44 protein-coding genes (1 of these 44 cut by a window edge) are annotated in these 50,309 nt (G+C 71.9%); 34 read left to right on the top strand and 10 right to left on the bottom strand.

The annotated features are described in order from the left end of the window. Positions 1 to 537 carry the 5' portion of a bifunctional 4-hydroxy-2-oxoglutarate aldolase/2-dehydro-3-deoxy-phosphogluconate aldolase gene (gene eda, locus ABT127_RS21150; protein ID WP_351452118.1) on the bottom strand. It extends 99 nt beyond the left edge of the window, so the window shows 537 of its 636 coding nt (coding positions 1-537); it begins with the start codon at positions 535 to 537; its stop codon lies off the left edge, out of view. After that, complete coding sequence (locus ABT127_RS21155) at positions 537 to 1,400, bottom strand: MBL fold metallo-hydrolase (RefSeq protein ID WP_351452120.1); 864 nt, start codon at positions 1,398 to 1,400, stop codon at positions 537 to 539. Before ABT127_RS21155 ends, eda begins: the two co-directional genes overlap by 1 nt. A gap of 215 nt (positions 1,401 to 1,615) precedes the next feature. Between ABT127_RS21155 and ABT127_RS21160 the strand changes: the two genes are divergently transcribed. Together ABT127_RS21160 and ABT127_RS21165 are read left to right on the top strand one after the other, a co-directional pair. Then, positions 1,616 to 1,936: a TIM barrel protein gene (locus ABT127_RS21160; RefSeq protein ID WP_351452122.1), complete on the top strand. Its 321-nt coding sequence runs from the start codon at positions 1,616 to 1,618 to the stop codon at positions 1,934 to 1,936. Between the two features lie 166 nt (positions 1,937 to 2,102). Next, positions 2,103 to 3,326 (top strand): chitinase, encoded by a 1,224-nt coding sequence (locus tag ABT127_RS21165; protein WP_351452125.1) that lies wholly within the window; start codon positions 2,103 to 2,105, stop codon positions 3,324 to 3,326. Positions 3,327 to 3,380: 54 nt separating this feature from the next. On the opposite strand, the gene add is transcribed toward ABT127_RS21165, so the two are convergent. Genes add through ABT127_RS21180 form a run of 3 tightly spaced genes read right to left on the bottom strand, consistent with a single transcriptional unit; the run spans position 3,381 to position 7,706 of the window. Next, on the bottom strand, positions 3,381 to 4,394 hold the full coding sequence (gene add / locus ABT127_RS21170) for an adenosine deaminase (RefSeq protein ID WP_351452127.1): 1,014 nt from the start codon (positions 4,392 to 4,394) through the stop codon (positions 3,381 to 3,383). Positions 4,395 to 4,420: 26 nt separating this feature from the next. Then, positions 4,421 to 6,202 carry an adenine deaminase C-terminal domain-containing protein gene (locus ABT127_RS21175; RefSeq protein WP_351452130.1) on the bottom strand — a complete coding sequence of 594 codons (1,782 nt, stop codon included), beginning with the start codon at positions 6,200 to 6,202 and terminating at the stop codon, positions 4,421 to 4,423. Positions 6,203 to 6,257: 55 nt separating this feature from the next. Then, the gene (locus ABT127_RS21180; protein WP_351452132.1) at positions 6,258 to 7,706 is read right to left on the bottom strand and encodes a purine-cytosine permease family protein; all 1,449 of its coding nucleotides are present in this window, start codon (positions 7,704 to 7,706) and stop codon (positions 6,258 to 6,260) included. A 213-nt stretch (positions 7,707 to 7,919) separates the two neighbouring features. Here ABT127_RS21180 and ABT127_RS21185 point away from each other — a divergent pair, with 213 nt between their 5' ends. The 6 genes from ABT127_RS21185 (at position 7,920) to ABT127_RS21210 (ending at position 13,361) form a co-directional block, all read left to right on the top strand. Continuing rightward, the gene (locus tag ABT127_RS21185) at positions 7,920 to 8,975 is read left to right on the top strand and encodes a LacI family DNA-binding transcriptional regulator (protein ID WP_351452134.1); all 1,056 of its coding nucleotides are present in this window, start codon (positions 7,920 to 7,922) and stop codon (positions 8,973 to 8,975) included. A 95-nt stretch (positions 8,976 to 9,070) separates the two neighbouring features. Next, positions 9,071 to 9,577 carry a MarR family winged helix-turn-helix transcriptional regulator gene (locus ABT127_RS21190; protein WP_351452137.1) on the top strand — a complete coding sequence of 169 codons (507 nt, stop codon included), beginning with the start codon at positions 9,071 to 9,073 and terminating at the stop codon, positions 9,575 to 9,577. A gap of 209 nt (positions 9,578 to 9,786) precedes the next feature. Continuing rightward, positions 9,787 to 10,962 carry a PP2C family protein-serine/threonine phosphatase gene (locus ABT127_RS21195; RefSeq protein WP_351452140.1) on the top strand — a complete coding sequence of 392 codons (1,176 nt, stop codon included), beginning with the start codon at positions 9,787 to 9,789 and terminating at the stop codon, positions 10,960 to 10,962. Between the two features lie 232 nt (positions 10,963 to 11,194). Next, positions 11,195 to 12,829: a PP2C family protein-serine/threonine phosphatase gene (locus ABT127_RS21200; protein ID WP_351452143.1), complete on the top strand. Its 1,635-nt coding sequence runs from the start codon at positions 11,195 to 11,197 to the stop codon at positions 12,827 to 12,829. Further along, a complete protein-coding gene (locus tag ABT127_RS21205) occupies positions 12,826 to 12,963 on the top strand; it encodes a hypothetical protein (protein WP_351452146.1) in 138 nt (45 codons plus the stop codon). Before ABT127_RS21200 ends, ABT127_RS21205 begins: the two co-directional genes overlap by 4 nt. Continuing rightward, positions 12,960 to 13,361, top strand: coding sequence for an STAS domain-containing protein (locus ABT127_RS21210; protein ID WP_351452149.1), 402 nt, complete (start codon positions 12,960 to 12,962; stop codon positions 13,359 to 13,361). The genes ABT127_RS21205 and ABT127_RS21210 overlap by 4 nt, the downstream gene beginning before the upstream one ends. 8 nt (positions 13,362 to 13,369) lie before the next feature. Here the strand turns inward: ABT127_RS21210 and ABT127_RS21215 are convergent, their stop codons facing one another. Then, positions 13,370 to 13,654, bottom strand: a complete 285-nt coding sequence (locus ABT127_RS21215; RefSeq protein WP_351452152.1) for a hypothetical protein — start codon at positions 13,652 to 13,654, stop codon at positions 13,370 to 13,372. Positions 13,655 to 13,786: 132 nt separating this feature from the next. Further along, positions 13,787 to 14,833 carry a cation diffusion facilitator family transporter gene (locus ABT127_RS21220; protein ID WP_351452155.1) on the bottom strand — a complete coding sequence of 349 codons (1,047 nt, stop codon included), beginning with the start codon at positions 14,831 to 14,833 and terminating at the stop codon, positions 13,787 to 13,789. A gap of 312 nt (positions 14,834 to 15,145) precedes the next feature. Here ABT127_RS21220 and ABT127_RS21225 point away from each other — a divergent pair, with 312 nt between their 5' ends. Next, entirely contained in the window at positions 15,146 to 16,714 is a 1,569-nt protein-coding gene (locus ABT127_RS21225) for an MFS transporter (protein ID WP_351452158.1), read from the top strand. 70 nt (positions 16,715 to 16,784) lie between these two features. On the opposite strand, the gene ABT127_RS21230 is transcribed toward ABT127_RS21225, so the two are convergent. After that, positions 16,785 to 17,687, bottom strand: coding sequence for an NADP-dependent oxidoreductase (locus ABT127_RS21230; protein ID WP_351452161.1), 903 nt, complete (start codon positions 17,685 to 17,687; stop codon positions 16,785 to 16,787). 254 nt (positions 17,688 to 17,941) lie between these two features. Between ABT127_RS21230 and ABT127_RS39355 the strand changes: the two genes are divergently transcribed. From ABT127_RS39355 to ABT127_RS21340, 22 genes are all read left to right on the top strand, one after another. Then, a complete protein-coding gene (locus ABT127_RS39355; RefSeq protein ID WP_502971751.1) occupies positions 17,942 to 18,061 on the top strand; it encodes a hypothetical protein in 120 nt (39 codons plus the stop codon). 578 nt (positions 18,062 to 18,639) lie between these two features. Further along, a complete protein-coding gene (locus ABT127_RS21240; RefSeq protein ID WP_351452163.1) occupies positions 18,640 to 20,118 on the top strand; it encodes a sugar transferase in 1,479 nt (492 codons plus the stop codon). Positions 20,119 to 20,194: 76 nt separating this feature from the next. Continuing rightward, positions 20,195 to 21,511, top strand: coding sequence for a nucleotide sugar dehydrogenase (locus ABT127_RS21245; RefSeq protein ID WP_351452165.1), 1,317 nt, complete (start codon positions 20,195 to 20,197; stop codon positions 21,509 to 21,511). Next, positions 21,468 to 22,766: a glycosyltransferase family 4 protein gene (locus tag ABT127_RS21250; protein ID WP_351452168.1), complete on the top strand. Its 1,299-nt coding sequence runs from the start codon at positions 21,468 to 21,470 to the stop codon at positions 22,764 to 22,766. Before ABT127_RS21245 ends, ABT127_RS21250 begins: the two co-directional genes overlap by 44 nt. After that, on the top strand, positions 22,763 to 24,160 hold the full coding sequence (locus tag ABT127_RS21255) for a Wzz/FepE/Etk N-terminal domain-containing protein (RefSeq protein ID WP_351452170.1): 1,398 nt from the start codon (positions 22,763 to 22,765) through the stop codon (positions 24,158 to 24,160). Before ABT127_RS21250 ends, ABT127_RS21255 begins: the two co-directional genes overlap by 4 nt. Beyond that, the gene (locus tag ABT127_RS21260; RefSeq protein ID WP_351452173.1) at positions 24,157 to 25,674 is read left to right on the top strand and encodes a Wzz/FepE/Etk N-terminal domain-containing protein; all 1,518 of its coding nucleotides are present in this window, start codon (positions 24,157 to 24,159) and stop codon (positions 25,672 to 25,674) included. Before ABT127_RS21255 ends, ABT127_RS21260 begins: the two co-directional genes overlap by 4 nt. Positions 25,675 to 25,677: 3 nt before the next feature. Continuing rightward, the gene (gene asnB, locus ABT127_RS21265; protein WP_351452176.1) at positions 25,678 to 27,612 is read left to right on the top strand and encodes an asparagine synthase (glutamine-hydrolyzing); all 1,935 of its coding nucleotides are present in this window, start codon (positions 25,678 to 25,680) and stop codon (positions 27,610 to 27,612) included. A 17-nt stretch (positions 27,613 to 27,629) separates the two neighbouring features. After that, positions 27,630 to 29,813, top strand: a complete 2,184-nt coding sequence (locus ABT127_RS21270; protein WP_351452179.1) for a bi-domain-containing oxidoreductase — start codon at positions 27,630 to 27,632, stop codon at positions 29,811 to 29,813. Continuing rightward, entirely contained in the window at positions 29,810 to 31,750 is a 1,941-nt protein-coding gene (locus ABT127_RS21275; RefSeq protein ID WP_351452182.1) for a heparinase II/III family protein, read from the top strand. The genes ABT127_RS21270 and ABT127_RS21275 overlap by 4 nt, the downstream gene beginning before the upstream one ends. A gap of 8 nt (positions 31,751 to 31,758) precedes the next feature. Continuing rightward, positions 31,759 to 33,309 carry a right-handed parallel beta-helix repeat-containing protein gene (locus ABT127_RS21280; protein ID WP_351452184.1) on the top strand — a complete coding sequence of 517 codons (1,551 nt, stop codon included), beginning with the start codon at positions 31,759 to 31,761 and terminating at the stop codon, positions 33,307 to 33,309. Position 33,310: 1 nt separating this feature from the next. Beyond that, complete coding sequence (locus ABT127_RS21285; RefSeq protein ID WP_351452186.1) at positions 33,311 to 34,627, top strand: O-antigen ligase domain-containing protein; 1,317 nt, start codon at positions 33,311 to 33,313, stop codon at positions 34,625 to 34,627. Between the two features lie 2 nt (positions 34,628 to 34,629). Further along, positions 34,630 to 35,871 (top strand): glycosyltransferase, encoded by a 1,242-nt coding sequence (locus ABT127_RS21290; RefSeq protein WP_351452189.1) that lies wholly within the window; start codon positions 34,630 to 34,632, stop codon positions 35,869 to 35,871. Further along, positions 35,868 to 37,121, top strand: coding sequence for a class I SAM-dependent methyltransferase (locus ABT127_RS21295; protein ID WP_351452192.1), 1,254 nt, complete (start codon positions 35,868 to 35,870; stop codon positions 37,119 to 37,121). The genes ABT127_RS21290 and ABT127_RS21295 overlap by 4 nt, the downstream gene beginning before the upstream one ends. Next, positions 37,118 to 37,912 carry a glycosyltransferase family protein gene (locus tag ABT127_RS21300; RefSeq protein ID WP_351452195.1) on the top strand — a complete coding sequence of 265 codons (795 nt, stop codon included), beginning with the start codon at positions 37,118 to 37,120 and terminating at the stop codon, positions 37,910 to 37,912. Before ABT127_RS21295 ends, ABT127_RS21300 begins: the two co-directional genes overlap by 4 nt. Then, entirely contained in the window at positions 37,909 to 38,556 is a 648-nt protein-coding gene (locus ABT127_RS21305) for a PIG-L deacetylase family protein (RefSeq protein WP_351452198.1), read from the top strand. Before ABT127_RS21300 ends, ABT127_RS21305 begins: the two co-directional genes overlap by 4 nt. 3 nt (positions 38,557 to 38,559) lie before the next feature. Next, complete coding sequence (locus tag ABT127_RS21310) at positions 38,560 to 39,585, top strand: NAD-dependent epimerase/dehydratase family protein (RefSeq protein WP_351452200.1); 1,026 nt, start codon at positions 38,560 to 38,562, stop codon at positions 39,583 to 39,585. Next, positions 39,573 to 40,856, top strand: a complete 1,284-nt coding sequence (locus ABT127_RS21315; RefSeq protein ID WP_351452202.1) for a DUF4910 domain-containing protein — start codon at positions 39,573 to 39,575, stop codon at positions 40,854 to 40,856. Before ABT127_RS21310 ends, ABT127_RS21315 begins: the two co-directional genes overlap by 13 nt. Beyond that, positions 40,853 to 42,154, top strand: a complete 1,302-nt coding sequence (locus ABT127_RS21320; protein WP_351452205.1) for an MATE family efflux transporter — start codon at positions 40,853 to 40,855, stop codon at positions 42,152 to 42,154. Before ABT127_RS21315 ends, ABT127_RS21320 begins: the two co-directional genes overlap by 4 nt. After that, the gene (locus tag ABT127_RS21325) at positions 42,151 to 43,098 is read left to right on the top strand and encodes a glycosyltransferase family 2 protein (protein WP_351452207.1); all 948 of its coding nucleotides are present in this window, start codon (positions 42,151 to 42,153) and stop codon (positions 43,096 to 43,098) included. The genes ABT127_RS21320 and ABT127_RS21325 overlap by 4 nt, the downstream gene beginning before the upstream one ends. Further along, on the top strand, positions 43,095 to 44,327 hold the full coding sequence (locus ABT127_RS21330; protein ID WP_351452209.1) for a polysaccharide pyruvyl transferase family protein: 1,233 nt from the start codon (positions 43,095 to 43,097) through the stop codon (positions 44,325 to 44,327). Before ABT127_RS21325 ends, ABT127_RS21330 begins: the two co-directional genes overlap by 4 nt. Continuing rightward, positions 44,324 to 44,875, top strand: coding sequence for a dTDP-4-dehydrorhamnose 3,5-epimerase family protein (locus tag ABT127_RS21335; RefSeq protein WP_351452211.1), 552 nt, complete (start codon positions 44,324 to 44,326; stop codon positions 44,873 to 44,875). The genes ABT127_RS21330 and ABT127_RS21335 overlap by 4 nt, the downstream gene beginning before the upstream one ends. Before the next feature lie 7 nt (positions 44,876 to 44,882). After that, the gene (locus tag ABT127_RS21340) at positions 44,883 to 46,208 is read left to right on the top strand and encodes a glutamate-1-semialdehyde 2,1-aminomutase (protein WP_351452214.1); all 1,326 of its coding nucleotides are present in this window, start codon (positions 44,883 to 44,885) and stop codon (positions 46,206 to 46,208) included. Between the two features lie 7 nt (positions 46,209 to 46,215). Here the strand turns inward: ABT127_RS21340 and ABT127_RS21345 are convergent, their stop codons facing one another. After that, the gene (locus ABT127_RS21345; protein WP_502971753.1) at positions 46,216 to 46,941 is read right to left on the bottom strand and encodes a phosphatase PAP2 family protein; all 726 of its coding nucleotides are present in this window, start codon (positions 46,939 to 46,941) and stop codon (positions 46,216 to 46,218) included. Positions 46,942 to 47,214: 273 nt separating this feature from the next. On the opposite strand from ABT127_RS21345, the gene ABT127_RS21350 reads away from it, so the two are divergent. Both ABT127_RS21350 and ABT127_RS21355 read left to right on the top strand, forming a co-directional pair. Continuing rightward, on the top strand, positions 47,215 to 48,903 hold the full coding sequence (locus ABT127_RS21350; protein ID WP_351452216.1) for a protein kinase domain-containing protein: 1,689 nt from the start codon (positions 47,215 to 47,217) through the stop codon (positions 48,901 to 48,903). A 37-nt stretch (positions 48,904 to 48,940) separates the two neighbouring features. Beyond that, positions 48,941 to 49,303 carry a hypothetical protein gene (locus tag ABT127_RS21355; RefSeq protein WP_351452218.1) on the top strand — a complete coding sequence of 121 codons (363 nt, stop codon included), beginning with the start codon at positions 48,941 to 48,943 and terminating at the stop codon, positions 49,301 to 49,303. Positions 49,304 to 49,391: 88 nt separating this feature from the next. Here ABT127_RS21355 and ABT127_RS21360 read toward each other — a convergent pair whose 3' ends face one another. After that, positions 49,392 to 49,595, bottom strand: coding sequence for a cold-shock protein (locus ABT127_RS21360; RefSeq protein WP_351452220.1), 204 nt, complete (start codon positions 49,593 to 49,595; stop codon positions 49,392 to 49,394). A gap of 306 nt (positions 49,596 to 49,901) precedes the next feature. Between ABT127_RS21360 and ABT127_RS21365 the strand changes: the two genes are divergently transcribed. Continuing rightward, on the top strand, positions 49,902 to 50,165 hold the full coding sequence (locus ABT127_RS21365; RefSeq protein ID WP_351452223.1) for a BatC protein: 264 nt from the start codon (positions 49,902 to 49,904) through the stop codon (positions 50,163 to 50,165). Positions 50,166 to 50,309: the final 144 nt, after the last annotated feature.

Raw genomic sequence — 50,309 nt, forward strand, 5'->3', positions numbered from 1 at the left:
GCCGCAGGCCGTGACGTGCGGCCGCGCCAGGTAGTCGGACAGGTTGTCCGGCGTGATCCCGCCGGTCGGCATGAACGTGACGTCCCCGTAGGGGGCCGCCATCGCGTCCAGCAGCTTCAGGCCGCCGGATGCCTCGGCCGGGAAGTACTTGAGGAGGGTCAGGCCCTGGGCGCGGGCCGCCTCCAGGGCGGTGGGGTTGTTGACGCCGGGGACCACGGGCAGGCCGCGGGCGCGGCAGCGGGCGACGACGTCGGGATTGAAGCCGGGGGTGACCACGAACTGCGCGCCCGCGTCGGCGGCCAGGTCGACGGTGGCCGGGTCCAGCACGGTGCCCGCGCCGACGAGCACGCCGGGGTGGCGGGCCCGCAGGGCCGCGATGCCGTCGGACGCGGCCGCGCTGCGGAACGTGATCTCGGCGATCGGCAGGCCGGCCGCGGTGAGGGTGGCACCGAGCGGGTCGGCGAGGTCGGCGTCGGGCAGGGTCACGACGGGCACGACCTTCAGGTCTGCGAGCCGTTCGGAGAGCTGTCGGTCCATCAGATGCGTTCCAGATCGGGGGAGTCGAGAGTGAGCCGGTAGGTGGCGCCGACCTCGGGCACGGTCCAGGCGAGGCCGTCCGCGGTCGCGGTCAGCCGGTCGCGGAGCTCGTCCGGGTCGGCGGTGTTGAAGTCGAAGAGCCCGAAGTGGTGGCAGAGCAGCCTCGGGATGCGGGCGGCGTGGCAGAGGTCCACGGCCTCGGCGAGGCTGAAGTTGCCGGGCACGCCGTTCGACGTCCGGTACGCGTCACGGCCGTTGACCGGCAGCAGGGCCAGGTCGATGCCGAGCGCCCGCAGCAGGTCGGCCTGCCCGTCGTACGGGACGCAGTCGCCGGAGTGGTAGATGCGCAGCCCGCCGAGCGTGATCACGTAGCCGAGGCAGTGGTGGTCGCCGTGCTCGTCGCGGCGCAGTTCCTCGTGGGCGGCCGGGACCGGTTCGACACGTACACCGGCCACGGTGACCTGTTCCCCCGCGTCGACACCGGTGAGGCGCTCGGAAGGGGTGCCGCGCTCCAGGGCCGTGCGGCGCTCGGCGCGGGGCACGACGTACTCGGGGGTGTTGTGGACCTCGATCCCCTTGATGGTGCCGGGGTCCATGTGGTCGGTGTGGCCGTGGGTGCACAGCACGGCGGCGACGTCCCGCAGGTCGTCGGGCGGGAGCGGTGCCGGATGGAGACGCACGTGCGGGAAGCGTGCGCCTCGGTACTTCACGGCGAGCGTGTCACTCAAGTACGGGTCGATCAGCAGGAGTCGACCGCCGCCCGCGGCCGCTCCGCCCTGGCCGGCGCGGAGGGCGAAGCCGGCCTGGCCGAGCCAGCGCAGGGTGACGGCCGCGGTGGGCCGCCGGTCAGGGGTGTGGGGCACGGATCTGCCTCCGGAAGGGGGAGCGGGCGGGGCGGTGAACGGCCGCCGCCGAAGAACGCTTGAAGCTTCGCAGGCATTTCTATGATGGTCAATGTTTCTCGAAGAAATTTCTAACAACCTCGTGCGGCGTTGCCCCGATGGAAGGAAATCTCTTCCATGCTCGACACCTCGTCGCGCAGCAACTTCCATCGGACGCAACGACAAGCAACGCATCCATGACCAATCCCCTGGGCGTCCACTCCGCCGTGTGGGCGCGCGAAGCGGGGGAGTGGCTCGGCCATGTCCACATGGGAGAGAGCCATCGAGGTCTTCCCGGCACCGGGACGATCGGCTTCCCCGCGTTCTTCGGCGCGCTCGCGGACGTGGGCTACACCGGGCCGCTGACGTTCGAGAGCTTCGCGCCGGAGGTGGTCGGCCCGGACCTCGCTCAGGGGCTGGCGGTGTGGGGCAACCCGGGCCCCGAGCTGGCGGATGCCGACGAACTGGCGATCCGCGCGCGGCAGTTCATCGCCGAGGGGATCGGCGTGCGGCGGTAGGCGCTGAGGGTCCGCGAAGCCCTGGCGGGCAAAGAGATCGTATGGTCTAGTCCAAAGCCTTCTCTGGTCCAGTCCAATCCGTTGACGTGCTCCCCTCATGCTCAAGAAGCTGTCCGCACTCGACTCCCCATCGAGCGCCTCGATCCCCCCGTGCAGGAGGAACAGAGTGAGACGACTTCGCGCATGTCTGGGCGCTGCCACCGCCGTCACCACCGTCGCGCTGGCCGCGAGCGCACTGGTGACGACGAACGCCGCGGGCGCGTCAACCGCCCTGAGCAACCGCTGGTACGCCGCCGCCCCCTATCTGATGCCGCTCGACAACGACCCGCCGGACGCGGGCGCCATCATGGACGCGAGCGGGCTGAAGGCCTTCCAGCTCGCGTTCATCCTGGCGCCCAACGGCGGCGGCTGCTCGCCGACGTGGGACGGCACCGCACCGGTGTCCTCCGACACGGCCGTCAAGGCGAAGATCGACGCGATCCGCGCCAAGGGCGGCGACGTGTCGGTCTCCATCGGCGGGTACGGCGGCACCAAGCTCGGCCAGGCCTGCTCCGACCCGGCGTCGACGGCGGCCGCGTACCAGCAGGTCATCACCAAGTACTCGCTCAAGGCCATCGACTTCGACCTCGAAGAGCCGGAGTACGAGAACACGGCGGCCGTCAAGAACGAGATCGGCGCCGCGAAGATCCTCCAGCAGAACAACCCCGGCCTCTACGTCTCCGTGACCACCGCCGGCACGGCCGACGGCACCGGCTGGTTCGGCAAGCAGATGCTCCTTGAGGCGAAGTCGCAGGGCTTCACGCCGAACAACTTCTCCATCATGCCGTTCGACGGCGGGTTCAACGGTGCGGCCTCGCAGACCGCCGCGCTGACCAACTTCAACTCCATCCTGCAGTCCACGTTCGGCTGGAGCCAGGCCACGGCCTACGCCCACGAGGGCTTCTCCGGCATGAACGGGCGCAGCGACACGGGCGAGATCTTCACCCAGGCCGACTTCCAGACCGTCCTCGACTACGCGACGAGCCACGGCATGGACCGCTTCACCTTCTGGTCCCTCAACCGCGACCGCCAGTGCACCCCGGCCGACAACGGCGGGCGCACCTCCGGCACCTGCTCCAGCGTCGCGCAGAACTCCTGGGACTTCGCGAAGTACTCGGTGAAGTTCGCGGGTGCCACTCCTCCCACGACCCCGCCCACGACACCTCCCACCACGCCGCCGACGACCCCGCCGGCCACCGGCTGCAAAACGGCGTGGAGCGCGACGTCGGTGTACACCGCGGGCAACGAGGTCAGCTACAACAGCCACAACTGGAAGGCCAAGTGGTGGACGCAGAACGAGAAGCCGGCCACCACCGACGGGAACCCCTGGCAGGACGAGGGAGCCTGCTGACCCGGCCCTGAGACCTGGCGGCGTCCCACGGGGGAGACGCCGCCAGAGCCCGTCTCAGCTCGCCGTCGTGCCGTAGGCCGCCAGCTCCGCCAGGAACTCCTCGCGCACGGCGGGCGCCGCCCACGAGATGTCGATGGCGTTGCGCTGCAGCTGGACCAGGTCCGCGTCGGTGAGGGCGGCGGGCTCGCGCAGGGCCGCCAGGTTCTCGGCGACGTAACCCGGGAAGTAGGCCGGATCGTCGGAGTTGACCGTGACCTTCACGCCCTGGTCGAGCAGCGCGCGGATCTCGGCGGCCTTCATGCCGTCCGTGACATGCGCGTTGGAGATCGGGCACACCGTCAGACCGAGCCCGCGCTCGCGGATCGCCGCGATCAGGGCCGGGTCCTCGAGGGCGTTGACACCGTGGTCGATCCGGTCGACGCCGATCTCCTCGATGACCTGCCGGATGTGCTCGGTGGAGTTCTTCTGGTCGACGTCGCAGTGCATCGTCAGCCGGAAGCCCTCGGCGCGGGCGCGGGCGAAGACGTCGCGGAACTTCACCGGCGGGTTGCCCGCCTCGTCCGAGTCCAGGCCCACTCCGACGATCCACTCCTTGTACGGGAGCGACTGGACCAGCGTGGCCATCGCGAACTCGGCCTGGAAGTCGCGCAGGAAGCACATCACCAGGCGGCCCCGGAAGCCGGTGGCGCGCTCGGCGTCGTCCAGGGCCCGGGTCAGACCGCGGACGACGGTGTCGAAGGCGACGCCGCGCGCGGTGTGCGCCTGCGGGTCGAAGAAGATCTCCGCGTAGCGGACGTTCTGGGAGTGCGCCTTGGCCGCGTAGGCCGCCGCGAGGTCGTAGAAGTCCTGCTCGGTACGGAGCACGGTCATGCCCTCGTAGTACACGGCGAGGAACCCGGGCAGATCGTCGAAGTCGTACGCGGCGCGCAGCGCGGCCTCGTCGGCGTACGGCAGCTCGATGCCGTTGCGGGCGGCCAGCGCGAACTTCAGCTCCGGCTCCAGGGTGCCCTCGATGTGCAGGTGCAGCTCGGCCTTGGGCAGGCCGGTGACAAAGGCGTCGACAGTCATGTGCGTGAACTCCTCGGTGAGCGGCGTCAGTTGGCGGCGGCGGTGGCGGGCTTCAGGATGTCGACGACGTCCTGCGTGTGGTAGTTGACGACGCCCAGGTCGGTGACGGCGTACTCGGGGATCGCGGTGATCTCCAGGAAGATCAGGTAGCCGAAGGCGGACGGCAGTGCGCAGCCGAGCGCGCGGGCGGCGGTCTCCAGGCGGTCCTCGGCGTCGGCCATCTCCTCGGGCACGAGGTCGGCGACGATGCCCGCGACCGGCAGCGGCAGGAACTCCTTGATCACGCCGCCGTCGACGACGACCTGGCCGCCGCCGTGCTCCGAGAGGTGGTTGATGGCGAGGGCCATGTCGGCGCGGTCGGCGCCGACACAGATGATGTTGTTGTCGTCGGGCGCGGCGGAGGAGGCGATGGCGCCGGAGCGCAGCCCGAAGCCGTTGATCATCGCGGTGACCGTGGCGCCGTCGTTCTTGCCGTAGCGCTCGGAGACCGTGACGTAGAGCGCGTCCTGCGCCAGGTCGGCGCGGACCGTGCCGTCCTCGACGGGCAGCGTCATCGGCACGCCCTTGCGGACGAACGGCACCGTGCGGTCCATCTCGACGACCAGCACATCGGCGGTGGCGCCCTCGGCGACGACACCGATGCCGTCGGCGCTCACGGGCGCGACCTGGAAGGCGGGGGAGAGGGCGGCGGTACGCTCGGGCGGCTGCGGGGCCTTGACCGTACGACCGCCCTCGGCCACCAGCTCACCGCGGGAGAACACTCGCTCCACGACGAACGACTCCGGCGAGTCGACGATCAGCACGTCCGCGTAACGGCCCGGCGTGATCGAGCCGACGAGGTGGTCGATGCGGTACATCTCGGCGCAGTTGAGCGTCGCCATCTGGATCGCCTCGACCGGCTTCACGCCTGCCTTGATCGCCATGCGGACCAGCTTGTCGAGGTGGCCCTCGCGCAGGATGTCGGCGACGTGCATGTCGTCGGTGCACAGACCGACGCGGCGCGACTGGGCGCCGAACTCGGTGATCGTGCGCACGTTCTCGTTCATGAAGTGCGCCACCGACGACTCACGGATCAGCAGCGACATGCCGGCGCGCAGCTTCTCCAGGGCCTCCTCGGCGGTGTAGCTCTCGTGGTCGAGGCGGACACCGGCGGCGGACAGCGCGTTGATGGTGGTCTGCGCGGCCATCGGCGCGCAGCCGAAGATCGGCAGCCGGTTGCGGTGCGCGAGTTCGAGGGCCTGGAGCACCTTCTCGTCGCGGTTGAGGACGAACTCGGCGACCGTCTCCCACACCCCGAAGCAGTCCGCCCCGCCCTGCGCCTCGGCGTGGTCCTCGGGACCGAAGCGGAAGCCGACCGTCGTCTCGGGCAGGGTGTACGGCGTCTTGAACGGCGCGCCCCAGAAGATCTTCATCGGCGAGGCGTCGGCCTCCCGCAGCGCCTCGCGCACGCCTTCCGGCCCGGCGACCACGAGGAACTGGTCGAGCCCGGAGACGACCGACGTCGTGCCGAAGCGGACGGCGGCGTCGGCGAACATCGTCACCGACAGCTTCGAGCACTCCAGGTGCAGGTGGCCGTCGATCAGGCCCGGCGTGAGGTACTTGCCGGTCGCGTCGACGGTCTCGGTGTCCGGGCCCTCGTACGCGCTGACGTCACCCGTGGCGGCGACGCGGTCGCCGGTGATGGCGACGTCGGCCGGGTAGATCTCGCCGGTGCAGACGTTGACGAGCTGTCCGCCCTTGATGATCCGGTCGGCCTTCACGACGCCCTCGGAGGCGTCGATCAGGGTGCGGAGGCTGGGGTGGTTCATGGGGTTCGCTCCAGAGCGCGTACGAAGGTGAAGAGGTGCCACGGAAAAGGGGGAATCAGGCGGCCGGGACGAGGTCGGCCTCGGCGCGGACGGTGCGGCGGGCGAGCAGCCAGTAGACGACGCCCGCGACCAGGGCGCCCGCGAAGACGGAGAGGTCCAGGCCGCCGGCCGCGTCGGACAGCGGGCCGACGAACACCGTGGAGTCGACCCAGAGCACGGCCGCGACGAAGCCGAGCAGGACCGCGATCAGACCGGCCGGGCGGACGCCGCCCTTGTGCCAGTAGATGCCGTCGCGGCCGGTCTCGCGGGGGAAGAAGGAGGGCACGTCGTAGCGGCCGCGGCGCAGCCACCAGTCGGTCAGGTACACCGCCGCCCACGGGCCGAGCCACAGCACGATCAGGCTGAGGAAGTTCGACAGGAGGGTGTAGAAGTCGGCGGAGAACACCGCCCACAGGGTGATCGCGGTGCACAGCGTGAGGTCGATGAAGACGACCATCCAGCGCTTGATCGGGATGCCGACGGCCAGCAGGTTCAGGCCCGAGGAGTACATGTCCGTGGTGTTCACCGCGAGCAGCGAGACGATCGCGAGCAGCAGGTACGGCGTGATGAACCAGCCGGGCAGGATCTCCGGCAGGCCCGAGATCGGGTCGGTCGCCTTCGTGGTGGCGGTGGCGACGGCCGCGCCGAGGATCTGCAGCAGGATGTTGGGCACCATGCCGCCGAGCGCGGCGCACGCGAAGACCTTGCGCGGCGCGGAGTCCTCCGGCAGGTAGCGCGAGTAGTCGCTGCCCATGTCGGCCCAGGACAGGCCGCCCGAGGCGGTGACCATCGCGAGGACCAGCGAGATCGTCACCAGCGACGGTGCGGCGCCGTGCGCAGAGAAGTCCGCCTTGGGCGCGACGAGGAACGCCATCACGGCGAACATCGCGGCGAAGATCCAGGCGAAGTACTTCTGCACCTTCATGATCAGGTGGTAGCCGGACAGCGGCAGCAGCATCTGCAGCCCCGCCGCGACGGCGATGACCAGCAGCTTCACGGGGGTGCCCGTGGTGATCCCGGCCTGGTCGAGCAGCGCGAGCCCGGCCAGGACGATCAGCACCATGCCGCCGGCCTCGAAGCCGACCAGCATCACCCAGCTCAGCAGGGCCGGCAGCCGTCCGCCGCGCGGGCCGAACGCGGCGCGCGAGACGGAGTGGGTGGAGGTGCCGGTGCGCGGGCCCTGGAGGCTCGTCAGGCCGGTGACCGTGAAGCCGAGCACGTTGCCGACGACGATCAGCGCGACCGCGTACCAGAACGACAGGCCGAACGAGACGACCAGCGCGCCGTACACGACGGTGAACACGGTGGTGTTGGTGCCGGCCCACAGGCCGAACAGGCGGCCCGGACCGCCCTGGCGTTCCGCTGCGGGAACGGCGTCGATGCCGCGCTGCTCGACCGTGAAGACGGACGTCGGCGCGGCAGGTGCGGTGGATCCGGGCGGAGCGGTGGTGGTGGCCTCGGCCATGAGCGGCAGGAGTCCTTTGCGGACCGGCGCCCCGGCCTGGAGGGACGGGACGCGATGTACGGGGAGGGGGTCGCACGGCGGTGTGCGGGAGGTGCGACGGGCGCCCGGACGAAGTCTCCGGTGCACCGGCCGATGCCATTGCCCAAACGTTTTGGCAACGCTTCGGAACGTACTGCCTAAACGTTTTGGCAGTCAACCTGTAAGCTCGCCGCCATGTCAGACGTCACACAGCCGAAGCGCGGCGGTACGCCCCGGGGGGCCTCGGCGAAGAGCGGCGGTCTGCGGGAAGTGGCCCGCCGCGCGGGCGTCTCGGTCACCACCGCCTCGCACGCGCTGAACGGGGTGGGCCGGGTCGGCGCCGAGACGCGCGAGCGGGTCCTGGCCGTCGCCACCGAGATCGGCTACCGCGCCAACCCCAACGCCCGCGGCCTGCGCGGCGCCCGCACCGGACTGCTCGGCCTGACCCACCGCACCGCCGTCGAGGGCGGCATCACCGACATCGAGTACTTCGTCAAGATCGTGAACGCCGCGACCTGGACGGCGATGGCCCACGACTACTCGCTCGTGCTCGTCCCGCCCTCCCTGGACGGCCGCCCCTTCGACACCCTCCCGCTCGACGGCACGATCGTCATCGACCCGCTCACCGACGACCCGCTGCTGACGCGGCTGTCCGGCATGGGCGTCCCGGTCGTGACGACCGGCCGCGACCTGTCCCGCAAGGACGCCTTTCCCTGGGTCGACAACGAACTGTCCACCTGCGCCGTCGCCGCCCTCGACCACCTCGCCGCCACCGGCGCCCGGCGCATCGGCCTGCTCACCGGCTCCACCGGCCAGTCCTACGACGAGGACGCGGCCCGCGCCTACCGCGACTGGTGCGCCCGCACCGGCAACCCCGTCCTGATGGACCGCGCCGAGCCCGGCACCGACTCCACGGCGGCCGCGCACCGCCTCCTCGCCCGCCCGGACCGCCCCGACGCCCTCTATGTGGTGATGGAGAAGTTCGGCTTCGCCACCCTCGCGGTCTGCCGCGAACTCGGGCTGAGCGTGCCCGACGACGTGCAGATCGTGGTCGGCGCCGACGGCGAGTTCGCCCGCAGCGCCCGGCCCGCGCTCACCGCGCTCGACCTGGCCCCCGAGCAGATCGGCAAGCAGGCCGCGGAGCTGCTGATCGGCCTCGTCCAGGACCCGCCGCGGCCGGGCTCGGAGCCGGGACACCGCTTGGTGCAGGCCACGCTGCTCTCCCGCGACTCGACGCGGCGCCCCGGCTGACGCGCGGGCCGGGGCGGCGGGGCCGGGGCGCACCGGAGGACCGGGACGGCGGTAGGCTCGGGGGCCGACGTCACTGCCGACAGAAGGGTGCTGGGATGCCCCAGAGTCTGCCCTTCCGCTCGCCCGAGCAGGTGGCCCAGGTGGCGTGCGGCGTCTCCGAGCTGCTGGAAGTGCTGTGGGGGCGCGGTCAGGCGGCCGCTCAGGCCGGGCCGCTGCCGCCCTCGCAGTTCCGCGCCCTGACCATCATCGAGGGTCAGGAACCGGTCAATCAGCGCGCCTTGGGTGCGGCCCTCGGGTCCCGGCCGTCGTCGGTGAGCCGGCTCTGCGACCGGCTGGAAGCGGCCGGCCTGGTGGAGCGGGTGGCCAGTCCCACCAGCCGCCGGGAGGTCGATCTCCGGCTCAGCCGGCGCGGTGCGGCCGTGCTCGACGACTTCCGCGCCTCGCGCGCCCGGGAACTCGAGGCGGTCCTGCGCTCCATGGCGCCGGCCGAGCTGAGCACCCTGGTCGAAGGGCTCGAACAGTTCCAGGAGGCCGCCGCCGCGCACATCGGTCTGCACGGCACCGGGTCCGGCTCCGAAGGGGCGACCGAAGCCACCGCCTGACGTGCGCGGACCTGCCCCCGGCGGGCGCCGGAAAACTGCCTCCACCAGGTCGGACGGACAGTGCCGGCAGGCCCTGCCGCCGAGATAGAATCCTCAAATAGGTGCCGCATGGCAATATTTGTGATCTTTCGACGTCTCGCGGAAGCGGCGGTGCCGGGCGCCCGTTTCCGCTTCTCCCTCGGTGGCCGGCCGCCCCATCGGAGAAGTCTGTGACGAAGTTCCTCGCTGCCGAGCGCGCCATCCGCGCCGCCGCGCCGTTCGACCTGCTGGACACCGTGCGCCGGGCGCTGATCGAGGAGTACGGAGCCCTCAGCGTCGACCTGCTGATGGCCGACTACAGCCTGACGCTGCTCCAGCCGGTGACGGAGCTGCCGCACACCGCCGAGCCCGTACCCGTCCACGCCAGCGCCGCCGGCCGGGCCTTCGCCAGCCAGGATCCGCACACCAGGACCGTGCGCGGCGAGGGATCCGTGGACCTCTTCCTCCCGGTCACCGTGCGCGGCGACCGACTCGGCATCCTCGCCGTGCGCGTGCCGGAGGAGAGATGCACGCCCCGGGAAGTGGACGAGCTGACCGATCTCGCGGAGATCCTCGGGCACGAGATCGTCGTCGCCGACCGGGACACCGACGTCTACCTGCAGGCCCGCAGGGCGAGCCGGCTCACCCTGGCCGCCGAGATGCAGTGGCAACTGCTGCCCGGACGTTCCTACACGCGGACCGAGTACGCGATCGGCGCCCAGCTGGAGCCCGCGTACGCCATCCACGGCGACAACTTCGACTGGGCCGCCACCGGCGACAGCCTCACTCTGACCGTCACCAACGGCATGGGGGAGGGGATCGAGGCCTCGCTCCTGACCAACCTCGCCGTCAACGCCCTGCGCAACGCCCGGCGGGCCGGCATCGGCATCGCCGACCAGGCGGCCCTCGCGGATCAGGCGCTCTACGCCCAGCACCGCGGCGAGCGCTACGTCTCCACGCTGCTGCTCTCCTTCGACCTGGCGACGGAGCGGGTGCACGCGGTCGACGCCGGTTCGCCCCAGCTGTGGCGCCAGCGCGACCGGACGGTGGAGCAGATCCCGTTCGAGGCGCAACTGCCGCTCGGGATGTTCGAGGAGACCGACTACGTCGTGCAGGAATTCGACGTGCGGCGCGGTGACCGCCTCCTCTTCGTCAGCGACGGCGTCTACTCGGCGCTGTCCGCGACCGGTGAGGCCTACGGCGAGCGCAGGCTCGCACGCGCCGTCCAGGCCGCGAGTCTGCTCCCGGCGTCGGCCGTTCCGCGGGCGATCCTCCAGGAACTGGCCGGGCACGTGAACACCGACGCGGAGGACGATGCTCTCGTGGTGTGTCTCGACTGGTTCGGACGCGAAACCGGTTCGGTCTGAGTCGCAAACTGTCTGATCTCCCGCGAACCCTGTCCTCGTCAGGGACGTCAGTTGCCGGAGGGACCCTTACCGTGCAACTGTTGCCGGATGGAAAGCATGAGACGGAGCGCTGATTCCGGACCGGAGCAAGTCACCTGAGACAGGCGTCGATTGCTCTCCACCGACCTGCGGCGAAGGGTGGTGTGGGCTCGTCAATCCCGGGCCCTGCGTGATGGTTTCCCCCACGGAACCAATGAACCCGCCAGGTGCGGACACGGCAACAGGCCGACGGGCCGCCCACCCGACCGTCACGGTGGACGACGCGGGCCGAGTGCTCTCCTGCGACGATCCCGCGGGCAGCCTCCTCCACGACGTACGGGTCGGCGCGCTGCTCGCGGACACGGCCCCCGGTTGGCTGTCCAGGGCCCACACCGACCTGCTGACGTGCGGTGACGAGGTCCAGCCGCAGGTGGCCTGGGGCCGCATCGGCGAGAGAACGGTCGAGGCCTTCCCCAGCCGTCGCGCGGACGGCGCCGTGTCCTGGTGGCTCGTCGACGACGGCGATCTGCGCTCGGCCCGAGACCAGTTGGAGAGCGAGCGCGCCCGTTCACGCCTCCTCCAGGAGGTGTCCAGCGAACTGCTGGCGTCGCTGAACGTGGACCGCTGCATGGCGGCGACCGCGTCCCTCGCGGCCGCGCACCTCGCCGACGCGGCGGTCATCGTGGGCGTCGGCAACGGCCGAACCCACCCGGTGACCTGGGCGTGCGGCGATCGCGTGACCCAGGACCACATCGTCCTCGACCCCGCCGACCTGCCCGGCCTGGCCGAGGCGCTGCTGGGCTTTCCCCCGGTGCCCTCCCGCTGGATCGACCCCGCCGGGACACCTGCCTGGGCGATCCCCGAGGGCTTCGGCCGCCCGGTCTCCGAGATCGGCTCGGTGGTCGTGGTGCCGCTGCCCGGACACGGCTTCCCGGCCGGCGCCGTCGTCCTGCTGCGCCACTGCGAGGAAGCGGCCTTCAGCGAGGCCGAGGAGACCTTCGCGCGGCTCTTCGCCGCCCGGGCCGGAGCCGCCCTGTCGGCCGCCCGGATATACGCACAGCAGACCCGCATCACCGATGTCCTGATGCGGGAACTGCTGCCGCCGACGCTGCACCGGACGCACGGCATCGACTTCTCCGGCCGCTACCGCCCCTCCGCGGTGAACGAGCGGATCGGCGGCGACTTCTACGACGTCCACCCCGCGGACGACCCGGACGGCGAGGCGTTCGCGGTCCTCGGCGACGTGTGCGGCAAGGGGCTCGAAGCCGCCGTGCTCACCGGCAAGATCCGCAACACCGTCGAGGCGCTGCTGCCCTTCGCCTCAGACCACGCCCGCATGCTGTCGTTGCTCAACAGCGCCCTGCTCTCCTCCCACCACACCCGCTTCGCCACGATGGTGCTCGCCTCCGCCGTCCGTGAGCGGGACCGGGTCAGCGTGCGGGTCACGAGCGCCGGACACCCCCCGCCCCTCGTCGTGCGCGCCGACGGCCGCGTCGAGGAGGCCGACACGCGTGGCACGCTGGTCGGCGTGCTCTCCGAGATGACGGTGACCGGCGCGACCGTGGTCCTGCACCCAGGTGAGACCTGTCTGCTGTACTCCGACGGCATCACCGAAGCACACGGCGGGCCGCTGGGCGACCGCATGTTCGGCGAGGAACGGCTGCGTGCCGTGCTCGCCGAATGCGCCGGGATGCCCGCGGAGGCGGTCACCGAGCGCGTGCAGATGGTCGCCACGCAATGGGTCGGCGACGGCCCCCACGACGACATGGCGCTGCTGGCCATCACGGCCCCGCGCGCCGCTCATCTCACCGCTGTGGACGGGCACACCCGGGGAAGGTTCACGTCATGACACCGTCGAACGCCGTCCCCGCGACGGTCATCCGCGGCGAGGCCCCACGGGACCCCACCGCGGAGCCGTTCACGCCCTTCCCCGGCACGCCCCGCAAGACCCTGACCGTTCCCCGACCCGGACAGCACGCATGACCACCAACACCGCCCTGAGCCTGACCGTCGACGAACCGCGCGACGGCGTCCTGACCCTGAAGGTCGCCGGTGAGCTCGACTACGACACCGACGGCACGTTCACCCGGCTGACGGGAGCCGCGCTCGACGAGCACCGAGGCGTCGGCACCGTCCTGCTGGACTGCGCCGAGCTGGACCACGTCGACTCCATGGGTCTGTCCGCGCTCCTCATGCTGCGTCGCCGGCTCGACCAAGACGGCCTGGCCCTCCGCATCACCGGCCGCTCGACGCGTCTGGACCGGCTGCTGTCGGTCACCGGCACCTTCGAGCACCTCGTCGGCGAGGCCGAACCCGGTGAGGGCCGGCGGGAACAGGCGCTCGCCGACGCCGAGGACGCGCCCCGGGGGCCAGCCGGCTGATCCTGAGGTCAGCCGTGCCGGCTGTGCGGATCGGCGCCGCTGTCCGTCAGTTCGGCGTGCAGCAGCAGCATCTGGGCCAGCTCGCGGGCCTCGGTGCTGGTGAGCGACGCCCACACCCCCGGCTCCCCGCCCCGGTCCGCGCCCACGTCCAGGGTGACCCGGCCGATGGGACGGCCCGCGGGCGCCAGCCGGATGCGCCGTACGGCGATCCTGCGCCCGCACGTCGTCACGACACAGCTGTCCTCGTGACCGCCCACGTCGTTCAGCGGCCCGTCGGGTCCTGACCTCGCCATCACTCTCACACTCCTCCGCCCCCGGTGGGGCCGTGCCGCCGCTTGTGTCCGCGCATTGCATACCTGGCCAGGTATCAGGGACAGCGCTGCGGGCGGCCGCATTGTTCCGCCGGAGTGTGTGAGGTGTGGCTGTCAGTGTGCGTGCGGCTCTTCGCGGTGGACCGGGCCGTGCGAGTCCGCGCAGTGGGCGTCGGTCCCGGCCGAGTCGGCGGCGCGCGCGACCTGGAGGACGGGTTCCGGGGCGTGATCGACCTGGAGGGTGGTGTGCGAGATGCCGTAGTCGTCGCGCAGCAGTTCGCCCAGCGTGCGGCGCACGGCGTGGCAGTCGCCGCCGGGCTCGACCAGTACGTGCGCGGACAGGGCCGCCTGCCCGGAGGTGATCTGCCAGACGTGCAGATCGTGCACTTCGACGACCTGCTTCTGCGCGACCAGCCGGTCGCCGAGGGCGTCCGGGTCCAGGCCCGCCGGGGCGGCCTCCAGGAAGATGCGCCCGGAGTCCCGCAGCAGCCCGTACCCCGCCCGCACCATCAGGACGACGACCACGAGGGTGGCGATGGCGTCGGCGCGGGCGAAACCGGTGAGGACGACGACCAGGGCGGCCACGGCGGTGCCGATGAACGCGAACAGGTCGTTGAGGATGTGCTGGTAGGCGCCCTCCACATTGAGCGAGGTGCGGTTCGCCCGGGACAGGCACCAGGTCGCGGCGAGGTTCACGACGATGCCGGCGAGCGCCGTCGCGAGCATCAGACCGCCCGCGACCTCGGGCGGCGCGACGAGCCGGCGCACGGCCTCGTACGCGAGCCAGACACCGAGGAGGAGCAGCGTCAGCCCGTTGGCCTGGGCGGACAGGATCTCCGCGCGCTTGAGCCCGTAGGTGAAGCGGCCCTTCGCCGGCCGGGCCGCCAGCCGCATCGCGACCAGCGCGAGCACGATGGACGCGGCGTCGGTCAGCATGTGCGCCGCGTCCGAGATCAGGGCGAGGGAGCGGGCGACGATGCCGATGACGACCTCGACGGCCATGAAGCCCGTGATCAGGGTCAGGGCGAGGGCGAGCCAGCGGCGGTCGGCGTCCGCCGAGACACCGTGGGAGTGCCCGGCGTGTCCGTGGCCGTCGTGGTCGTGCTCGCCGCCGGGGCCGTCGGTGTGCCCCGCGGCCGGCCCGTGGTCGTGCCCGCTCATGTGTGCGTCCTCCCCCGTCGACGGATGCCTCGAAGGCAGTCAAACGCATGCCGCGCCCGTCGGCAAAGGCTGCACCGGTGACCGTTGTCATGTCAGATATGAAGCCGCTGACCTGCACCTCTTCCGGACCCTGTGCAGGGTGCGTGTGATGTTCCTCGCGAGGTCTCCACCGTTTTGACCTGCATGGAACCGCCGAACCAGGGGCAGGCGGGGTGGCCTGAAGGTGTTTGTCTTCCTGTCCGGAGGCGGCGCGTACCGGGAACCCGGCCCGCGCCCCCGTCCGGAGGGAAGCCGGAGGAAGGAAATCCGTCAGTGAGCGCGGAGACGACGCAGGCGGCAAGTGAGGCCGAGCCGGAGTGGAACCCGGAGGCGGTACGCCGTCACCGGGGACTGTTCCGGGTGATCGAGCGACGGCGCAGCCCCAAGCTGCGGCTCAGCGACATCACGGTGACCGAGGAGTCGGCGGTCAAGCGCGCGGTGAAGGCCGCGATGCTCGGCAACGCCATGGAGTGGTTCGACTTCGGCATCTATTCCTACATGGCCGTCACGCTCGGCAAGGTCTTCTTCCCGTCGGGCAATCCGACGGCCCAGACCCTCGCCTCGTTCGGCGCGTTCGCCGCGGCCTTCCTGCTGCGCCCGATCGGCGGATTCGTCTTCGGGCCGCTCGGTGACCGGATCGGCCGCAAGAAGGTCCTGTCCCTCACCATGATCATGATGGCGCTCGGCACCTTCGGCATCGGCCTGGTGCCCTCGTACGCCGCCATCGGCATCTGGGCGCCGGTCCTGCTGCTCCTCTTCCGCGTCATCCAGGGCTTCTCGACCGGCGGTGAGTACGGCGGCGCCGCCACCTTCATCGCCGAGTACGCGCCCGACAAGCGGCGCGGCTTCTTCGGCAGCTACCTGGAGTTCGGCACGCTCGCCGGCTACGTCGGCGCGGCCGGTCTCGTCACCGTCCTCACCACCGCCCTGGACGACGGCGCCATGCTCTCCTGGGGCTGGCGCGTGCCGTTCCTGGTCGCCGGTCCGCTCGGCCTGATCGGCATGTACATGCGGCTCAAGCTGGAGGACACCCCGGCCTTCCAGGAGCTGGAGCGCGAGCAGGAGCGCGGCGCCGAGCGCCCGAAGTTCCGCTTCGGCCCGTTCTTCCGCGACCACTGGCGTGCGCTGATGCTGTGCATGGTGCTCGTCGCCGCCTACGACATCGCCGACTACGGCCTGCTGTCGTACATGCCGACCTACCTGACCGACGAGCTGAAGTACGGCTCCACCGCGGGTCTCGTCGCCCTCGTCGTCGTCATGGTCGTGCTGATGTGCCTCGTCCACCCGCTCGGCGCCCTCTCCGACCGGGTCGGCCGCAAGCCCGTCCTGCTGACCGGCATGCTCGGCTTCGTCGTCCTGACCGTGCCCGCGTTCCTGCTGCTGCGCTCGGGCGGCCACGTCGCGATCTACGCCGGTCTGCTGCTGCTCGGCCTGTGCCTGCTGACGTTCCTCGCGACGATGTCCGCCGTGCTGCCGGCGCTCTTCCCGACGGAGGTGCGCTACTCGGCGCTCGCGATCTCCTTCAACGTCGCCGGCTCCCTCTTCGGCGGTACCACGCCGCTGGTGATGGAGGGCCTGACGAGCGCCACCGGCAACAGCCTCATGCCGGCGTTCTACATGATGTTCGCGGCCGTCGTCGGCGCCGTCGCCGTCCTGTTCATGAAGGAGACGGCACGTCAGCCGCTGGCCGGTTCCCCGCCGTCGGTCTCCACCGCGGAGGAGGCCTCGGCGCTGGTCACCGCCCAGTACCCGCGCGGCCCGCTCTCCCAGCTCCCGGCCGATGTCCCCGACACCCCGGCCGAGCCGGAGAACCCGGGCGACCGGGAGCCCGCCGTCGCCTGAACCCGGTCGTGCCGACCACCGTGCCCCCTGACGAGTCCCGCTCGTCCGGGGGCACCGTTCGTACGGCGGGTCAGCCGACCAGCAGGACGAGCTTTCCGCGCACCCGGCCGCTCTCGCCGGCCCGGTGCGCCTGCGCGATCTCCGCGAGCGGATAGGTGGTCACGTCGGGCGGCGTGAACCGCCCGGCCTCGATCAGCGGACCGATCTCGGCGAGCGCGTGGACCGCGCGTCCGTCGTCCCCGCGGCTGAACCGCACCCCGTGCTCCCGCGCCCCCGCGACGTCGGCGACGGTCAGTACGTTTTCCGGACCGCCCGCGAGCCCGATCAGCTCGGGCAGCACCCCGCTCCCGGCCACATCGAGCGCCAGATCCACACCGTCGGGTGTCAGCTGTCGCACCCGCTCGCCGAGCCCGTCACCGTAGGCCACGGGCTCGGCGCCCAGCGAGCGCAGGTAGGCGTGGTTCGCCGGACCCGCGGTGCCGATCACCCGCGCCCCGCGCGCCACCGCGAACTGCACCGCCGCGCTGCCGACGCTCCCGGACGCGCCGTTCACGAGCACGGTGCTGCCGCGGCCGACACCGAGCTGGTCGAGCGCACGCATCGCCGTCTCGACGGAACTGGGCAGGGCGGCGGCAGCGGCGAGGCCGAGCGAGGGCGGGACCGGCGCGTACACTGCCAGAACCGCCAGCTCGGCCTGGGCCGCCCCGTCGGGGCAGAAGCCGAAGACACGGTCGCCGACGGCCACGTCCGTGACGCCCTCGCCCACCTCGTCGACGACGCCCGCCGCCTCGTAGCCCAGTGTCTGCGGCAGCTCCTGGTCCATCTGGCCGCGCCGCTTCTTCCAGTCACTGGCGTTGACCCCGGCCGCGCGCACCGCGATCCGCACCTGGGCCGGGCCCGGGTGCGGATCGGGGAGCTCCACGATGCCGAGGACGTCGGGTTCCCCGAACGCGCTGAAGCGGGCGGCCTTCATCCGCGGCTCCGATCTCAGTTCCTTCGCTGGTTGCGACGACCGTACGTGAGGGATCGCGCCCGCGCCCCTTCGCCCCGGACCGGTGGTGACGGCCGCTTCCTCGCATCCGGCCGAAAGGATCGAGGCAGCGCGGCCGGGCTCCGACCACGTCGCCGTCACTCTGTCCGGGTACGTCCCGGGATCACCGCGGCGGAGGGTCCGGGATCCCGGGACTCGTCGCCGGACTCGCCACGGCCGTCGCCGAGGGCCGGATCGTGACCCCGGCGCAGGCGGCCGAGGCGTTCGCCGGGGGAGCGGCGAGCGCCGTCGTCGGCGCCGCCATCTCGGCACCGACCGCGCTGACCCGGCTCTTCGCGGGGGCGCGCGGCGGCTGATCGAATCCGGACGACTTTTTCCAAGAAGGGCTTGAATCAAGGGGGTTCGGCTCTCGCCGCAGAAGCCCCGGACACGCCACGTCAGCACAGGTCACACGGTGTGCACGGCCTCGTGGGGTACCAGTAGGCGAACATCGGCCAGTCGAGCCGACTTCAAATATCAAGCACAAATTCCACACATCCCCCTCTTCAGGGGGGTCTCCATGGTCTAGATTGACCGTGCTTCACATGCTGGGACACGAGGCGACAAATGATGATCTATTGATCAAGAGTCATGCTGATCAACAGGCGTCCCTCCGGTCCCTTCAGTGAGGTGATCCATTCTTGGAGTCCAAGAGGGGCCCTGGGTGAGGGGAGCACCCAAGGTGTCGACGGGTTCTCGCAGGCTGTCGCGGGTTGCGCGGCTCACGCCTGCCGGTTTCCGTCGTGACGGACGCGAACAGCGCTGAACGGCCGGCAGGCCGAGCACGGAAGGCGGGGGCTTTCCGGCGGGAGAACGGCGCAGTGCGGGAGGCGGGGGCCTCCTGGGGGATCTGAGTCACCGACCAAGCACCACCACTGGGGACCGGGGGGTTTCTGTGCGGCAGGGGGGATTAGTCGGCCCTTTTTCGTCGGCGCGCGGGCGTCTGACGGATGAGGCGATCAGCCAGCCGGCGAACGACTGGGAGCAGCGGTACCGCCGCTCCGTCATCACGAGCGACATGGTGGCCACCGCCCTGGTGGTCGCGGGCATAGGCAACTTCTTCGGCGCGCGCGACGCGGCCAACTGGCATGAGAAATGGGGGATCCTGGCCTTCGGCACCGAGCTGCTGGTGCTGGCCGCCCTCACGGTGAGCCGTGCCTGGGCTCCCGCCGTGCTCGGCCAGGGCGCCGAGGAGTTCCGGCGTCTGGGCCGCTCGCTGTTCACCGCGACCGTCGTGCTCGCGCTCGGCGGCATAGCGCTCACCTCGCGGAACATCAAACTCTGGATCTTCGTCGCGATACCCGCGATCGGGATCGTCACCATGACCGAGCGGTATCTGCTCCGCCTCTGGCTGCACAAGCAGCGCAAGGAAGGGCAGTGCCTCAGACCGGTTCTCGCGGCCGGAAGCCCGGCCACGGTGCACGACCTGATCACCCGGACCCGCAAGTTCCCGCACCTCGGCTGGCGGATCGAGGCCGTGTGCACGACGGACGGGCTCGGACCCGACGGAGACCACCTGGACGGAGTGCCGGTCGTCGGCCGGCTCGCCGACCTCGCCGGCCACGTGCAGCGCGACGGCTATCGCGTCGTCGCCGTCACACCGGACCCGCACTGGACCCCGGACCGGCTCCAGCGGCTGGCCTGGAACCTCGAGGGCAGCGACGCCGAGATGGTCGTGGCCCCCGTGCTGATGGAGGTGGCCGGCCCGCGTCTGCACGTCGACGCGGTGCTCGGGATCCCGCTGCTGCGGGTCAGCATGCCGACCTTCACCGGGGCCCGCCGGGCCATCAAGGCGGTCGTCGACCGGCTGGGCGCGGCACTGCTGCTGGTGCTGTTCGCACCGCTGATGACCGTGGTCGGACTGCTCGTGCTCGGCGACAGCCGCGGCGGGGTGTTCTACCGCCAGCGCCGCGTCGGCAAGAACGGCCGCGAGTTCACCATTCTCAAGTTCCGCACCATGGTCGCGGGAGCCCACGCCGCACGCGCCGAACTGGCCGACCGCGACGAGGGCGCGGGACTGCTCTTCAAGATGCGCAGGGATCCTCGGGTGACCCGGGTCGGCAGCGTGCTGCGCCGGTACTCGCTCGACGAGCTCCCGCAGCTGTTCAACGTACTCACGGGGTCGATGTCGCTCGTCGGCCCGCGGCCTCCGCTGCCGGAGGAGTCCGCCGAGTACGGCCCGGACATAAGGCGCCGGCTGCTGGTCAAGCCCGGACTGACCGGACTGTGGCAGATCAGCGGGCGCAGCGACCTGCCGTGGGAGGAGGCCGTCCGCCTCGACCTGCGGTACGTGGAGGACTGGTCGCTCGCCCTGGACACGGTGATCTTGTGGAAGACGCTGCGGGCCGTGATCCATGGCCAGGGGGCGTACTGATGCGTGGGGACCGCCGTACTACCGGCGGCGCACGGACCGCAGGCCACAAGGGCCTGCCTGGGGGGAGTAACACGTCATGAGAGTCAGTGTTTTCGGGCTCGGCTACGTGGGCTGCGTGTCGGCCGCGTGCCTGGCCAGCATGGGACACGAGGTCATCGGGGTCGACGTCAACCAGGTGAAGGTCGACCTGGTCAACGACGGCAAGGCCCCGGTGGTCGAGGAGCGGATCGGCGAACTCATCGCCGACGTCGTGCGGACCGGAGCCCTGCGCGCCACCCGCGACGTCCGCGAGGCGATCGCCGACAGCGAGATCTCGCTGATCTGCGTGGGCACACCGTCGGAGCCCAACGGAAGCCTGTGCACCACCTATCTGGAGCGGGTCACCGGGGAGATCGGCACGGCCCTGGCCGAGCGGGGCGGACGGCACACCGTCGTCTTCCGCAGCACCATGCTCCCCGGCACCTGCCTCAACCTGCTCGTGCCGATCCTGGAGAAGAGCGTCGGCGGCACCGCCGGTGTGGAGCTGGGCGTCGCGGTCAACCCCGAGTTCCTCCGCGAGGGCACCAGCGTGCGGGACTTCTTCGACCCGCCCAAGACCGTCATCGGCGAACTGGACCCGGCCAGCGGCGACGCGGTCCTCGCGCTCTACGAGGGTCTGCCCGGCGAGGTGTTCCGGGTGCCGGTGCCGACAGCCGAGGCGATCAAGTACGCCGACAACTCGTTCCACGGCCTCAAGATCGGCTTCGCCAACGAACTGGGCGCGGTCTGCCAGGCGTTGGGCGTCGACTCGCACCAGGTGATGGACGTGTTCCTCGCCGACCGCAAGCTCAACATCAGCCCTGCCTACCTGCGGCCCGGCTTCGCCTTCGGCGGCTCCTGCCTGCCCAAGGACCTGCGCAGCCTGGTCCACGCGGCCCAGCGCGCCGACGTCTCGGTGCCGATCCTGTCGCACGTGCTGTCGTCCAACGCCGACCACCTGCAGCGCGCGGTGGACATGGTCGAGCGCACCGGCAAGCGCCGGGTCGGCCTGTTCGGCCTGTCCTTCAAGCCCGGCACCGACGACCTGCGCGAGAGCCCGCTCGTCGAGCTGGCGGAGCGGCTCTTCGGCAAGGGCTACGACCTGCGGATCTACGACGCGAACGTCAGCCTGTCCCGGCTCCTCGGCGCCAACCGCGAGTACATCGAGAACCGGCTGCCGCACCTCGCGCAGCTGCTCGCCGACTCCGTCGACGAGGTCCTCGACCACGCGGAGGTGTGCCTGGTCGGCACCAAGGACGAGGCCGTGCTCGCGGCCCTGCCGCACGGTGAGGGACCCGACATCATCGACCTCGTCCGCCTGCCCGACGCCGATGCGCGCCGGACCGAACCGGGATACATGGGCCTTGTCTGGTAGCGCGATCGGCGGCGACGGCAACGGCCGGCGTGCGCTGATTCTGGTGGAGAACCTGTCGGTGCCGTTCGACCGGCGGGTGTGGCAGGAGTGCCTGACCCTGCGCGACGCGGGCTGGCAGGTGGACGTCATCTGCCCCCGCGGCGAGAAGCGGGACACGGAACCGGAGGCGGTGATCGACGGGGTGCGGGTCCACCGCTACCCGCTGCGCGCCGCCACCGGCGGACCGGCCGGCTACCTGCGCGAGTACGGCTCGGCGCTGTGGCACACGGCCCGGCTGGCCCGCAAGGTCGGCCCGGTCCACGTGGTCCACGCCTGCAACCCGCCCGACCTGCTGTTCCTGCCCGCGCTGTGGCTGAAGCGGCGCGGCGCGCGGTTCGTCTTCGACCAGCACGACCTGGTGCCCGAGCTGTACCTGTCCCGGTTCGGCCGCGGCAAGGACCTGCTCTACCGCGCCGTGTGCGCGCTGGAGCGGCGCACCTACCGGGCCGCGGACATCGTGCTCGCCACGAACGAGAGCTACCGGGACGTCGCCGTGCGGCGCGGCGGCAAGCGGCCGGAGGACGTGTTCGTGGTGCGCAGCGCGCCCGCGGTCGAGCGGTTCCAACCGGTGCCCTCCGAACCGGAGTTGAAGCGCGGAAAGCCCCATCTGCTCTGCTACCTGGGCGTGATGGGCCCCCAGGACGGCGTCGACTACGCGCTGCGGGCCCTCGCGAAGCTGCGCGACGAGTTCGGACGGACCGACTGGCACGCGGTGTTCGTCGGCTCCGGCGACGCCTTCGACGCGATGGTGGAGCTGTCCCGGTCGCTCGGCCTCGACGACCAGGTCCAGTTCACCGGGCGGATACCGGACGCCGATCTGGTGCGCTACCTGTCCACGGCGGACGTCTGCCTCTCGCCGGACCCGCGCAACCCGCTCAACGACGTGTCGACCATGAACAAGGTCCTGGAGTACATGGCGATGGGCCGGCCGCTCGTCTCGTTCGAGCTGCGCGAGGCCCGCGTCTCGGCGGGCGATGCCGCCGTCTACGCGCCGGCCAATGACGAGGCCGAGTTCGCCAAGCTCATCACCCTGCTCCTCGACGACCCGGAGAAGCGGGCCGAGATGGGCCGCATCGGCCAGGAGCGGATCAGCGGGCCGCTCTCGTGGAGCAACTCGCAAGCCTCCCTGCTCGCCGCCTACGCGGCGGCGTGCGGCGGTCGCGCACCGGTCACGGCGGGCACGACGGTACGGACAAGGAAGAGGCTGCGTCGTTGAACGAAGACACGATCCGTCTGGTCGTCATCGGACGGATGCTCCGACGGCGGTGGCGGCTGCTCGCCGCCCTCGCCGTGGTGGGCGCGCTCGTCGGCTACGGCGCCTCGCTGGTGTTCCCGCCGCGCTACACGACCACGGCCTCGGTCCTGCTGCCGGGGCAGTGGGAGGAGCGGGAACTGCTCACCCAGGTGGACATCGCGACGAGTTCGACGGTGCTCGACCTCGCAGCCGACAAGCTGCACTGGACGGACGTCAGCGGCACCGATCTCAAGGACCAGGTCGTCGCCAAGGCGGCGGACGGGAACATCATCAAGATCTCCGGGACCGCCGACACGCCCAAGCACGCCCAGCAGCTCTCCGACCGGACGGCGGAGCAGTTCGTCGGCTTCGCCAAGCAGATCGCGGGCGGCAGCGCCGACAACGAGGCGGCCACCGAGCGCGCCGCGCTGCGCAAGCAGGTGGAAGCGGCCAACCGCCGCATCAGCGACCTGGCCCAGGCCGCCGACCCCGGGCAGACCGTGGAGGGCGTCGAGGCCCGCACCTCGCTGGAGAAGCTGCGCACCTCGCTGGAAGAGGCCATGACGAAGCTGGACCAGGCCGACCCCGCGAGCAACACGGCCGGCATGGTCGTCATGGGCCCGGCGTCCCGGCCCACCGGCGAGACGGCCCCGACCCGGGTCCAACTCATCGGCGCGGGAGCGCTGTTGTTCTTCCTGCTCGCGGTGATCGGCCACCTCGCCGCGGTCCGGATGAACCGGCGTCCGCGCACCGAGCGCGAGATCGCCGCCGCGCTCGGCACCGACCTCATCGGCACCGTCGACGTTCCCGACGACGGGCACGCGCCCCGGACGGAGGGCGACGGCGCCCGGGCCCGCATCACCCGGCTCCTCGGCGCCGACACCCGGTGGGACACCCCGGCCCCGCAGAGATCGGGCGACGAGGCCGGCAGACGCATCCGCTACCGGCGCGTGTGCGCCCGCCTGCGCGACCGGTCGGCGGCGCCCCAGCGGCTCCTGGCGGTCGTTCCGGAAGGCGATCGCGTCGCCCACCGCGCGGCCGGACAGCTCGTCGCCGAGGCCACGGGCGACGCGTCCACCGGCTCCGCGGCCGGCGGACAATCCCTGCTGCGCCTGGTGCCGGTCTCCGTGGACCGGCCTATGGTGCCCGACCGCGCGACCGAGTCCGGAGCGCTGATCGTCGTCAGCGCGGGCAACTGGACCACCGCCGAACTCAGCGGCATCGCCCGGGCGTGCGCGGACGGCGGGCACGAGGTCGTCGGCCTCGTCGTCGCCGACCCGGTCCTGGCCCGGCCGGCGTCCCCGGCCGACCACTCTCCGCACAACGCCGCTCCGGCGCCGGCGGTCCACAGCCACGCCACGGGAGGCTCAGCGTGACGACGAGTACGACTGCGGAGCCGTCGGCGTCCACTCCGCTCATCGACCTCCAGGGTCTGGTGGTGGCGGTCCGCAGGCGCCGCCGCCTCTGGTCGGCGATGGCTCTGCTGGGGCTCCTGCTCGGCGCGGCGGTGGCGATCCTGCTGCCGCCACCGCCGAGCGCCGTGACCAAGGTGCTGGTCGCCCACGCCGACGACCAGCCGAACGACACCGGAACCCTGATACGCACCGACGTCCAGGTCCTCGGGACCACGCGGATCGCCGAACAGGCCCTGCGCTCCCTCGACTCCTCGGAGAAGCCCGAGGACTTCATGCGGGACTACCAGGGCACCGGTCTGACCAACAACCTGCTGCAGATCGACGTGACCGGCGACACCGAGGCGCAGGCGGTCGACCGCGCCAAGGCGCTGGCCGACGCGTTCGTCGCCGACCATGTGCGGCGCATGCAGGCCACCGCGAAGGCCGAATCGGACGCCCTGCTCGAGCAGCGCGACCGGATGCGGGACGAACTCGCCCGGGTCAACAAGGAGATCGGCAACCGTTCGCCGGACACCGACCCGCAGGCGTCGGCGAGCCTGGAGACGCTCTTCGCCCGCCGGGCCGAACTCAACTCGCGGATCGCCGACTTCGACGAGCGGGCCGCGGACGCCCGCACCGGCACACCCCAGGTCGTCGCCGGCACCCAGATCGTGGACGACCCGCGCGCGGTGCCCTACGCGATGCCCAAGGCCGCCGCCACCGACGCCGTGATCGGCCTCGTCCTCGGCCTCGTGGTCGGGATCGCCCTCGCCGCGGTCGGCGTGGTCGTGAAGGACCGGCCGGTGCTGCGCCGGGACATCGCCTCCCACCTGGGAGCCTCGGTCATCACCGATCTGCCCCGCAGGTCGGCCCTGCCGTGGCGGCGGCGCCGGGCCCGGGTGGCCCACACGCGGCTCACCACGAGTCTCGCCCGCACCGTGCGCGGCTCCGCGGAAGCGGTTTCCCTGCTGGAACTCGGCGCGGCCCGCACGGCCGCCGTGCTCGCCCTGGACATCGCGAAGGACCTTGCCGCGCAGGGGCCCGTGATGGTGGTCGACGGGCTGCCCGGCTCCCAGCTCTCGGGCCGCCGCCCGAAGCCCGGTGACCCCACCGTGGTCAGCGGCGAGCGGGCCGCGGCCGAACCGCAGCAGGGAATCCGGCTCGGTGTCGGCTCGGTGGCGCCCGGCACGGCCTGGACCGACCTGCAGTACCTCGGCACCCAGACCGTGCTCGTGGTCCGGGCCGGACACGGCAGCGCGGCCTGGCTGCACACCGTGGCACGGCAGCTCGCGGACCAGCGGATACCCGTGATCGGGGTGGTGCTGACCGACCCCGATCCCAGGGACCGCACCGACGGCACGCTGTGGGACGGACTGCACACCGCACTGCGCGGACGCAGCGAACGACAGGAACGGCCGGGCGGCACCGCGCGACGCGCGGAGCGGCAGCCGATATGGGCCGCACACGGCGCGGACAACGACCAGGAGGCGCGGTAACCGATGTGTGGCATCGCAGGCACGTACCGCTGGCCGGACGGGAAGATCGTCACCGACCGGCTCACGGACATCCTCGCCCACCGGGGCCCCGACGGCGCCGGCCGGTACGGGCACCCCGTCGCCGACGGCGAGGTGCAGCTCGGACACCGGCGGCTGTCCATCGTCGACCTGTCCGAGACCGGCGCCCAGCCGATGGTCTCGGACGGCCTCGCCCTGACGTACAACGGCGAGCTGTACAACGCGCCGGAACTGCGCGCCGAACTGGAGTCCACCGGCGTCCGCTTCCGCGGCACCTCCGACACCGAGGTGGTCCTCGAGGCCTGGCGGCGCTGGGGCACCGACTGCCTGCCCCGGCTGCGCGGCATGTTCGCGTTCGGCATCTTCGACGAACGCACCGGTGAACTGGTCCTCGCCCGCGACCAGTTAGGCATCAAGCCGCTGTTCCTGCTGCGGCGCGGCCCGGGCCTGGTCTTCGCCTCCGAGCTGAAGGCGCTCGCCGCCGCGACCGGCGGCCGGCTGGAGGTCGACCACGCGGCACTGGTCGCCTCCCTGCTCTACTACTGGGTGCCGGACTCCCGCTGCGCGTTCCGCGAGGCGGAGAAGCTGCCGCCGGGCAGCTGGCTGCGCGTCCGCCCCGACGGCCGGGTCGAGCGGGGTACCTACTGGAGCCTGAAGAAGGTCGCCGCGGAGGGGCAGGACCGCGCCCGCAGCGGCGAACTGCCCGACCTCGCCGCGATCGTCGAGGAGTCCACCCGGCGCCATCTGCTCGCCGACGTGCCCGTGGCGACCTTCCTCTCCGGCGGCCTCGACTCCAGCTACCTCACCGCGCTCGCCGCGCGCCACCAGCCCGGGATCTCCGCCTACACGATCGGATTCCGCGCCGAGGACGCCAAGTTCGAGGCGATGCCGGACGACCTGCGCTACGCCCGGCAGGTGGCCGAGCGGTTCGGCGTCGACCTGCACGAGATCGAGATCGCCCCCAACGTGCTCGACCTGCTGCCGCAGATGACGTACGCCCTGGACGAGCCGATCGGGGACCCCGCCGCGATCAACACCTTCCTGATCTGCACAGCCGCACGCGAGGCCGGCGTGAAGGTGATGCTGTCGGGGATGGGCGCCGACGAACTGTTCGCCGGATACCGCAAGCACCTGGCCAACACGATCGCGCTGCGCTACCAGCGCGTGCCCCGGCCGCTGCGCCGCGGAGTGTCCGCCGCCGTCGGCCGGCTGCCGGTCGCCACCTCCCGCAGGGGACTGCGTTCGGTGCGCTTCGCCAAGCGGTTCCTGTCCTTCGCCGAGCTGCCGGAGGAGACCGCGTTCCGGCGCAGCTACACCATGTACGACCGGACGGAACTCCTCGACCTGCTCGACCCCGATCTGGCAGGGACGGTCGACGACGTCCTGACCGAACACGCGGACACCTACGAGGACAACACCCTCGACGACTTCGTCAACCGCATGTGCCTGACCGACGCCCGGATGTTCCTGCCGGGCCTCAACCTCGCCTACACCGACCGCTCCAGCATGGCCGCGTCGACCGAGGTACGGGTGCCCTACGTGGACGTCGAGGTGGTGAAGGCGGCGTTCGCCCTGCCCGGTGACCGCAAGATCGTCGGGAAGCAGGGCAAGGCCGTCCTCAAGGAGGCGGCCACCTCGATCCTGCCCCGGGAGATCGTCTACCGGCCCAAGGGACTGTTCAGCGCCCCGCTGCGGGCCTGGATGAGCCGGGACCTGGCACCGCTGGTGCGCGAGGTGGTCAACGACGGAGAGCTGGTCCGCTCCGGCTTCCTGCGCCGCGACGCGCTGCGCCGCCTCGTCGCGGAGGACGCCGCGGGACAGCAGGACTACTCCAAGCATCTGTGGCACGTACTGACTCTCGAGCACTGGTACCGCGACGCGACCTCCGGGTCCGGCCAGAGCGCTCGCTTGACGGCTTAGGAAATAGAGGAGTTCGGGTGAAGCAGGTCGTACAGAACTACAAGAGCGGCGAGCTGGCGGTGCTCGACGTGCCGGTACCGGGGTGCAAGCCGGGTGGGGTGCTGGTCCGCAGCGCCTACTCGCTGATCTCCACCGGGACCGAGATGATGAAGGTGTCCGAGGCCGGCATGTCGATGCTGGGCAAGGCCCGTTCCCGCCCCGACCAGGTGGCCAAGGTCATGCAGAGCGTGGCCACCAACGGGGTGCCCGCCACCTATCGCAAGGTGATGGGCAAGCTCGACTCCTACACGCCGCTCGGCTACTCGCTGTGCGGGATCGTCGAACAGGTCGGGGCCGGCGTCGACGACGTGAAGGTCGGCGACGTGGTGGCCTGCGCGGGCAACGAGCACGCCCTGCACGCCGAGCTGAACTGGGTGCCGAAGAACCTCTACAGCCCGGTGCCCGAAGGGCTCGCGCCCCGGCACGCGGCCTTCGGCACCGTCGGCTCCATCGCGCTCCAGGGCGTCCGGCAGGGCGAGCCGCAGCTCGGCGAGGTGGCCCTGGTCATCGGCCTCGGCCTCATCGGACAGCTGGTGGCGCAGCTCCTCACCGCCGCGGGCGTCCGCGTCGTCGGCGTCGACCCCGACCCGGCCCGCTGCGAACTCGCCGAGCGCCTGGGCGCCGCGGCGAGCGGCGACCCCGCCTCCGCCGCGGTGGAGGCCGCCGTCGCCGACCTCACCGGCGGACACGGCGTCGACCAGGTGTATCTGGCGGCGGGCGGCGCGAGCAACGAGCCCGTCGAGCTGGCCGCCCGGCTCTGCCGGGACCGCGGCCGCGTCATCGACATCGGCAAGTGCCGTCTGGACCTGCCGTGGAACGCGTACTACGAGAAGGAACTCGACGTCCGCTTCTCGCGCAGCTACGGCCCCGGGCGCTACGACCCGGAGTACGAGCTGGAGGGGCGCGACTACCCGATCGGCTATGTGCGCTGGACCGAGCGCCGCAACCTGGCCTGCTTCCTCGATCTCGTGGCCCGCGGCCGCGTCGACGTGGACCCGCTGGTCTCCCACATCGCCGACTTCGACGACGCGGTGGAGACCTACCGGCGCCTGAAGGACGGCGAACTCAAGGCCGTCGCCGTCCTGTTCCGGTACGCCGATCAGGAGCCGGAGGCGGAGAAGGAGACACCGGCCCCTGAGGTGGCCGTGCCCGCCGTGACCGTGCGGCCAGGTGCGGCGCGGGCCGTCTCGTCCCCGGTGCGGATCGCGTTCGTCGGCGCGGGCAACTACGCCACCTCGATGCTGCTGCCCCACCTCGCGCGCCGCGACGGCGTCGAGCTGTCCACCGTCGTCACCACGACCGCGCTGTCGGGGGCCAACGCCCAGCGCAAGTTCGGCTTCGCCGAGGCGACCACCGACCTCGACGCCGTCCTCGGCGACACCTCGATCGACGCGGTGTTCGTCGTCACCCGGCACAGCTCGCACGCCGAACTGACCCGGCAGGCCCTCCTCGCCGGCAAGGCCGTCTTCGTGGAGAAGCCCCTGGCGCTCACCGAGGACGAACTGGCCGGTGTGCTCGCGGCGGTCGAGGAGTCCGGCAACGACCGGCTCCAGGTGGGCTTCAACCGCCGCTTCGCCCCGCTGCTGCGCGAGGCCAAGGGACGGTTCGGTGTCCGCACCGGACCGGCGAGCCTGCGCTACCTGGTCAACGCCGGCCGGCTCCAGCACGGGAGCTGGTACCTCCAGCAGGGCACCGAGGGCTCACGGTTCGCCGGTGAGGGCGGCCACTTCATCGACACCGCGAGCTGGCTCCTCGACGCCGACCCGGTCTCGGTCTACGCGACCGGATCGGCCGGCAACGAGGACCTCCAGGTCGTCCTGCGCTACGCGGACGATTCCACCGCCACCATCAGCTACGTCACCACCGGCGCCCCCGGCTACCCCAAGGAGACGCTGGACCTGGTCGCGGACGGCAAGGTGCTGCGCCTCGACGACTTCGTCCGTGCCTCGGTCTACGGCCGCAAGCGGTGGGTCAGCTCGCGGCTGCCCAAGGCCCGGGACAAGGGCCAGAACGCCGAACTGGCCGCGTTCGTCAAGGCCGTGCGCACCGGTGGGCCGATGCCGGTACCGCTGCAGTCGCTGGCCGCCACCACCGCGGCCACCCTCGCCGTGCAGGCCGGCCTGGCCGGTGGCGCGCCGGTGACGTTGGCGGGTCCGCGATGACCATGAGCACGGGCTGGTACCTGCGGCGCCTGTCCCGGATGGGGCCGCAGGAGGTCGCGGGCCGGGCCGGCGACGCGGTGCGCCGCCGCCGGTGGCGTTCGGCGCGGCCCGAGGGACCGGGCACGACCGGCGGCCGGTTCACGGCGGTGCTGCCCGCCGGGACGGTCGCCGCGATCCCGCCGGACGCCGCCAAGCGGCTCGTCGCCGAGGCGGACCGGCTGATGGACGGGCACGCCGAGTACTTCGGGGTGGTCCGCGACGACCTGGTCGACCCGGACTGGTGGCGCGACCCGAAGACCGGCCGCCGCGCCCCGTGGGGCTACGCCTTCGACGTCCCCTACCGCGACGAGGACGCGGTCGGTGACATCAAGCAGATCTGGGAACTGTCCCGGCACCAGTACCTCACCCAGCTCGCCGCCGCCTACGCGATCACCGGCGACGAGCGGTACGCCGAGCGGACCGCCGACCACCTGCGTTCCTGGTGGACGGCGAACCCGCCGCTGCGCGGCGTGCACTGGATCAGCGGTATCGAGCTGGGCATCCGGCTGCTCTCCTGGGTGTGGGTCCGGCGGCTGCTCGACGGCTGGCCGGGCGTCACCGGGCTGTTCGAGGACAACCCGGTCGCGGTGAACCAGATCTGGCACCACCAGCGCTGGCTCGCCGCCTTCCCCAGCCGGGGCTCGTCGGCGAACAACCACGTCATCGCCGAGACCGCCGGACTGTACGCCGCGGCCTGCGCGTTCGACTGGTTCCCGGCCTCGGCACGCTGGCGGGACACCGCGCTGCGCTCCCTCGACCGGAACCTGCGCGCGAACACCTTCCACTCGGGCCTCAACCGCGAGCTGGCCTCCGAGTACCACGGACTCGTGCTCGAACTCGGCCTGGCCGCGCTGGCCGAGGCCGACGCGGCGGGCAGGCCGGTCCCGGCGACGCTGCGGATCGTCCTGCTGCGGATGACCGACGCGCTCGCCGCCGTCGTGGACAACCGGCTCAGGCCGCCGCGCCAGGGCGACGCCGACGACGGCCACGGCCTGGTCGTGGACGGAGCGGGCACCGACCGCTGGGGCTCGCTGCTCGCCACCGGCGCCGCCGTGTTCGGCCGGCTCGACTGGTGGCCCGAGGTGACCGGCACCGACGTGCGCACCCCGCTGCTCGCCGCGCTCATCAAGCCCGTGCCACCGGCCGTGACCCGCCCGAAGACCCGGCCGGCCCACTTCGCCGACGCGGGCATGACCGTCCTGCGCGGCCCCGGGAAGATCTGGTGCCGCTGCGACGGCGGCCCGCACGGCTTCCTGTCGATCGCTGCCCACGCGCACGCCGACGCACTGTCCGTGGAGGTCCGGCACGACGGCGTCGAGGTGCTCGCCGACCCCGGGACGTTCTGCTACCACGGGCAGCCCGAGTGGCGGCAGTACTTCCGCTCCACCCTCGGCCACAACACGCTGGAACTCGACGGCACGGACCAGTCCGTCTCCGGCGGCCCGTTCCTGTGGACCCGGCACGCCCGGACCCGCGTCCTGGCCGTGGAGACGTCCGGGGACGTGGTCCGGTGGAGCGCCGAGCACGACGGCTACCAGCCGTCCGTGCACCGCCGCCGGGTGGAGCTGAGCGCCGGGAGCGAGGAACTGCGCCTGGTCGACGAGGTGCGCGGACCACGCCGCGACGTCCGCCTGGCCTTCCACCTCGGCCCGGCGGTCGCCGCCGACCTGATGGGCGACCGCGCCGTCCTCACCTGGATCCACGAGGGCGAAGGCCGCTCCGCGGTGCTCGACCTGCCCGACGGGCTGACCTGGCGGGCGCACCGGGGCGAGAGCGACCCGCCGCTGGGCTGGTACTCCCCGGGCTTCGGGCGCAAGGAACCCACCACCACGCTGGTCGGAACCGGCAGCGCCGAGGGCGCCGCCGACTTCACGACCGTGCTCAGGTTCCGCGGGTAGGGGGGCACGTGGGCTACGAGAGACGGCACTGGGCGCTGGCGGTGGCACCGCTGGCCCTGGCCCTGCTGGCGACGGCCGGCTGCGACAGCACGCCGACGTCGGACACCGGGGCGAAGCCGAGGAGCACACCGTCGTCGTCCGCCGCACCGGCCAAGAAGACGCCGGTGGCCCGGGTGTGCGCCGAGGCACCGGCCGGACCGGAGAAGGCACCGGCCGGCGCGGTCACCGTCGACCCCAAGAAGGTCGGCGACCTGACGGCGAAGACCAAGAGCAGTCCCGCGCACACCACGTTCTGGCTGCGCCCGGGCACGCACCGCCTCGACCCGGACCGCTACGCCCAGGTCATCCCGAAGAAGGGGGACCGCTACATCGGAGCGCCGGGCGCGGTGCTCGACGGCCGCAAGAAGAACCAGTACGCGTTCGGCGGCACCGCCCACGGCGTCACCCTCAGCCATCTGACCGTGCAGGGTTTCGTGGCGCCGCCGGACGAGGGCGTGGTCAATCACGACTCGGCCGACGGCTGGGTGATCGAGCACAGCACGATCCAGCACAACTCCGGTGCCGGGCTGATGGCCGGCGCCCGTCAGCAGGTCCGCGCCAACTGCCTGCGCGACAACGGCCAGTACGGCATGAACGCGTACAAGGGATCGGGCCGGGTCACCGGCCTGGTCGTCGAGGGCAACGAGATCGTCGGGAACAACACCGGCGACTGGGAGCGCAAGCGCAAGGGCTGCGGCTGCACCGGAGGCATCAAGTTCTGGGCCGTCGACGGCGCCGACGTGCGCGGCAACTGGGTGCACGACAACCGCGGCACGGGCCTGTGGGCGGACACCAACAACAACGACTTCCGCATCGAGGACAACGTCCTGGAGGACAACGACGGCGCCGCGCTGATCTACGAGACCAGCTACAACGCGGTCATCCGGAACAACACCATCCGGCGCAACAACTGGGTCGAGGGCCGCAAGGCGGCGAAGAGCGGCGACACCTTCCCGTTCGCCACGGTCTACCTGTCGGAGTCCGGCGGCGAACCACGGATCAAGGCCCGCACCGACAAGATCGACATCTACGGGAACCTGCTGGAGGACAACTGGTCCGGGATCACCCTCTGGGAGAACGCCGACCGGTTCTGCAACAGCCCCGCCAACACCTCGTCCGGTGACTGCACCCTGCTGGTGAAGAAGACCAAGCGCTGCGCCGAACCGGCCATAGGGAAGGCACCGCTCTACGCCGACTGCCGGTGGAAGACCCAGCGGGTGGACATCCACGACAACCGCTTCGTGCTCGACAAGTCCGTCGTCAAGTGCACGGTGAAGTGCGACCGGATGGCGGTCCTCGCCAACTACGGCACCTACCCCGACTGGTCGCCGTACCAGGGCGAGAAGGTCGCCGAGGCGATCACGCACAAGCAGGAGAACCGCTGGCACGACAACGTCTACCGCGGACCGTGGAAGTTCGTCGTCCAGGACCAGAGCAAGGTGATCGACTTCGCGCAGTGGAAGAGCCAGAGCTTCCGGCAGGACAAGGGCAGCACCCTCGACCCGCGGGCCGGTGGTTGAGATGACGGCATCGCTCCACGCCCCGGCACTCGACACCGAACCGCGCCCGGCGGGCGCCCCGAAGCTCATCGGAGTCGCCTGGGGGCTGCTGATCCTCAACACGCTCGGCTCCGCCGGCGCGCAGACGATCATCCCGTTGCCCCGCTCGCTCATCCAGATGGTCACCATGGGCTCCCTGGTCGCCGCGTTCGCCCTCGCGCTCGCGGTCAACCTCCGGCTGCGGTTCCGGCCCAGCGCCTATGTCCTCCTGCTCAGCCTGCTGCTGGTCCCGAGCGTGCTGTCCAGCGTGCACCTGGAGTCCGGGTTCGGCGCCCTGTTCCGCTGCACCCGGCTCGCTCTCTTCGTCGGCACGCTGTGGCTGCTCACCCGCTGGTGGGACGGCGGCCTGACGTTCGTCCGGCACCACATCCGGATCTACTTCGCCGTGCTCGGGACGGTGGCCGCGGGCCTGGTGATCTCGCCCGGCGCCGCGCTGCCCGACGTCTACGGCGGACGGCTCGTCGGCGCGCTGTGGCCGCTCACCCCGCCGCAGATCGGCCAGTACGCGGCCGTCATCATCGGGCTCACCGTGCTGATGCTCCTGGGCCGCAGGACCGACGGCAGGAGCGCGGCGATCGTCATCGTGCCCTCGCTCGTCCTGCTGATGCTGACGCACACCAGGACGGCCACGCTCGGCCTGCTCATCGGCCTCGTCGTGGCGATCGGCTCGCTCCTGCTGACCAGCGCGGCCGCCCGCCGGTTCTTCACCTGGACCGTGGTGATCGCCACGATCGTCGCCGTGGTCTTCGCGGGCGCGCTCCAGTCGTGGTTCCTGCGCGGGCAGAGCCAGGAGAACTTCTCCAACCTCACCGGCCGCGCCAAGGTCTGGGACGCCCTGCTCGCCGCACCGAGGTCGGTCTCGCAGGAACTGTTCGGCGTGGGCCTCGGCGACAAGTCGTTCGGCGGCCTGCCCATCGACAACAGCTGGCTGGCCGTCTACAACGAACAGGGCATGATCGGCGTCGCCATCGTCGCGGTGGTCTTCGTGGTCCTGGCCGGGGTCGCCCTGCTGCGGCCGCCGTCGCTGCAGCGGGCCTGCGCGATCTTCCTGATCAGCTACTGCGCGATCGCCTCGTACACCGAGGCCGGTCTCGGAGACGCCTCGCCGTACCTGCTCCATCTCGCCCTGGCCGCCTCGCTGTTGGCCACACCCGTCACGCAGCCGCAGCCGCAGCCACCGCCACCGCCGTCGTCGCCGACGCCCGTGATCCCGGCGCAGGCACGGGCCAAGGACCGCCCTTACATCCCGCGCTGGGCCCGTCGTCCGGAGGTGACCTGAGCATGCACGTTTTCGTGGTGCACAACCGCTATGCCTCGGCGCAGCCGAGCGGGGAGAACAAGGTCGTCGACCAGGAGGTGGAGCTGCTGCGCTCGGCCGGCCACCGGGTCGAGCTGTTCGAGCGGCGCAGTGACGACATCGCCGCCAAGTCCCTGCCGGGCAAGGCCGCGCTGCCGTTCCTCGTACCGTGGAACCCGGGGGTCCGCGCGGAACTCACCCGTCGGCTGCGCGCCGACCGGCCGGACGTCGTCCACGTCCACAACGTCTTCCCGCTCCTGTCGCCCGCGGTCCTCGCCGCCTGCGCCGACGCCGGAGTGCCCGTGGTCGCCACGCTGCACAACTACACACAGGTCTGCCCGCCCGGCACGCTCCAGCGGGACGGTGCCGCGTGCACCGAGTGCGTGGGGGGTACACCGCTGCCCGCCGTCCGGCACGGCTGCTACCGCGGCTCCCGGCTCGCCACCGTCCCGCTCGCGGTCAGCCTGTCGGTCAACCGGCGCCGCTGGTGGTCCGGGGTGGAGCGCTTCCTGTGCATCTCCGCGGCGCAGCGCGACGTCCTGGCCGCGGCGGGGATGCCGGCCGAGCGGCTCGCGGTGAAGCACAACTTCGTTCCGGATCCGGGCGGTTGCCGCACGGGGGAGGGCGAGCACCTGCTCTTCCTCGGTCGGCTCGCGGAGGCCAAGGGCCTGCGACTGCTGATGGCCGCGTGGGACGAACTCGCCGCCGACGGCGGGCCTGGCGTGCCGCTGGTGATCGCCGGCACCGGGCCGCTGGAGCGCGAGGTGGCCGAGTGGGCGGCGGGCCGGGACGACGTGCGCTACGCCGGTCTGCTGGACACGGCGGAGTGCCGGAAGGCGATCGCCCGCGCGGTCGCCGTGGTGGCGCCCTCGACGTGGCTGGAGGCGTTCGGCCTGGTGGCCGTCGAGGCGATGGCGGCCGGGGTACCGGTCGTCGCCGCGGGGCACGGCGCGTTCGTCGAACTCGTCGAGGACGGCGTCACCGGGCTGCTGCACCGGCCCGGCGACACCGCCTCGCTCGCTTCCTGCCTGGAGCGGATCGCGGCCGACCCGGTCCGCAACCAGGAGATGGGCCGGGCGGCCCGGAGCCGGTACGAGCGGGGCTTCAGCCCGGCCGTCGGCCTGGAGCGCCTGGTGGAGGAGTACCGCACCGCGATCGCGGAGCGGTCAGTACCGACTCGTGACGGGGACACCCGCACGAGCAGGGGGGATGGGGAAAGTACATGACACGATGCCGACTCTGCGGCTCGGAAGCCATGGCGAGCGTCGTCGACCTTGGGGCGACACCGCCGTGCGAGAGCTTCCTCGCCGCTGACCGACTGGACCAGCCGGAGCCGGCGTACCCGCTCCACCTGCGGGTCTGCACCGACTGCTGGCTGGCGCAGATCCCACCGCTCATCACACCCGAGGAGACGTTCAAGGAGTACGCGTACTTCTCCTCGTTCTCCACCTCCTGGGTGGAGCACGCGCGCACCTTCGTCGCCGACGCCGTGGTGCGGGCGGGCCTCGGCGCCGACTCCTTCGTGGTCGAGGTGGCGAGCAACGACGGCTACCTGCTGAAGCACGTCGTGGACCGCGACGTCCGCTGCCTGGGCATCGAGCCGTCGGTGAACGTCGGCGCCGCGGCCCGGGAGGCGGGTGTGCCCACGCTCACCGAGTTCCTGAGCCCGGAGACCGGCGCGGCCGTGCGCGCCGAACACGGCCCGGCCAACCTGGTCGTGGCCAACAACGTGTACGCGCACATCCCCGACGTCATCGGGTTCACCCAGGGTCTGCGCGCGCTCGTCGCCGACGACGGCTGGGTCTCCATCGAGGTGCAGCACCTGCTCACCCTGATCGAGGAGAACCAGTACGACACGATCTACCACGAGCACTTCCAGTACTACACGGTCGCGTCCGCGATCCGGGCACTGGCCAGCGGCGGACTGACCCTCGTCGACGTCGAGCTGCTGCCCACCCACGGCGGCTCCATCCGGCTGTGGGCCCGCCCCGCCGAGGCGGCCGGCGAGCCGTCGCTCGCGGTGGCCGACGTACTCGCCCGCGAGAAGGCCGCCGGACTCCAGGAGCTGTCCGGCTACACCGAGTTCTCCGCGCGGGTCGCCAAGGTCCGCCGCGACCTGCTGCGGTTCCTCATCGACGCGGCCGACCGCGGTGAGACCGTCGTCGGCTACGGAGCCCCCGGCAAGGGCAACACCCTGCTCAACCACTGCGGCATCCGGCCCGACCTGCTCGCGTACACCGTCGACCGCAACCCGTACAAGCACGGCCGCTACACCCCGGGCACCCGGATCCCGATCCTCGCGCCCGAGCAGATCGCCGTCGACAAGCCGGACTACGTCCTCGTCCTCCCGTGGAACCTGCGGGCCGAACTGGTCGAGCAGCTCGCCTTCGTCCACGAGTGGGGCGGGCGTCTCGTCTTCCCCATCCCGGAACTGAGCATCGTCGAGGCCGCGTCTTTGAAAGAGGTCACAGCATGAAGGTCGTTCTCTTCTGCGGCGGCTACGGCATGCGGATGCGCAGCGGCGCCACCGATGACGTGCCCAAGCCGATGGCGATGGTCGGTCCCCGTCCGCTGATCTGGCACGTCATGCGCTACTACGCGCACTTCGGGCACACCGAGTTCATCCTGTGCCTCGGCTACGGCGCTCACCACATCAAGGACTTCTTCCTCAACTACGAGGAGACGACGTCCAACGACTTCGTGCTCAGGGGCGGCCGCACCGAGCTGCTGTCCACCGACATCTCGGACTGGACGATCACCTTCGCCCAGACCGGCATCGAGTCGCCGATCGGTGAGCGGCTGCGCCGGGTGCGCCACCACCTGGACGGCGACGAGATGTTCCTCGCCAACTACGCCGACGTGCTCACCGACGCCCCGCTGCCGGAGATGATCGACCGGTTCGCCGAGCGCGACGCGGGCGCGTCGATGATGGTCGTCCCGCCCCAGTCCTCCTTCCACTGCGTGGAGCTGGCCGAGGACGGCCTGGTCGGCGGCATCACCGCGGTGAGCGACATGCCGCTGTGGGAGAACGGCGGCTACTTCGTGCTCCGGCAGGAAGTCTTCGACCACATCCCGGAGAACGGCGACCTCGTCGCCGACGGCTGCGGCCAGCTCGCCAAGCAGGGCCGGCTGGTGGCGCACCGGCACCGCGGCTTCTGGAAGCCCACCGACACGGTGAAGGAGCGCGCCGCCCTCGACGCCGCCTACGCGCGTGGCGAGCGCCCGTGGGCCGTGTGGGAACAGGACACCGCCGGGGTGCGCGCGTGATCCGGCTCGGGGCCGGTCCCCTCGACCGGATCGTCGCCGTGGGCGCCCACTGCGACGACATCGCCATCGGCGCCGGCGGCACCCTGCTGGCGCTGTGCCGGGCGCGGCCCGGCCTGCGGGTCGACGCGCTGGTGCTGTCCGGCGGCGGCACCGACCGGGAGCAGGAGGAGCGGGCCGCGCTCGCCGCCTTCTGCCCGGGCGCCGACCTGCGGCTGACCGTCGACAAGATGCCGGACGGCCGCTTCCCGGCGCACTGGTCGGACGCCAAGGCCGCCGTCGAGGAGCTGCGCGAGCGGTCCGAGCCCGACCTGGTCCTGGCCCCGCGCACCGACGACGCCCACCAGGACCACCGCGGCCTGGCGCGGCTGATGACCACGGCCTTCCGCGACCACCTCGTGCTCGGCTACGAGATCGTCAAGTGGGACGGCGACCTCGGCCGGCCGTCCGCGTACCAGCCGCTGTCGCCGGAGACCGCCGAACAGAAGGTCGCGCTGCTGCAGGAGCACTACCCCTCGCAGCGCCACCGGCCCTGGTACGACCGCGAGGCCTTCCTCGGCCTCGCCCGCATTCGCGGTATCGAATGCCACGCGCGCTACGCCGAGGCGTTCACCGTCACCAAACTCACGCTCGACCTGGGGGATTGAACCTTGCGCGTACTGCTGACCGGACACCAGGGCTATCTGGGCACCGTGATGGCCCCGGTCCTCACGGCCGCCGGACACGACGTCGTCGGCCTCGACGCCGGACTGTTCGCCGACTGCGTCCTCGGCCCCGTGCCCGCCGACCCGCAGGGGCACCGGGTGGACCTCCGCGACGTCACCGCCGAGCACCTGGCCGGTGTCGACGCCGTCATCCACCTGGCCGCGCTGTCCAACGACCCGCTCGGCTCCCTCGCACCCGAACTCACCTACGACATCAACCACCACGCGTCCGTCCGGCTGGCCCGGCTCGCCCGCGAGGCGGGCGTGCGGCGCTTCCTGTACGCGTCGACCTGCTCCGTCTACGGCGCCGCCGGCGGCGCGGGACTGGTCGCCGAGGACGCCCCGCTGCGCCCGGTGACGCCGTACGCCGAGTCCAAGGTGCGGGTGGAGGACGACCTGCACGCGCTGGCCGACGACGACTTCACCCCGGTGTACATGCGCAACGCCACCGCGTTCGGCTACTCGCCCCGGCTGCGCGCCGACATCGTCCTCAACAACCTGGTCGGGCACGCGCTGCTGTCCGGCGAGGTCCTCGTCCTCTCCGACGGCTCGCCCTGGCGCCCGCTGGTGCACGCCGCCGACATCGCGCGGGCCTTCACGGCCGCGCTGACCGCGCCGCGCGAGGCGGTGCACGACCGGGCGTTCAACATCGGCAGCGAGGTCAACAACGTCACCGTCGCCGAGATCGCCGAGCAGGTCGCCGAGGCGGTCCCCGGCGCGAAGGTGCGGATCACCGGCGAGCACGGCGCCGACCCGCGCTCGTACCGCGTGGACTTCTCCCGCTTCCGCGAGGCGATCCCCGGCTTCGACTGCGAGTGGACGGTCAAGCAGGGCGCCCTCGAACTCGCCGAGAACTACCGCAGGCACCAGCTCACCCTGGAGGACTTCGACCAGCGCTTCACCCGGCTCGCCGTGCTCCGCGCGGCGTCCGAGGCCGGCACCGTCGACGACACCCTGCGGTGGCGCCGATGACCTCGCCCGGCGAGGAGATGCATGCTCTGGTGGAGCGGATGTACCCGCTCTGCCGGAGCATCACCGGCGACGGCGTGCGCGCCACGCTGGACATCGTCGGGGAGTACGTCCCGCTCCAGGTGCACGAGGTGCCGACCGGGACGCAGGTGCTCGACTGGACGGTGCCGCAGGAGTGGAACATCCGGGACGCGTACATCGCCGACAGCTCCGGCAGGAGGGTCGTCGACTTCGCCGCGTCCAGTTTGCACGTGCTCGGCTACAGCGTCCCGGTGGCCCGGACCATGCCGCTCGCCGAACTGCGCGAGCACCTGCACACCCTGCCGGACCGGCCGAGCTGGGTCCCGTACCGCACCAGTTACTACAAGCCGGAGTGGGGATTCTGCCTGTCCCAGGAGACCCTGGACGCGCTGCCCGACGGCGACTACGAGGTGCGCGTCGACTCCACCCTCGCGGACGGACACCTCACCTACGCCGAGCACGTGGTCCCCGGCCAGGTGCCCGACGAGGTGATCGTCTCCTGCCACGTGTGCCACCCGTCGCTGGCCAACGACAACCTGGCCGGCATCGCCGTGGCGACCTTCCTGGCCCGCGAACTCGCGGAGCGGAACCCGTACTACACCTACCGGTTCATCTACGCGCCCGGCACCATCGGAGCCATCACCTGGCTCGCCCGCAACGCCGAGCGGATCGAGCGCGTGAGGCACGGGCTCGTGCTGGCCTGTGCGGGGGACAGGGGGCAGCTCACGTACAAGCAGAGCCGACGCGGCGACGCCGAGATCGACCGCGTCCTGCGGCACGTGCTGCGCACGTCCGAACGCCCGCACCAGGTCAACGAGTTCACGCCGTACGGATACGACGAGCGGCAGTACTGCTCGCCCGGGTTCGACCTCGGCGTGGGCTCGCTCACCCGCACCCCGTACGCCGGCTATCCCGAGTACCACACCTCGGCGGACAACCCGGACTTCGTCTCCCCGGAGGCGATGACGGACACCCTCGCGGTGCTCCGCGAGGCGTTCGCCGTACTCGACCGCAACCGCACCTACAACAACCTCAGCCCGTACGGCGAACCGCAGTTGGGCCGGCGCGGGCTGTACGACGCGCTCGGCGGCCGCAGCGACACCAAACAGGCGCAGATGGCCATGCTCTGGGTGCTCAACATGTCCGACGGCGCACACAGCCTGCTGGACGTCGCCGAGCGCTCCGGGCTGCCCTTCGACACCGTCGCCGCCGCGGCCGACGCCCTGCACGGCGCAGGGCTGGTCAAGCCATGACGTCGACGACCACCGAGGGGGAGAACGCGAAGACCACACCGGAACCGGCGGGCTCGGCGAAGCGGGCCCTGCTCGGACGGCTGTCCTGGGGCCTCGCCGACCAGGCGGCCTCCAGCATCTCCAACTTCGTGGTGGGCATCTACGTGGCCCGCTCGCTCGGCGTCGCGGCGTTCGGCGTGTTCAGCCTCGCCTGGGTCACCTACGGCGTGGTGCTCAACATCTCGCGCGGCCTCGCCACCGATCCGCTCGTCGTCCGCTTCAGCGGCGTGTCCGAGGACTCCTGGCGCGGGGCGGTGGCCCGCTCCACGGGCACCGCGATCGTCGTCGGCTCCGCCATCGGCGTGGCCTGCCTGGCCGCCGGGCTCGGCCTCGGCGGCCGGGTGGGGCCCGCGTTCGCCTGTCTCGGCGTCATGCTCCCCGGGCTGCTGCTGCAGGACGCCTGGCGGTACTCGTTCTTCGCCGCGGGCATCGGACGCAAGGCGTTCCTCAACGACGTCGTGTGGGGCGTGGCCCTCGTCCCGGCCATGTTCGTGGCGGCCCGCGTCGACACCGTGGCCGCGTTCGTCCTCGCCTGGGGCGCGTCCGCGACCGTGGCGGGCGTCTACGGCTACGTCCAGTCCGGCATCCTGCCCCGGGTCACCCGGGCCCGCGGCTGGCTGCGCGAACAGCGTGACCTCGGCTACCGCTACCTCGTCGAGAACACCTGCCTCAGCGGCGCCAGCCAGGTGCGCGCCTACGGGCTCGGCGCGATCGTCGGGGTCAGCGCGGTCGGTTCGGTACGCGGCGCGGAGCTCCTCATGGGGCCGTTCCTCGCCGTCCTGATGGGCCTCTCGCTCGTCACCGTCCCCGAGGCCGCCCGGGTACTGCGCCAGGCTCCCCGGCGCCTCGGCAGGTTCTGCCTCCTCCTCGGCGGCGGGCAGGCCGTCGGAGCGCTGCTGTGGGGGACGGCGCTGCTGCTCATGCCGGACCGGGCGGGCGAACTCGTCCTCGGCGACGTCTGGCACTCCGCATCCCGGCTCATCGTGCCGATCACCCTCGGCGTCGCGGGCGCCGGACTCGGCACCGGCGCGGCGGCCGGACTCCGGGCGCTCGGCGCGGCCCGGCTGAGCCTGCGCTCACAGGTGTTCGCCTCCGTCTGCTACGTCGGCGGCGGCCTCGGCGGAGCCGTCGCCGGCGGCACGGTCGGCTCGGCCTGGGGCGTCGCCGCGGCGACGCTGATCGGCTCCGCCGTGTGGTGGCTGTCCCTGCGGTCGGGCCTGCGCCACCACCACCCCATTCCCGAAGTGAGGACCACATGACCCCCCACCCCAGGCTGAGCGTCGGCCTGCCCGTCTACAACGGCGAGGAGTACCTGGCCGAGTCCCTCGACGCCCTGCTCGGCCAGACCTACGAGGACTTCGAGCTGATCATCTCGGACAACGCCTCCACCGACGGCACCCAGGACATCTGCCGCCTGTACGCGGCCAAGGACTCCCGGATCCGCTACCAGCGGCTGCCCCGGAACGTCGGCGCCACCCCGAACCACAACCGGCTGCTCGACGAGGCGCGCGGCGAACTGTTCAAGTGGGCCTCGCACGACGACCTCTACGGCCGCGACCTGCTGCGCCTGTGCGTCGAGGCGCTCGACGAACGGCCCGACGTGATCCTCGCACACACCGACCAGGCGGTCATCGACGGCGACGGCAGGGTGACCGTCCCCTACGAGTACACGCTCGCCACCGGCTCGCCGCACGCGCCGGAGCGCTTCCGCAGCCTGCTCTTCGAACCCGGCGGCGACGACTTCTACGGCGTGATCCGCACCGACGTGCTGCGCCGCGTGAAATCCATGGACAGCTACCACCACGCCGACCGCACCTACGTCGCCGAGATCACCCTGCACGGCCGCTTCCACCAGGTGCCGGAGCTGCTGTACTTCCGCCGCGACCACCCGGGACGCGCCGAGCGGGCCAACCCCTCCAAGCGCTCCCGGTGCGTCAACCTCGACCCCCGCCGGGCCGGCCCGCTGCACCCGACGCCCCGGCTGCTCGCCGAGTACCTCTGGGGCTTCGCCTCGTCGATCCGCCGCGCCCCGCTGTCCCCGGCCGACCGCCGCGCCTGCTACCGCCACCTGAGCGCCTGGATGACCAGCCGCGTACGGCCCGGCGCCGGCGAACGCGTCGAGGACCGCGCCCCCGTCGACCCCGCACACCTCACCGTCTCCGTCGACGACCTCGTCGCCGGGCGCGAGGGGAGGCGGACATGAGCACCACTGCTCACCAGCCGGTACGCGTCGGGCTGTTCGGGCTGCTCGGCTCCGGCAACCTCGGCAACGACGGATCGCTCGAAGCCGTCCTCGGCTACCTCCGCACCGACCACCCCGACGCCGAGGTGGACGCCCTGTGCGGCGGACCCGAGGCCGTCACCGCCCGCTTCGAGATCCCCGCGACCCGGCTGCACTGGAACCGCGCGGAGTACCGGACCGCCTCCCGCGCGGGCGCCGTCGTGGCGAAGGGACTCGGCAAATTCGTCGACGTCTTCCGTACCGCCGCCTGGGTGCGCCGCCACGACGTGGTGATCGTCCCGGGGATGGGCGTCCTGGAGGCGACCCTGCCGCTGCGGCCGTGGGGATTCCCGTACTCACTGTTCCTGCTCTGCGCGAGCGGCCGGCTGCTGCGCACCCCGGTCGCCCTCGTCGGCGTCGGCGCCGCCGAGATCCGCAGCCGTCCCACCCGTGCCCTGGTGCGCTGGTCCGCACGGTGCGCCGCCTACCGCTCGTACCGGGACACCCCGTCCCGCGACGCGATGCGGGCCATGGGCGTGGACACCAGCCGCGACGAGGTCTACCCGGACCTCGCGTTCTCCCTCCCCGCGCCGGCGCGGGTCGCGCCCACCGGCGCACCCGGCACGGTCTGCCTCGGCGTCATGGACTTCCACGGCGGCAACGACGACCGGGCCCGGGCCGACGAGATCCACCGGCGCTACCTCGACGGCACGATCCGGTTCGTCCGTACCCTGACCGACGAGGGCCGGCCGGTCCGCCTGCTCACCGGCGACCAGTGCGACACGGCCGTGGTCGACGCCGTCCTCGACGCCGTCGACTCACCCCTGGTCACCGCGGCCGAACCGGCCTCGCTGGCCGACCTGATGAACGAGATGGCCGCCGCCGACACCGTCGTCGCGGTCCGCTACCACAACCTGATCTGCGCCCTGAAGACCGGAACACCGGTCCTCGCCCTCTGCTACGCGACGAAGAGCGAAGCGCTCATGGAGCGGATGGGCCTCGGCGCGTACTGCCACCCGGCGCGCGAGGTCGACGCCGACCGGCTGCTCGAACAGTTCCGCGCGCTGGAGAAGCACGCGGCCGAACTGCGGCAGACGCTCGTCGGGAGCAACCGCACCGCCGCGCGGCAACTCGCCGATCAGTTCGCCGCGCTGACCACCACCCTGTTCCCGGCGAACCCCCACGCCCAGGCCCTGCGGGAGACAGCATGAAGGCGACCGAAGTACCCGAGATCGCCGGGGCGTTCCTCCTCGAACCGACACCGCACGCCGACGAGCGCGGCTTCTTCTGCCGCACCTTCGACGCCGAGGTGATCCGCTCGGTGGGCCTCGACCCGAACGCCTTCGTGCAGGACAGCGTGTCCCGCACGGCGCGGGGCGTGGTGCGCGGCCTGCACCTGCGCTCCGGCAACGGCGAGGCCAAGCTGGTGCGCTGCTCGTACGGGAAGATCTTCGACGTCGTCGTGGACCTGCGCCCGGAATCGTCCACCTACCGCAACCGGGCCTTCTTCGAACTGTCCGGCGACACCCAGAAGACCCTCTACATCCCGGCGGGGTGCGCGCACGGCTTCCAGTCGCTCACCGAGACCGCCGACACGTCGTACCGGATCGACCGCCCGCACGATCCGTCCGAGGACGTGACGATCGCCTTCGACGACCCGGAGTTCGCCATTCCGTGGCCGCTGCCGGTCACGTCGATGTCCCAGCGGGACCGGGAGGCACCCCGCCTCGCCGAGATCCTGAAACTCCAGAGAGGATGACGACGGCTTGCACCAAAACAACATCTCGCTGCCCCGATCCCTGGCGGCGAACGAACGACTGCACGAGCTGATCCCCGGAGGCGCGCACACGTACGCCAAGGGTGACGACCAGTACCCCGAGGACCTTGCCCCGGTCATCAGCCACGGGCAGGGCGCGCAGGTGTGGGACGTCGACGGCAACCGCTACGTCGAGTACGGCTCCGGTCTGCGGTCGGTCAGCCTGGGCCACGCCCATCCGAAGGTCACCGAGGCCGTCCGGCGCGAACTGGACCGGGGGAGCAACTTCGTCCGGCCGTCCATCCTGGAGGTCGAGGCCGCCGAGTGCTTCCTCGCCACCGTGCCGACCGCCGAGATGGTGAAGTTCGCGAAGAACGGCTCCGACGTGACCACCGCGGCGGTCCGCCTGGCCCGCGCCGTCACCGGACGCCCGCGGGTGGCCATCTGCGCCGACCAGCCGTTCTTCTCGGTCGACGACTGGTTCATCGGCACCACGCCGATGTCCTCCGGCATCCCGGACGCGATCAACGAACTCACCGTGGCGTTCCCCTACGGAGACCTGACCGCCACCGAGGAACTGCTGACCCGGTACCGGGGCGAGATCGCCTGCCTCATCCTCGAACCCGCGGGCCACACCGAACCGCCCGCCGGTTACCTCGCCGGACTGCGCGAACTGGCCGACCGGCACGGCTGCGTCCTGGTCTTCGACGAGATGATCACCGGTCTGCGCTGGTCGGAGGCCGGCGCCCAGGGCCTCTACGGTGTCGTCCCCGATCTCTCCACCTTCGGCAAGGCGCTGGGCAACGGGTTCGCCGTCTCGGCACTGGCCGGGCGCCGGGAGCTGATGGAACACGGCGGCCTGCGGCACTCGCACGACCGGGTGTTCCTGCTGTCCACCACCCACGGGGCGGAGACGCACTCCCTGGCGGCCGCGATGGCCGTCCTCACCACCTACAAGGAAGAAGGCATCACGGCCCGGCTGCACGCCCTCGGCGAGCGGCTGGCCGCCGGGGTCCGCGAGGCCGCGGCGCGGGCGGGGGTCGGCGACCACGTCGTCGTGCGCGGCCGGGCCAGCAACCTCGTCTTCGGCACCCTCGACGAGAAGCTGCGGCCGTCACAGGAGTACCGCACGCTCTTCCTGCGTGAGCTCCTCGCGGGCGGGGTGCTCGCACCGTCGTTCGTGGTGAGCAGCGCGCTCACCGACGCCGACATCGACCGGACGGTCGACGCCGTCGCCCGGGCGTGCGAGGTGTACCGCAAGGCGCTGGACGCGGGTGATCCCACTCCCTGGGTCGGCGGGCGGCCCGTCAAACCCGTCTTCCGCAGGCTGGTGTGACAGGGCGTCAGCGACGCACCGGGAGGCCGGTACCGGACATCCGGCCGGCCGTCCGGTCCACCAGCCACCCGGTCGCCGGGACCACGGTGAGCGCGGTGCACCAGCCGCCGAGGACGTCCGTCGGATAGTGCGCGCCCAGGGCGACCTGGGCCCACCCCATCGTGGCGCCGCCGGCCAGCGCGACACCGAGCACGAGCGCGAGCCCCGCCGTCCTGCCGAGACGGAGCAGACCGGCCGCGAGCAGGGCCAGCGCGACCGCGAGCGCGGTGGCGAAGGCGGTGTGCCCGCTCGGGTACGACAGGTTCCCCGGTCCGTGAATGGTCCGTCCCACCACCTGCTTGAGCAGGGTCGTCGTCGCCACGGACGCCACGGCACCCGCGGCGAAGAGCGCCGCCGCGCGCGGTCGGCGCAGCAGCAGACAGCCCGCCATCAGGGCCGCGACCAGCGCCACCGAGCCCACGGGTTCCCCGAAGAAGTCGAGGGCCAGGGCGACGCGCCGCCACGGCTGCCCCACACTGTCCGACGTCGGGTCGACGAACCACCGGTCCACGGTGCCGGGTTGAGTGTGGCCCGCGTACAGGACCGCGAGGACGGCGACCACCACGGCGGCGAGCACGGCGACGCGGCCGAGCCACGCGCGCGACGGCCCGTGGAGCGCCGAGGGGGTGGGGCGGCCCGTCCCGGGCCCGCTGGTCTTCGTACCGCGCTGCTGCCCTTCGTGTCCGCCGTCCAGGTCCGCTTCTGCCAGGCGATCCAACGCGAGCTCCCTGTCGTCCGGTCGGCCGTCCAGCGACCATCATCGCCCCTCGGGCGCCGTTCGTGTGCCGGAAAGCGGGCGATTCGTCAGGTCCTGTGCCTCAGTCGCGCATCAACCCGTTTCCACACTGTGCGAGAGTTACGAGTCGGTGCGAGTCTGCGGCGAACGGACATCCACAAGCGCTTGCTGGCGTCATGATGTCTGCCCTGCGTGCGTGGGGGCGCGGGTGAACTTTGGGGGATGGGACCGGTGACAGGAATACAGGCGACCGGAGCGGGCGATCCGGAACACATCGGTCCTTATCGAGTGGTGGGCCGCCTGGGCGCGGGCGGCATGGGACGCGTGTACCTGGCGCGGTCCAAGGGCGGCCGCGCCGTGGCGGTCAAGGTGGTCCGTCCCGAGCTTGCGGAGGACGGGGAGTTCCGGGCGCGGTTCGCCCGCGAGGTCGCCGCGGCCCGCCGGGTGAACGGGGTGTTCACGGCCGGAGTGGTCGACGCGGACACCGAGGCGGACCCGCCCTGGCTGGCCACCGCCTATGTGCCGGGACTCTCGCTCGACACCGCCGTGGCCCGGCACGGAGCGTGGGGAGCCACCCAGGTGGTCACGCTCGCGGCGGGGCTCGCGGAGGCGCTGGAGGCCATTCACGGCGCGGGACTCGTGCACCGCGACCTGAAGCCGTCGAACGTGCTGCTGGCGGCCGACGGACCGCGCGTCATCGACTTCGGCATCTCGACGGCGACCGAGGCCAGCGCGATCACCCGGACCGGCGTGGTCATCGGCACGCCCGGCTTCATGTCACCGGAACAGCTGACGGGTGAACGGGTCGGACCGGCCAGCGACGTGTTCGCGCTGGGCGCGGTCCTCGCGTTCACGGCGTCCGGCTCGGGCCCCTTCGGCACGGGCTCGGCGCAGGGGCTCATGTACCGGGTCGTGCACGGCGAGCCCGGCCTCGACGCGGTCCCCGCGTCGCTGCGTCCGCTCCTCGCACGGTGCCTGGCCAAGGACCCGCTGGCCCGGCCGCGCGTCGGGGAGTTGCTGGCGGAGCTGACCGATGTGGCGGGCGGGGCCCGGACGACGCTGCTGTTCACCGGCGCGGACTGGCTCCCGGCGGCTGTCGCCGACGGAGTGCGGGAGGCGTCCGGCTCGCTGGGCGGTCGCGGCGGCGACACCCCGGCCCCGCCCCGGACACCGCCCCCGTACGGGGCGTCGACCCTCACGGGACCGCGCCCGCAGACGCCGCCGGTGCCTGCGACGCCTCCGCCCGCCTATACGCCCACGGCGTTCGCCGGGACGCCGTCGGGGAGCTTCGGGCCGCCGATGGCGACACGCCCGGCGCCGCTGCCCGGTCCTCCCGGCGGGTCGTCGTCGGGCCGGCGCGCCGGGGTGATCGCCGCGATCGTCGCCGGGGCGCTCGCCCTCGGGCTGGTCGCCTGGAAGGCGGACGCCGTCTTCGGCGGGGCGTCGGACGACGACGCGGGTCCGAGCGCGTCGCCGAGCTACGCGTACTCCTCCGACTCACCGACCCCGTCGGACTCCGGTCCCGCCGTGCCCGCGTCGGGCAGCCCCTACTCCCGTCCCTCGGACACCCCGTCCGAGTCGGGGGAGGGCCTGTCGGGCCAGTGGGACGGCAACTACATCTGCAACCAGGGCATCACGGGCCTCTCCCTCACCATCGAGCAGCACGGTGACGGCACCGCCGACGCGGTGTTCTCGTTCTACCCGGCCCCGTCCAACCCCGGGGTGCCCCGGGGCTCGTTCGCGATGAAGGGGACGTTCACGGGACGTGTCCTGACCCTGCGGGCCAGCCGCTGGATCAACCGGCCGTCCAACTTCGACGCGGTGAACCTGTCGGCGACCTACGACACGTCGACCCCGGACCACCTCGACGGTCTGATCCTCGGAGGGAACTGCTCGACCTTCTCGACGGAGCGATCCTGACCGCACGGGAGGGCTCGGCCGCATAGAATCTGCGGCCATGTCCAAGCCTGACGCACTGCTCGTCGATCTCGCCGCCACGGTCGAGGCCGAGCAGACTCATCGCATGTCCTTGACCGTGGTCACCGGCGGGGCCGTCATCACGGGGCTGCTGGCCCCGGAGGCCGTCTGGCGGGAGCGCGTGTCCGAGGTGTTGACGGACTCCGCGGAACTCCGCCCGTTCGCGCGGGTGTTCCCGCTGCCCGCGCAGAAGCCGGCCGCCGACCCCACGCACCTGCACTTCCATCTCGCCCGCATCCTGCAAGGAACCATGGGCATTCCGGAGACGGGCGGCATGTACCGCGTCGCCATCGACGACGTGACCGCCTGGACGGTGGGCGACTTCGCCTACTCGGAGCACTGACCGACGTCACGACACAGCAGGAGCGGGAGAACGGATGAGGGGCCCCGCCGGTGAGTACCGGCGGAGCCCCTCATGCACGGGGTGCGCGTCAGGCGGTGACGATGTTCTCCGCCGTCGGGCCCTTCTGGCCCTGAGCGATGTCGAAGTTGACCTTCTGGCCCTCGACGAGCTCACGGAAGCCCTGCGCGGCGATGTTCGAGTAGTGGGCGAAGACGTCCGGGCCGCCCCCGTCCTGCTCGATGAAGCCGAAACCCTTTTCGGAGTTGAACCACTTCACGGTGCCGGAAGCCATGTGTTGTCTCCTTCGGAGCAGTGATCGGAACGCACACCGTGCGCGCCCCGAGTCGCCGCGATGATTGCCCACCCGGAGAAGAACACCGGAAAACAAAAGTCTCGGGAACCACAACTGCAACTGCCGTCGACCCTAGCAGCCTGTGCCGAATTGTGTGGCTATTTCCCTTCTGGCGGGACGGAGTAGGGGCCGCGGCCGCTCGGGTTGCCGCCCGGATCCGGGTGGGTGAGTTTGGTTGAAGAGTGGGGACGCGGGGGCACGCAGAGGCCTGCCCCCGCCCCGACCGCCCCTTCCAGAGGAGGACGCATGACGAACCCCGGACAGGACCCGAACCAGGACGAAGGCCCCGCGGACGGCGGAGCGGCGGGCACGCCCGGCGTGCACGACGGCGGTGCCGACGGCGGCGCCGAAGGTCCCGCGGACGGCGGGGCCGCCGGCACGCCGGGCGTGCACGACGGCGGTGCCGACGGTGGTGCGGAGGGTCCCGCCGACGGGGGCGCGTCGGGTACGCCGGGCGTGCACGACGGCGGTGCCGACGGCGCGGCCGACGACTCCGGCAGTGGCGCTTGAGCGGCACTCCCCGCACGCTCCAGGACGCCGGCGCCCGGCCGGGGGGCGGGGGGCGGGGCCCCCCCCGCCCCCCCCGGGGCCCCGCGGGCGTGGCCCCCCCCCCCAGGGGGCGCCACCCCCCGCGCCCCCCCGGGGGCCCCGCAT

The sequence above is a fragment of the Streptomyces sp. NPDC001904 genome, from assembly GCF_040297005.1.
Classification (GTDB): domain Bacteria; phylum Actinomycetota; class Actinomycetes; order Streptomycetales; family Streptomycetaceae; genus Streptomyces.

What these genes read in the sequence shown, in the direction of transcription:
- ABT127_RS21185 (WP_351452134.1), top strand. Translation starts at nt 7,920, where the DNA reads ATGTCAGACGTCACACAGCCGAAGCGCGGCGGTACGCCCCGGGGGGCC.
- ABT127_RS21330 (WP_351452209.1), top strand. Translation starts at nt 43,095, where the DNA reads ATGAGCACCACTGCTCACCAGCCGGTACGCGTCGGGCTGTTCGGGCTG.
- ABT127_RS21325 (WP_351452207.1), top strand. Translation starts at nt 42,151, where the DNA reads ATGACCCCCCACCCCAGGCTGAGCGTCGGCCTGCCCGTCTACAACGGC.
- ABT127_RS21205 (WP_351452146.1), top strand. Translation starts at nt 12,826, where the DNA reads ATGACACCGTCGAACGCCGTCCCCGCGACGGTCATCCGCGGCGAGGCC.
- ABT127_RS21200 (WP_351452143.1), top strand. Translation starts at nt 11,195, where the DNA reads ATGAACCCGCCAGGTGCGGACACGGCAACAGGCCGACGGGCCGCCCAC.
- ABT127_RS21245 (WP_351452165.1), top strand. Translation starts at nt 20,195, where the DNA reads ATGAGAGTCAGTGTTTTCGGGCTCGGCTACGTGGGCTGCGTGTCGGCC.
- ABT127_RS21275 (WP_351452182.1), top strand. Translation starts at nt 29,810, where the DNA reads ATGACCATGAGCACGGGCTGGTACCTGCGGCGCCTGTCCCGGATGGGG.
- ABT127_RS21220 (WP_351452155.1), bottom strand. Translation starts at nt 14,833, where the DNA reads ATGAGCGGGCACGACCACGGGCCGGCCGCGGGGCACACCGACGGCCCC.
- ABT127_RS21335 (WP_351452211.1), top strand. Translation starts at nt 44,324, where the DNA reads ATGAAGGCGACCGAAGTACCCGAGATCGCCGGGGCGTTCCTCCTCGAA.
- ABT127_RS21210 (WP_351452149.1), top strand. Translation starts at nt 12,960, where the DNA reads ATGACCACCAACACCGCCCTGAGCCTGACCGTCGACGAACCGCGCGAC.
- ABT127_RS21230 (WP_351452161.1), bottom strand. Translation starts at nt 17,687, where the DNA reads ATGAAGGCCGCCCGCTTCAGCGCGTTCGGGGAACCCGACGTCCTCGGC.
- add (WP_351452127.1), bottom strand. Translation starts at nt 4,394, where the DNA reads ATGACTGTCGACGCCTTTGTCACCGGCCTGCCCAAGGCCGAGCTGCAC.
- ABT127_RS21285 (WP_351452186.1), top strand. Translation starts at nt 33,311, where the DNA reads ATGACGGCATCGCTCCACGCCCCGGCACTCGACACCGAACCGCGCCCG.
- asnB (WP_351452176.1), top strand. Translation starts at nt 25,678, where the DNA reads ATGTGTGGCATCGCAGGCACGTACCGCTGGCCGGACGGGAAGATCGTC.
- ABT127_RS21355 (WP_351452218.1), top strand. Translation starts at nt 48,941, where the DNA reads ATGTCCAAGCCTGACGCACTGCTCGTCGATCTCGCCGCCACGGTCGAG.
- ABT127_RS21295 (WP_351452192.1), top strand. Translation starts at nt 35,868, where the DNA reads ATGACACGATGCCGACTCTGCGGCTCGGAAGCCATGGCGAGCGTCGTC.
- ABT127_RS21250 (WP_351452168.1), top strand. Translation starts at nt 21,468, where the DNA reads ATGCGCGCCGGACCGAACCGGGATACATGGGCCTTGTCTGGTAGCGCG.
- ABT127_RS21180 (WP_351452132.1), bottom strand. Translation starts at nt 7,706, where the DNA reads ATGGCCGAGGCCACCACCACCGCTCCGCCCGGATCCACCGCACCTGCC.
- ABT127_RS21360 (WP_351452220.1), bottom strand. Translation starts at nt 49,595, where the DNA reads ATGGCTTCCGGCACCGTGAAGTGGTTCAACTCCGAAAAGGGTTTCGGC.
- ABT127_RS21300 (WP_351452195.1), top strand. Translation starts at nt 37,118, where the DNA reads ATGAAGGTCGTTCTCTTCTGCGGCGGCTACGGCATGCGGATGCGCAGC.
- ABT127_RS21215 (WP_351452152.1), bottom strand. Translation starts at nt 13,654, where the DNA reads ATGGCGAGGTCAGGACCCGACGGGCCGCTGAACGACGTGGGCGGTCAC.
- ABT127_RS21320 (WP_351452205.1), top strand. Translation starts at nt 40,853, where the DNA reads ATGACGTCGACGACCACCGAGGGGGAGAACGCGAAGACCACACCGGAA.
- ABT127_RS21365 (WP_351452223.1), top strand. Translation starts at nt 49,902, where the DNA reads ATGACGAACCCCGGACAGGACCCGAACCAGGACGAAGGCCCCGCGGAC.
- ABT127_RS21190 (WP_351452137.1), top strand. Translation starts at nt 9,071, where the DNA reads ATGCCCCAGAGTCTGCCCTTCCGCTCGCCCGAGCAGGTGGCCCAGGTG.
- ABT127_RS21160 (WP_351452122.1), top strand. Translation starts at nt 1,616, where the DNA reads ATGACCAATCCCCTGGGCGTCCACTCCGCCGTGTGGGCGCGCGAAGCG.
- ABT127_RS21290 (WP_351452189.1), top strand. Translation starts at nt 34,630, where the DNA reads ATGCACGTTTTCGTGGTGCACAACCGCTATGCCTCGGCGCAGCCGAGC.
- ABT127_RS21175 (WP_351452130.1), bottom strand. Translation starts at nt 6,202, where the DNA reads ATGAACCACCCCAGCCTCCGCACCCTGATCGACGCCTCCGAGGGCGTC.